This window comes from Methylobacter sp. S3L5C, from assembly GCF_022788635.1.
Lineage (GTDB): Bacteria > Pseudomonadota > Gammaproteobacteria > Methylococcales > Methylomonadaceae > Methylobacter_C.
Window position 1 is genome coordinate 286,435 of record NZ_CP076024.1, and the last position, 57,671, is coordinate 344,105.

Genomic DNA, 57,671 nt, shown 5'->3' on the forward strand with positions numbered 1-57,671 from the left:
GGTTAGGGCAATCAAATAGACATTAAAAGGATCAATTAAAAAGGCCTTGTTGGGAGATAAAATAGTACCTTGGTTAAGTACATTAATCGCCAGCCAGATAGATGCCAGCAAACAGATGCCGTTTAACCAGACATTGATTTTACCCATGTCCGTTTTATGACCAACAATAGCAAAAAAAATAATTCCGACAAAAGGGATAAATAATACAAGATAAGCAGCGATCATTTATCCACCTCGTTTAAGCGGTTTAACAAGTCGACATCCAGTGAGTCGATGCTGGTACGTATATGTAAGAAAAAAATACCGAACAGCACGGCTGCCACTAATACGTCAAATGCGACACCCAATTCGACTACCATCGGCATACCTTTGGTAGCAACGATAGCGGCAAAAAACAACCCGTTTTCTATCGACATGAAGCCCACCACATGGGCAACTGCCTGACGATGGGAAATCATTAGCAGCATACCCAACAATACTACTGAAAGGCTGACTGCCAGTGCATTGAGCATGACCGGTGAGGTAGTTGGTACGATAGGATGTAAAATATAATAACTAAATACCATCAAGCTTGCTCCGCCCAGCATTACCATGGTCTTGTTTTTTAATGCCTGAATACTTCGTTGTGCATTCATGTGCATAACTTCGCGTCTTAACATCCACGGGATAAAAATAACTTTTAGCAGCAAGGTTAGTGCAGCAGAAATATACAAGTGATGACTGTCCAAACTATAGCCCGCCAACACGGTGGTGATGGTTAACAGAAAGCCTTGTAACGCAAAGACAAAAATCAGCCGCAGCAACCTGCTTTGCCCCAGCATGAGAAAAGAGGTGAGTCCTACCAATGCCGCCATTGATAAAATGGCTTGTGTATAAAAATCGGTTTGTTCAATATGCATTAGCGTGCAGCCTCCAAAATGATGTGACTCAACATACCCAGCAAGCCTAATAAGTAGGCAAAGCTAAGATATTCCTGGACTCGAAATAAGCGCATTTTGGCAAATAAAGTCTCGGCTATCGCCAGAACTATCGCTAACAAAGCGAGCTTGCCTGTAATTGCCAGTAAGCCGTAGCCTAATGCTTCAGCACTAAAGGTTTCGGCGATGCCCCACGGAAAAAAGATATTGGCAATCAATACGCCATAAAGCATTAGTTTAAGCTGACTGGCCCATTCAATTAGCGCCAGATGCCGGCCACTGTATTCAAGAATCATGGCTTCATGAATCATGGTCAATTCCAGATGCGTAGCCGGATTATCAACAGGAATGCGTCCGGTTTCAGCGATGGCAACCAAAAGCAGGGCAGGCAGAGCAAACACAAAGGAAGGTCTTAGCACCATACCTTCGTTGATGACATGTGCAATGGCACCGGATAAATTTGTTGTGGAAGCGGTCATGGTCAGCGTAAAAACTGCCATCAACATGGCGGGTTCTGCCAACGAAGAGATGGTCATTTCCCTGGACGACCCCATGCCACCAAATGCAGTCCCCATATCCAGTCCCGCCAAGGCCAGGAAAAACCGGGCAAAGGCAAAAAAACCTACCATGACGATCACGTCAGCGCTGGCCGAAGTAGGTAGATCAACAGCGATTAATGGTACTACCGTTGCCGCCAGAACGGTGGCGGAGAAGACAATGTAAGGTGTGGCTATAAATAGCCAAGACGCCTGTTTTGAAACTACCGGTTGTTTATGCGTTAATTTGAGCAAATCCCGATAAGGCTGTAATAAAGAGGGCGCTTTGCGATTTTGCAAATGACATTTGCACCACTTCAGCCAACCGGCCAATAACGGCGCCATGGCGACAAATAACGCGGTTTGTAAAATGGCGATTAACCAATTCATTGTATTTCTCCAAACAGTAGAGAGGTTTGGGCTGTAGAGTATGCTGTATTTATACGCATTAGCTAATTACCCATAACAGAAGCAGTAACGTTGCAAACGAATAACTCAGGTAGGTTCGTATATTGCCGGTTTGAATACGTCCAACCTGCTTGGCCAGTTTATTGACTCCTCGTGCTATCGGGTGGTAAAAAAGCGGCCAGCTATGATCTTCAATCTGCAGTTTGTAATGGACTGCTGCAACATCCAGATTCATGGCGCCTTGCATGTCTTTGTTAATTTGTTCGTCGACAAGCCAGACTCTGGCAAAGATTCGCCGTAAAGGCATAGTAAAGGCACTGGAGGTATATTGCATGCGAGGTGTTAACCCACCAAAGCCACAATCCCAGGTTTCAGCCTTGCGTATTACTGTTAAAGGATTGCGCCGTAAATACCAATAACAGATGCCGGCGGCAATGAGCGCTCCTATTAGTACCAGTGGCGCAGAATAGGATGCTTGCTCGGGAGAAACCGGAGCCAGCCACAACCAATCCAAAGCAGAATCATTCGGTAAGGTTTGTCCCAACAGTTGACCTGAAACAGTATTAATTAGCTGAATGATCACGTTCGGGAAAATCCCGATAAAAAAGCACAAACCGGCCAATAAAGCAGGACCTGCCAACATGCCTTTATAGGGTGTTTCATGGGCATTTTCACTGTTTTCTGATCGTGATTGGCCCAGAAATATCAGCCCAAACACTTTGACAAAACAAGCGGCTGCCAAAGCTGATGTCAGCGCCAAGGCAGCCGCTGCAACAGGAATTAAACTGCGCAAGACGCCATTTTCCAGGACATCAACCTGTAATGCAGTTTGAAAAGCCAGCCATTCGGAAACAAAGCCGTTAAACAAAGGTAACGAAGAAATACTCATGCAGCCGACCAAAAACAACAAACTGGTTTGCGGCATTTTTTTAATCAGGCCACCCATCATATCGATATTTAATTCATGGGTCTGGTGTTGAATGATACCCGCCCCCAAGAATAGTAAATTTTTGAACAAGGCATGATTGAAGGCATGCAGTAAAGCGGCCAGAAAACCTAATGCCGCTAGTTGCGAATGACCATTTGCCATAAAAATCATGGCCAAGCCCAATACCATAAAAATAATACCGATATTTTCAACTGAACTGTAAGCCAACAGGCGTTTTAAATTGGGTTGCATCATGGCATAGAGGATGCCGCCCAGCGCTGAAAGAGTTCCCAGAGCCAGCAACGCTACGCCCCATTCCCAGTGAATATCACCGAGTAAATCAAAAATAAAACGGATCAAACCATACAGTGCCACTTTAAGCATTACGCCGCTCATTAAGGCTGAAATATGTGAAGGTGCTGCCGGGTGCGCTTCCGGTAACCAAATATGCACAGGAACTATGCCGGCTTTCATGCCAAAACCCAATAGCGCCAATACGAAAGCAATACTTGCCCACGTTACTGACAATTTGGATTCCCGTAAGGCATCAAAAGTAAAGCCGTCAGAAAAACTGGCCAGTACGCCAAAGCCTAAAATAATCGACAACGCGCCAACCTCAGCCATCAATAAGTATAGAAACGCGGCGCGGCGATTGGCAGGATTTTCATGTTGAAAGGCCACCAGAAAATAGCTTGCTACCGACATTAGCTCCCAAGCAATCATAAACATAAAAGCATCATCGGCTAACAGCACCAACAACATCCCGGCAACAAACAAACCGGTAAACAAACCCAGAACGGCAAAAGGGTGCTCTTTTTCTTTATAGCTACTGACATAACCGGGTCCGTAGAGACTCACTGCACAGACGGCAATGCCTATAATCAAAAAAAAGAAACCGGATAAGGCATCAAAACGGACATGCCACGGCAGCCAGGGTAAGCCTAAAGCAATCAGGTCGGTAATAACTCCGTTACTGATCAGCACCGCTAAACCGGCTATGACGGCAAACAGACCTGAAAAACCCAATAAAACAAAGACTGCTTGTCTTAAAAAAGCCGGGTAATGCTGTTCTTCAAGACTTTTATTAACCCAATCCCGACACTTTACATTACCGTTAAAGAATTTGTTAACACTGTACTGGCTTATTGCCAACAGGATTTGTCGCTGATTCATCATCAGTGCCAACAAACCGGAAGCAAAGCTTAAAAGTACCGCACAATACGCTGATAAAAGGATCATGAAATTCTCACTGTCTGAAATTTAAAACTATTTGGGGCGAAATATAAGGATGTAAGGTTAAAGATTGGTTTTTAGGCCTCCATTTATAATCTTGCACCTAAATCTTATTTCCTGTCATCTGCCGTCATGATTCGTGCAGCCAGAGCATGATTTGAAAAGGTTTCCAAAGCATTGCCTACTTGCTTGCAGCATCCGCCCTGCGCTTCATAGCTTTGTTGGAAATGATTAATAAACCCCATAACAGTATGATCAATCAGATAACCGTTGGTAAAATCGAAAATAAGTGTCTTACCGGGTTCGAGCTTGGCAAGTGCCTTTTTTAACGGTAAGAAATTTGAAAACAGGGCAGAACCCAATAATGTGATAACTAGCGTATCGTTATTTTGTTGTTGAATGGTAAAGTTAATCTTGAACAGATTGCCAAGCCAAACACCTCGTACGACATCAAGACCAAGCTTTGTAACAATACCCAAGGCGACACCGATTAACAAATCAGTCGTCAGTACCCCGATAATGGTAATAACAAATAAAAATAACTGATCTTTACCTACATCCCTTACGCTGGCGAATGTTTTCGGCGAGGCTAAACGATAACCGGTATAAACCAGTAATGCGGCTAATGAAGCCATGGGAATACTCTGGATAAGGCCGACAAACAAGACGACAAAGAGTAATAACAACAGGCTATGAAAAAAATTGGCCCAAGTGGTTTTTGCCCCGTTATGGACATTCTCCGAGCTACGTATGATTTCAGCTATCATCGGTAAGCCACCCATTAAACCGGCGACCAGATTGCCAATTCCAATTGCTGTTAAATCACGATCAAGATCGGAAGAACGCTTATATGGATCCAGCTTGTCAACCGCTGTCGCAACCAGTAAGCTCTCAAGACTACCGATTAAACTGATACTCAGAACGGCCCCCCAAAAAGCTGGGGTGGTAATTTTTGAAAAATCAGGAAAATAAAAGCTTTCCAGAAAATTATCGGGAATGTCGACCAGGTAGTTTGAGCCGTTAATAGTTGTAAATTTAAAATCAAAATGCCAGGCGAATACAATACCTACCAGCACGACGATAACCGGAGCAGGAATCCTGACTCCGACTAACGGCCAAATGATCAGGATGAGCAAGCTTAAAAAACTAATGAGCACACAGTCCATATTGGTAATAGCCAAACTATGCGGAATTTGTGCAATGATTGAGAACAAATTGCCTGCTTCCGGTGTGACTCCCAGCATAACGTGGGTTTGTGTAGCGATAATAATAATGCCAATCGCAGCGAGCATGCCATGAACGACCGACGTGGGGAAAAAGGAACTTAGTTGCCCCAGTTTGTATATGCCCATTACAATCTGCAAAACACTGGCAATAACAATTGCCGCCAGCGTGTAACGATAACCGGCAAGCGCATCGCCTTCACCCAGTATTTGCACTGCCGCCAAAACTACTACGATCAAGCCGGCAGCTGGTCCATTAATAGTCAGGTAAGAACCGCCAATACGCGAGACTAAAAGCCCTCCTATTATTGCGGTAATAATCCCTGCCGATGGTGGGACCCCTGAAGCCACTGATACACCAAGACACAGTGGTAAAGCGATAAGAAAAACCAGGAATCCTGACAGTAAATCACTGCGCCAGTTTTCTTTTAAGCCTGCCAGTCCAGTTTGGGGGATAGCTGAAAGGGATGCTTTATGCATAAAAATCCTTGTTTATTGTAATATTGTAGGTTTGTAAATGGTTATTAAGCGCCTACTATACCACTTTAGCCTTGACAGCGACTTCGATTAATGTTTGAAATAAATTCATGAGCTATGTCAGGCTCTCCCGGCAAGTCGCTACTATGCTGATTCAATCGCCATTTGACTGACAGTGCAGTAGCTTGAAAATGGTATTTAGTGCCTGAACGAAAAAGCCACTTTTCAAAAAAACCAGCTCAACATCCGGAAATATTTTTTGGAAAAATCTTTCCGGAGTGGAACAAACGACTTATTTTCTGATTTACCATCAGTTTTTCAGAATTATTTCTAATAATCACAAATTATAAGCGCACCTTTCCTGTGGATAACCTGTTGGCTGTTCTCAAAAAAGCGTCAGGCAGCTAGTTTTTGTTGCTCGTTAACAAGCCTTAGCCGTTCCATGTCGCGTTTAATTGTGCCGAGCTTTTGAATGTTACGCGATAACACGGCTAAGCCAACATAACGCTCGAAGGCTTCAATGCCATGATCAAGGCACTTATCCAGCCCATGTACTTCTAACGCATTAATAGCCGATTCTACGGCGGAATGTTGCTTTTTTGCCTGTTTAAATTCCGCGGTGTATTCACGATTCTGGTCGGCTTTGGATAGCTTGCCTTTTTTGGGTAAAACGACTTGCTCAAGGAGGGCTTTCAGGTCGGTTTGATTGGCCGGACTGTGGAAACCTTTGTCAAAGCTACAGGCGTTAAAACTTGGGAATTTTACTTGAGTCGCTTTAACCATCGGCACGGCGACTTTGTCGTCGGTAGTCTTTTGCATGACTTGACTGTGCAATATAAAGCCCTGATGGTCTTCCATGATACAGACCCGCAAGCCCAGTTCAACCGGGACTCCGGCTTTGCCTTTGCTGATCCATTCGGTGTGGGTCTGGAACAGGGAAAAGACTTTTTCATCATGGGGAATGGTTTCTCCTTGAATAGCGCGACGTCTAATCTGCTCGATTTGACGTTCGGCATGCAGGCTAAAAGTGCTCAGATCGGTAAGCAACACTTCTGGTATGTGAAAGTGATTTTTTAACGTCAACATACTGGCTTTAGTGCGCTCAAGATAAAACCCTGCCAAATCAATATAGTCCTGGTAGGCCTGTTTGATCTCAAGTGCTTTGGCGGCCTTGATAGCGTCATTTTTTGACGTGGAATGTTTGAGTTTTTGCAGCGTGCGATACCGCCTTTTAAATTTAGACAGGTTGTGCTTATGCAATCGCCATTCAGGCAAGGCATGTTGCAAGCTCCATTTGACGCACGTCCGAATCAGAATCCGGATCGCATCATGCAGTAAACTGATATCGGTTGGAAAATGCACGTTGGTTTTTAACACAAAAGAATCGCAACGGCCTCTGATCAGCGCATGAATATCCAGATCCAGTAATTGATAGCCGGCTCGAATAACTTCAGTACTAATACGCGCCATGATCGCTGGCGTAAACAGCTTGAGATTGTCTTTCAAGGTTTGCAGGCGATAGCGTTTGTCGGCATCAAAGCAACCAAGACCGAGCATTTCACGTAGGGTGTTATGCTGATTGGCCAACTCCAGAATGCGATCATAGTCTGTATTCAGTCCTACGCGTAGCGATCCTAACACCAAAATCGACCATTGATTCATACCGGGGCGGCCTTTGTCGATGGCAACGATTTTTGTCACTTCGGCGTCAATTTTAGTAGGCACCACATCCTCCAGTATTTTAAAAACAGCATCCCTTAATGGCTGAGTCGTATAAATGTGTTGCAAGCCCAGCAAGATGATCGGAATGTCATCACGGGAGGAAACATCTATTTTGATATCAGCAATATCGCGTTGACCGATGCTCATTTGTGGAGAAAATACCTTTCTCATCGGGAGTTTTCCAACGAGAATTTGAAAGCTGAGGCGCTTATCCGGGAGGTAGCTTTTGCCAAGCCCTTTTCGATGAAAATAATAATCATAATTATCAGCAAGTTACTTAAATTCAGCATTTTATACGCCAATAGGCTGTTATTTGATTTTCAATAGCCTATTTTATCGCAACTTATTGTTTTGTATTAAATAATTTATTACCGTTCAAACACTATTTACACCCCGTAATGATCACTTTTACGGCGACTCATATTATCTCGCCTCATTCTGCGCACTGCCAAAGGATGCTCTGAAAAAGTTTCGTGCTGTTCCATTCCCAGAAATACACATTTACCACTTTGGCCTTCATAGCTATGCTGAAAGTCATAAATAAATTCCATCACGGTATGATCAACCAGATAAGTATTGTTCATTTGGAAAATGATGGTTTTACCTTTTTCCAGATTGGCTAAAGCGGTCTTCAATGACATAAAGTTAGAGAAAATCGCCGCGCCGACTATGCTGACAATAACAGTGTCGGTATCTTTCTGCTCAATAACAAAGTGGATCTTAAACAGGTTATTTAACCTAACGCCACGCACCAAATGGATAGTAAATTCGGTCAGGATGCCGATAGCAACGCCGATTAATAAATCAGTTGCCAACACACCGATAATCGTCACCACAAACATAAATAACTGTTCTTTACCAACGCTCATAACTTTAGCGAATTCTTTGGGCGAGGCCAAACGAAAGCCGGTATAGACCAACAATGCCGCCAGTGCAGCTAGAGGAATGCTATGAATCAGTCGTGGAAACAGCACTACGAACAATAACAGTAATGTGCCGTGAAAAAAATTGGCCCACTGGGTTTTTGCACCGTTATTCACGTTAGCCGAACTACGCACGATCTCTGCAATCATTGGCAGGCCACCGACTAATCCGGCCAACAGATTACCTGCACCGACGGCTGTCAAGTCACGATCAAGATTGGAATGGCGTTTATACGGATCAAGTTTGTCCACCGCCATGGCGCTAAGTAAGCTTTCCAGGCTTCCGACCAGGCTGATACTGATAACGGCTTCCCAAAACTCCAGGGTGGAAAATTTTGAAAAATCGGGAAAATAAAAGCTGGACATAAAATTTTCAGATATCGCGACCAAAAATTTAGGGCCGACAGTTTCTTCGTGATGTGGTAAAAAATGTGCATCCGGTAAAAATAAATACATGTGCTCATGTTCCAGATCAAAATACCGTGCCAAACCCATTCCAGCCAACACGACAATCAATGGTGCCGGAATCATCTTTAAGGTGGGGTTTTTTATCACCGACCAAATAATCAATATGATTAGTCCGGTTAGGCCAATAATGGCAATTTCATGATTAAGATTAACAATACTGTGTGGAATCTGTGCGATGGTTGAAAACAGACTGCTGCCTTTCTCCGGCGTAGTGCCGAGCATAACATGGACCTGTTTGGCCATGATAATGATGCCGATAGCCGCCAACATGCCATGTATTACTGATGCCGGAAAAAAAGAGCTCAGTCGTCCGGCTTTAAATACGCCCATCAAAACTTGTATGGCGCTGGCAACGACAATGGCCGCCAAAGTATAGCGATAACCAGCCATCGCATCGCCTACACCCAGTTCTTGCACAGCACTAAGTACTACTACAATCAAGCCGGCGGCGGGTCCGTTAATAGTGATAAATGAGCCGCTGATTCTTGAAACCAGTATTCCGCCAATAATGGCAGTGATAATACCAGCCGAGGGTGGGAAACCGGAAGCCATGGATATACCCAAGCATAGCGGTAAAGCGATGAGAAAGACCAGAAATCCTGATAGTAAATCGTTACGCCAGTTTTCTTTTAACCCGGCCAGGCCGGTTTTGGGTAATGCCGGTAGTGAAGCTTCACTCATACAAATCCTCGTTTTTGATAATAGTGTTTTTAATTTGATATAAGCGATTATTGTGCCAACTAGTTGTTAGTGTTGTAACACATTAATTTTGTGTATGTATTAGCTTATATTCACAATCAAATAGTGGTGATAAACGATGGAGATGGGTGCAAAAAAACCTGATAGTGGTTTATTTGCACCATAGTTGATGAAGGTTATCTGTTCGATTGTGTAATTTATACAAAATGTATGCTTAAAGATTTAAGTCAAGGTGACTTAAATCTTTAAGCTGATGCTGTTGCCGAAGATATCAGTGCTTTTGTTGTTGGCTTTTTATGCGAAGAGGTAGTTGTGTTTGTCATTGACAAAAAAAACCGCCCTGGAGAGCGGTTTTTCATTACAGCGCTAAAAAATTTATGACACGTACCTTAAAGCAATTTTTTACGTTTTGACATTGAAAGTAGACCCATCATACCTGCGCAAAAAAGCCATAAAGCTTGTGGCAAAGGGACTGCAGTTACGGTTAAACCAACAAATTTTTTCTCAATAAAGGCAATATCATGCTTCATATCTGATTGAGCGAACAGAATATTTTCAATAGAGACAAAGAGCGAGCTAATTGTGTTAGGAGCGAATGCCAAATTGGCAGTCGTTACCCAATTAGTTGTACTGGCAAGTCCTGTTTGAGCAAAAGGATTTACCGACTCGATTTTGCTTACATAATCTTGAAAAGGAAATATCACGTCTGACGCTCTTAACTCGCCTAAGTCAGCAACCTTGGCATTGGCTCCGTTAAGAAGGTAGTCGCCTTTTTCAGTCAATGCAATATTGGTTATATGATGACCATCTAACCTGTCAATTTTCACTTGGAAAGTACTTGAGGTTAAAGCTGTAGAACCGCCATCCAGACTTACTGCTTTGAAATTTGTAGGCAAAAACACTAATGAATTTCCACTCACTGTAGGTGTTCCAAAAAGTCCATTTAGGACATTATCGTAAGTGAATGAAACAGTATCACCATTGACCGTAACTATAGAGGCGTTAGAAGTTCCTGAAACAGCAATAAAAAGAAACGCAAAAAATATTTTTTTAAAAGTAGACATAATAATTACCTTAATTTAATTTAATTTAAAAAACGTACCAAGACTTAGTCTGCCATTAAAATGAACGAAAAAAGTACGTGCCAGAAAATGCTTTAATCAACTGGCTCTTACAATTAAGCAAAAAAAATGCCATGTTGTAAATAATTATTAATTTCAACGGGTTGCCGGTTGTTGGTGATTGCTGTTTCGTCACTGTTAATAATGAATTGTAAAAAATCCTGACACATTTGTAGTTTTTTTCTGCTTTTATCGAAAATTAATTTACATATTTTAGAATGTCGATGTTCGAGTGCAAATATTAATTTAAAGGTTAATCTTAACTAAAAGCACGGTGCTTATGGTGATAGGTGCCTTTTAAAAACGCACTTATAGACATTTTTTAATTTTGATAAAGTGTAAAAATTCTGGGAATTTTTAATAATTCCGGACGTTTTTCACTGCTCGTAGTTGGTTTTCTATTCTCGAACAGCCTCTAATACTGCTACCGCAAATATAAAAAACAAAGTCAGAGGCTTAAACATGCCTCGTTTCTTGGCACCATCAGCAAAGGAAAGGGTTTTGATCGGCGTTTGACTGCCCTTGGCTGGCTCTTACGTTTTTGTTTTCCAATGGCCGTTGATGCCATCGCTTTTAATAATTCACGCAAGGCGCTTATGAGTTGGTTCCCTGTCAAGCCTACCATCTGCTTGGCGGCTTGAATGACCAGTTGCACTGCTGACCTGAAACTCAGTTGGCGGGGTATCTTCTCATGCAGGCTGGCTACCTGTGCCAAATTGCCACGAATGATGTTGTATGCCAATAAGTGGATAGCTATCTCCTTGCTTACCATGTCAGGTTTTTTGCACCGTAATATTTCCATGCCCATATTGGTTTTGATGGAACGAAAATCCAGCTCAATTTTCCAGCGCTGTTTATAAAGCATAGCCAGCTCTTGCTTATGAAAGCCCTTTGCATTCAGTAAGGTGGTCAAATAGATTCTGCCGTTTACCGCAAACTCTCGGACGGTAATCGATTCCGGCAAGTCGCTATAGTCCTGCTTGGACATCCACACCGGTTTCCGTTTGGGTTTCGTCCAGTCAATCAAATGATCTCTTGCACCCAGGTAGACACCCAAGCTGAAATCTACTTTTTTCCGGGCATGTAGTGGAAATAGCACAGGAATTTCACGAGCCTGCAAGAGCGCAATAATGGCGAAGGTACAGTAATAGCGGTCCGCCATCAGCAAGTCGCCAACTGACAGGCTGCCAAACAGTTGACTGAGTAACGATGTTTCGCCAGTTCCTTTGCCTTGATAGGCTCCCAGGCTATAGTCGAGCACGGTTCCTGCAGCCAAAGAAATCAACACAACCATGCGAGCAATCGGAAAGCCCAAGCCAGGCTTTTGACTATCCAGCTGAGGAAAGTCTGCCTGATTCTCTGGTGTATCTGGCATTTGCACCGTTGCTCCATCAGTAAGGACAACGTTATAACCCTTCCATCGCCACGCGGCCAGAGACTGGTTATGAAGACGCAAACCAGCAGCTGTGGTGGCTGCTCTGAGTTCCTTTAGTGGTAAGCGTTGTCGGGCTTTACAGTAAGGTCCCGTGTTAACCGTATTGGCTGATTGTCCATCGACGATACGATCAATCAATACGCCTGCCACTGCCTGTTTACAGGAACCGTCATCACTTAATACTTGGAAAATGAAAGCTTTAAGCGTGACTAAGGGCAAGAACACCGAGGAGCGTTTATGCGGGGTATTGGCGATAATGTTGGTAATGCTGTCGGCTGAAAAAAATCCTCAACACCTCTAGTCCTTGGGATTGCAAAAATGACTTTTTGAAGCGGTCAATTTGCTGCTGAATACAGTTTTTTTTAATAGCTGGCATGGTTAAGTTATTGATCAGACTCTGTAATACCCAAAATTCTACCAGAATAGTGCTTGATCTTTATCTTATTATTTGCGTATCTAACTGTAACTTATAGATTAATTATATTTGCGGTAGCAGTATTAATATCGGTTGGAAAATGCACGTTGGTTTTTAACACAAAAGAATCGCAACGGCCTCTGATCAGCGCATGAATATCCAGATCCAGTAATTGATAGCCGGCTTGAATAACTTCAGTACTAATACGCGCCATGATCGCTGGCGTAAACAGCTTGAGATTGTCTTTCAAGGTTTGCAGGCGATAGCGTTTGTCGGCATCAAAGCAACCAAGACCGAGCATTTCACGTAGGGTGTTATGCTGATTGGCCAACTCCAGAATGCGATCATAGTCTGTATTCAGTCCTACGCGTAGCGATCCTAACACCAAAATCGACCATTGATTCATACCGGGGCGGCCTTTGTCGATGGCAACGATTTTTGTCACTTCGGCGTCAATTTTAGTAGGCACCACGTCCTCCAGTATTTTAAAAACAGCATCCCTTAATGGCTGAGTCGTATAAATGTGTTGCAAGCCCAGCAAGATGCTCAGATTGCCATCACGGGAGGAAACGTCTATTTTGATATCGGCAATGTCGCGTTGACCGATGCTCATTTGTGCAGTAAATACCTTTCTAATCACTTGATGTTCAAGTTTTTTAGCTTGACTGAGATGATCCCAGATAAATCAAGGAATTTTGGTCAATGCGTTCAGCTGCTATATCATAGTTACTTGGTTGTCAGGCATGATTTATCAGCATTCTTTAAAATCAAGAATTAAAAACTTGAACATTGAGTAATCAGGGGTTTTCCAACGAGAATTTGAAAGTTGAGGCGCTTGTCCGGGAGGTAGCTTTCGCCAAGCCCTTTTCGATGAAAACAATGATCATAATTATCAGTAAGTTACTTGAATTAACCATTTTATACGCCAATAGGGTGTTATTTAATTTTCAATGGCCTATTATATCGCAACTCATTGTTTTTAATTAAATAATTTATTGCCGTTCAAGCACAAATTAAACAAGACGATTTATCAAAAAAGAATTTCACTGTCTAAGAAAACGATGTTAGCGATTGAAGCCAGACTGGAACGTAACCCAACCTTGCCCAAATGGGACATTATGATTCGGCCTATCTGATGGGTAAATTAATTTCAGGAAATCGTCTTAGGCTCTGAAGGACTATATGCTTAATACGGAATAACCGTTTTACAAGATCATGAAGCATGGAGAAGTTAATTCAATGGCGGAGCAATTTGCCTACGCCCCTCGTTTATAGCGGATTCTTCTGCTCGCCTGTTCAAAAGAATGATACTAATACGTCGATTAATCGGATTCAAGGGATCTTGTTCGTCCAGCAAAACCGATGATGACAAACCAATTACCCGCATTAACCTCGATTCATCCATTCCGCCTTCTACCAGTACCCGGCGCGCATCATGAGCACGATCAGATGATAACTCCCAATTACTATAAGTCTTACTTCCTTGGGCAAACGGCTTGGCATCGGTATGTCCGGATAAACTGATTTTGTTGGGCATACTATTTAACGTTGGAGCCAACTCACGAAGAATATCGCGTGCACGAGACTCTAATTCTGCACTGGAAAGACCAAACATCGGACGATTACTTTCATCGACAATCTGAATACGCAGACCCTCAGAGGAAACATCAATCAATAGCTGTTTTCTATAAGGTTGAAGTTTGTGATCAGAGTCAATAAGCGCATCTAATTTATTTTTCATGGCACGCATTTTGATCATCTCTTCTCGCTCCATTAATTCTTTCGCATTTTTTAGATCAAAATCCTTGGAGGGTTGTGCTGGAACCTTATTATTCGCCTGCCCGGATGTTTTAGTCAGATCTTTACCACCACCATGAAGAATAATTGCACTTTCACCAAGGGTACTATTACCTGACAGAGAGACTTTAAGAGGTGTCTTAAAATATTCAGCAATTCCTCCGCGTGTAGAACCATCAACCGAACCAAGCAACCACATCAGCAGAAAAAACGCCATCATAGCTGTCACAAAATCAGCATAAGCTATTTTCCATGCACCACCATGGCTACCGCCACTAATAACTTTTTTACGCTTAACAATAATAGGGCGTTGCGGAGTATCTGCCATACTTACTTAGCTTTTGACTGCCTGATTTCGTCATCGACTTCAGTAAACGAGGGGCGCTCGGTGGAAAACAATACTTTGCGTCCAAATTCAATCGCCAATGCCGGTGGATAGCCATTAAGACTGGCAATAAGGGTAACTTTAATGCAATGCATAGGTTTAGCGGATTCGTGTAATTTATGCTCAACAAGACCTGTCAATGGCGTCACAAACCCATAAGCAAGCAAAATCCCCAAAAAAGTCCCTACTAAAGCATGGGCGATCAACATCCCTAACTCGGCAGGCGGCAAACCAACCGACTCCATGGTGTGTACTACGCCCATCACGGCTGCCACAATACCAAATGCAGGCAAACCATCACCAATTTTCGCTATGCAATGCAAAGGAAATTCACCCTCCGCATGATGAGTATCAATTTCGTTGTCCATCAGGTTTTCAAGCTGAAAAGGATCTATATTTCCGGACACCATTAAACGTAAATAATCAGTTAAAAATTCCACTATATGATGATCAGCTATAATCAATGGATAATCGGTAAATAACTGACTTTCATTAGGATTTTCAACATCCTCTTCAATGGACATCAAGCCATCATTACGAATTTTGCTTAGCATGCGGTAAAGCAAAAGTAATAATTGAATATAAAGCTGACTCGTATGCTTGGAACCTTTGAACAAGGTAGGAATCACCTTGATGGTTGCCTTAATGACTTTCATATCATTACCAACCACAAAAGCTCCCAAAGCACCGCCACCAATCATTAATAACTCTAATGGCTGAAACAGCGCTGCAACATGCCCCCCTGCCAAAGCAAAACCACCAAAGACAGAGGCCAAGACAATAACATAGCCAATAATTACCGACACGTCTTACGCCCTTATTTTACTGGTATTAGCCGCACAAATCTTATAAAAATTGCCCATAATATTACTAGGAGTAATTATGCCAACCGGCATTTCAGCCAAATCGATAATAGGAATACAACTAACATGCAATGTATTGAACAGCGAAATCGCCTCTTGAACTGTGGATTGAAGACTCAATGATACCGGATTTCGTCTCACAATTTGGTGAACTCGCTGGTTAAGGCTCGCCAAATCGCGGGTCGTATAAATATGGGTATGAACATAAGGACTGATAGCTCGAAGAAGATCATTCTCACTCAACACACCAAACAATTTACTGTCTTCTATTACGACTAAATGACGAATTCTTTCGCGCGCAAAAATCTCTTCAACTTCTTGCAAGGCATCATCCAACCGCACAGATAAAACCGGCGCACTCATAATTTCACTAATTTTCATTGTTAACCCTGCAGTTGTTCCGGTGCCAAAATAAAATTTGAACCCATACGCCAAACATACAATCCCGGCATCCCAGTTTCACCCGTCGAATAGGTCGGTATTATCGACTGTCCAGGGATGCCAAACTCATAACTTATCAGCAAAGTGCCAGGCACCATCTCAAGACAGGCTTTCTCCCATAATGCCGACATGGCCGCAGGCGACAAATAAGCGAAAATAACACTATAATTTTTCAAGGAATAATTTTGGTAGTCACCGCATAAAAACACACAAGGTATATTCCTGCAACGTGCCCGCAACCAACTGACCACCCAAGGCAGTGGAGCCATCTCAATGCCGAATACCTTGCAGTCGGGACGCTGGGTCGCCAAGTGCATACAAATTCCTCCCATACCGCTACCCAAATCAAGAAACTGCTGCCCAGGACCTTCTGGTACGAGTTTTTCCACCAAAGCGTGGACTTTTGGATGCGATGGATAATAGGGTACGCGAGTCAAAAAAATTGCCCCATAAATTAACACCAATACCAGCAACGCCACCATAAAGACGATTGGTGGCCAATTTAAGTCCATTGCGTAAAATACAGCCGCAGGAAAAACCGCATTAATAATTAACCACCAATAGGGTAACGAGAGACACAATGTCATGCCCATAGCAAAGCCGACCTGCCACCATACGGACATTTCAGGCGAAAAGTCGATCCCTAACCAGCTAGCTGATTCTGTAGCAAAAATCCGACTTAATAACCAACTGCATAACAGAATTAAAAGAGATATCCATTGCGGTGACGCTGCGATCGTTTTGTTCATTTGAATTCGTTAATCAAGCCACTGAGATTAACCGGGTCGCAACAGCTACTTTACGTGTTTTTCCAGCTCGATTAGGTACATGACACAAACCACAAACAAAATGGTGCTGAGCGTACGGCTGCACAACAAATTCGCCGCCACAGGTTTCACATTGAGCGACTGTCAACATGAAACTATTCAGGAAACGAATCAGTGTCCAAGCTCTTGTCAAAGAGAGAATGGGTTCTTCGCCCTCGTCGGGTGGAACTTGTTCAAGATAAAGCTTATAAGCCTTAATAATCCCCTGAATACCACTCGCATCAGTATGGTCTACAAGTTGCCGGTAGATACCTAAAAAAAGTGATGAGTGAATATTCGGCTTCCAAGTCAGGAACCAATCGACTGAAAAAGGCAACATGCCCTTGGGTGGAGACTCCCCACGCAGTTCTTTGTACAGATTGATCAAGCGATCACGCGAAAGTGATATTTCAGATTCGAGCAGTTGCAACCTGGCACCGAACTGGATTAGTTCAACAGCAAGCTGAATTTCTTTCGATTCTTCAAGAACACTTTTGGGTTTCTTGGCCATCTCGATTTAACCTTTATAATCAGAAAAAATAGTAAAAGTGATCCTGATATCGGGTATTAAATTAACCACTGCATGATCAGCAAATTGTCTCTACAGGCTGCCTGGCCAGTAAAATTGATGTGTGTAAGTGCGCCATTGACTGCACTTTACTATCGTGAGTCAACATGCCAAGAATAGCCACATCGTCAAAGCGAAAACGGGTTAGCATCATTGGACCCCCAGCTAACTTCATAACCTGGGCGATGCTCAAATCTCCAAGTAAATCCGCAATCTCCCGACTGATACCTAAACGAAAGACAGCTTCATCTTTATCCGTTCGGATAAAATGCTGAGCCAGCATCAGATAACTTAGATTGATGTCACGAATTTCCTGCATCATATTATTTGCACTCATACTCTATCTCATTAGTTATGATGACCAGTAAACAAGAAATAGTCATTTGAGGTAATATTGACTGATCCGCCAGCAATCGTAAATGAGTCTAGCGCTGTTAACTAATACAGATAAAAGAACACAAACTACAGGGTTTGTCTTACAAGCCAGGTTATTTAATAGTAAGCTATAACTGACAAAAGGTAGGTAAATAGAGTAATAACCGACATTGCAGCTAAATATAATACACTGAATTTTGTAGTATGACGATATTATTAAACAGGACTTTAAACGTAACTTAATGGCAGCATCCACGCTATAAAATACAAACGAAGTGATTTTTTATAAAAATTATCCAACTAAGAGTCCAAAGTTGATTAAGCAATCATTACTTTTTTTAGGACGTACCGTATGAGTCTTTAAAACTAAGGCGCGCACGACAGGTTACTCTCGCCGGTCCAACACCAGATTGTTATCGAATACATACCGCATAAGCTCAGCGTTGTTACGTAGCACCAGCTTTTGCAAAATACGAGCTCGATACATACTGATGGTTTTAACAGACAAATGTAATTTTTCAGCAATATCACCGACAGACATTCCACTGGCAATTAATTGAATAGTCTGAAATTCGCGGGCAGAAAGGGCTTCGTGAGCATTTTCCTGCATACCTGTCTGCACCCAACTAGCCAGTATCTGTGTCATTGAGGGGGTAATGTACTTATTTCCGGCAAGTATGCAATCAATAGCCGTCAGTAACTGGGCACCAGCAAATCGTTTATTAAGATAACCCGATGCACCTGCCTGAAAAGAGCGAATCCCATAGGTATTTTCGTCACGTGCTGTCAATATCAACACAGGCAGATTAGAAAATTCTTTTTTTATTTGTACCAGTATATCAAGACCATCACGATTATTTAGCATAATGCCAAGCACCAACAGATCTGGCAAATGCTTGCGGCACAACGCCAATGCTTCGCCACCCTCACCAGTTTCTGCCACAACATGAAGGTGATCTGTCTCGTTCACAAGGTATTTTACGGCAAGGCGAATAATATCGTGATCGTCAACTACAATGATTTTGGCAGGATTGATAGGGGATTTAATAGTCTAACCTCATGTTTTTTTATGAGCATACTATACTATAATATCCTTTCAAAAGACCCAGCAATTAAACTTACCTGCTTAACCCACCAAAAAACAGTGCATAAAAACACCTTAGCCAAAATAGCAGTCTGCTTACAATTTAAGTAAATAACTCGACATCGCCTTCCACTTTTGATTTTTTCAGCAACATCAGATAATTCTGCTCGCGATTAAGAACCTCATTATTATGTAAACTGTAGAGCTTTTTAACCAGCACCTTACCACTCTGGGGGAAATAGCATATCTTGCGCGGATATATATCCAGCAGATCCGTCGAAACGACAGGAATACCCTCGGTTTTAAGATAATCCAAAGCAAATGTTGCATTACGCGCACCAATGTTAATTGTTTTCATATGCTTAATTACGGCACCTCCACCAAATAGCTTGGCTTCCAGATTCTGCCGTCTTGCACCCATTTTAAGCAGTTGATTTATTAGCATCTCCATAGCGTAAGAACCATAGCGAGCCGAACTTGAACCCCATCCACCCTGTTCTTGAACATTTTCCGGTAACATAAAATGGTTTATACCGCCGATGCCATTAATAGGATCACGAATACACGCTGCGACACAAGATCCCAAGGTAGTGACCAACATCATATGGCCTGGAGTCGCGTAATATCCACCAGGTAAAATCCTCGCTGCATCAATATTAAAAGTAGTGTCAAAATACAACTTGGGCGCGAGATTGTCCTCATACCAATGAGAACTCATCGTTTAGAAATACTCAAATGAAGCGCCTCATTGGCGACATTATAAACAGTATTACCTTGTAAGGAGAACAGCTCCTGCGCATGATGAAAACTTTCCGAATGCCCGGCAAAAAACAGCGCATCACGACGCATAACAGGTACAATTTTTTGCAAAACCTTATGCTGGGTCGGTTTATCAAAATAGATCATTACATTACGGCAAAAAACAGCATCAAACGGACCATGAATCGGCCAATTTTTATCCAGTAGGTTAAGTTGCTGAAAACTAATCATATCCCGCAATTCCTGACGTACCTGTACACAACCTGCATTACGCCCTGTCCCTTTAAGGAAAAATCGCTGCAGAACATCCGCTGGCAAATTTTCAACGCGCTCCAAAGGATAGATACCAGCCATAGCCGTTTTCAGCACCTGTGTATCAAGATCGGTTGCCAAGATACGTACCGGCGGTGTGTAACTGTCAAACACCTCCACCATAGTCATCGCCATAGTGTAAGCCTCTTCACCGGTAGACGCTGCGCAACACCATAATTTAACAGGATAATCATGCCCGATACTGCGAACATGCTCGGCAAGAATAGGAAAGTGATGTTTCTCACGAAAAAAAGCCGTCAGATTAGTTGTTAGTGCGTTAACAAAAGCCTGCCACTCTAGCTCATCACCGGCTTTGAGAAAATCCAGGTAATCACAAAAACGAATAAAGCCATTAGCACGCAGGCGTCGCCCTACCCGACTGTAAACCATAGCTTTCTTGGTATTGGATAGACTGATTCCTGCATGTGTGTAAATAAGTTGCCTGATGTCCTGAAAATCTGTTTCAGTAAACTGAAAATCACGTCCCAACCCATTCAAATCTGATGTCATTACCATAGATCATTGCCAAACAACATAAACCTTGCCATTTATACATTCCTTAAGAAAGCTATCAACTTAGGCAATTTCCTACGAAGAACATACCCAAGCCGCTGACCTTTCTATTCATTGTCTGCGTGTCAAAATAGTTACGTAGCCAGCTACGTGCCTATTTTTCCGTCTCGGCAACTGCTCCTGCTTTGCTTTATCTCCTACATAATCCACAGGGATGTGGTGAATGCAGAGTTTGCAGGAGCAAATATCTGTCCTTGCAGTCGTTGAAAATCAACAAAAATCCTGCGCCACGTGGGTATATTCATTCTTGGATATTGCCTTAACACGGGACAGACCCGGCATATTTTTTAAGACTGTCAGGTCTAACTCCGATATTTTTATCCCGACTAAAGTATATAGACCTTAGAACTCCTCCCAGTCGTTGGCATCTGCAGCATGCACCAACTTGGGTTTGCTACGTACCATCTTCATTGGGGTGGCTTTGCCCGGATGTTGAGTTACAGGACGAGCTACTTTTTCTTTTGCTGCTGGCACTGAACTGGTTTTAGTCAACTTAAACTCTCCGACTATTTTCATCAAGACTTGTGCTTCCTCTGCCATCGATGCAGCAGCAGCAGCAGATTCTTCCACCAACGAGGCATTTTGTTGAGTGACACTATCCATCTGCATGATTGCCTGATTGACCTGATCAATACCAACACTCTGCTCAGAGGAAGCCGCACTAATTTCGTTAGTAATATCGGTAACATGCCTAACTGAAGAGATTATTTCCGTCATCGTAGCGCCAACCTCGGATACCAGTTTTGAACCACTTTCAACTTTTTTAACCGAGTCAAAAATAAGCAACTTAATTTCCTTGGCAGCATCAGCGCTTTTGTGCGCCAGCGAGCGAACTTCACTAGCCACTACCGCAAAACCACGCCCCTGCTCACCTGCCCGAGCGGCTTCCACAGCAGCATTGAGCGCCAAAATATTAATTTGGAAAGCAATACTGTCCATGACAGAGATAATATCGACGATCTTGTTGGAGGATTCATTAATAAAGGCCATGGTTTGAACCATTTCACTCACCACTACGCCACCTTTTGCCGCTACATCAAAAGTTGCCGAGGCCAACTGATTGGCCTGCTTTGAGTTTTCGGCATTATTTTTAACAGCTGCAGCAAACTGTTCCATGCTGGCAGCGGTTTCTTCCAGTGATGAAGCCTGCTCTTCAGTGCGTTGAGAGAGATCGGTATTACCTTCGGCAATCTGACTACTGGCAGAAGCAATTGCTTCTGCTGCCCAGGTAATTTTTTCTATGAGCTTATGCAGATTATCGACCGTATTATTGGCATTTCGACCCAAAGCAATAAACGAGCCAGTATCATCGCCGTCATCATCGATTCTCTGTGTCAAATCGCCCTTCTCAATACTGGAAAATATTCGACCAAATTCGTTCATCCAGGCATCAACAACCTCAACAATCGTATTAAATCCAACGCTTGACTTTTTGAAGAAGCCGTGCTGGTCAGAATGATTAATTCGCTTTGTCAAGTTACCCTCAATTACCCTATTGATCATCTCGGATAACTCAACCTCTGAGGCATTCTGTGTGGTGCGATCATGCCATTCGGCAACCGTGCCCAGGCGTTCATTGTTGGCACCGAAAATAGCAGTAGCGATAATTTTTACATGATCTTTACCCAGTGTAAATTCGCCTTCAACCGTATCGGTAAGCTTACCCAGCATAGCTGCCTGATGAGCCGGATCTTTATGGAAAGAATCAATATTCATACCCATTACACGATCTGCATTAAATTGTGGCATCTGCTCGCGTATATTAGCTTCTACATGATGCAAGTACGAAATAGCCCGCGCATTAAGATAAGTAACAATACGCTCATTATTGACAATAATTATCCCAACTGAAGCTTTATCCAACGCCAATTTGATACGCAGACTCTCTTCGCTGAAGCGATTGATTTCAGCCTGACTTGATTTTAATGCCGTTGCTATCTTGCTAAACTCATCGGAGCCTTCTACTTCAATAACATGATTAAATTCACCTCGCTCCATGGCCTCACAGGTATTAAGGACCGTTGTTAAAGAACGACTGTAACCACGGATAATAAATTGCCCCAGCCAAGCCATGATAAGCCATACGCCGATCATAAAAACAGCAAAAGTAATTCGCAAGGTTTCAAAGCGACTTGCAGCCGCCATGTTTTTGCTTTGTGCACTAGCAAACTGAAAATCTATCAACTTATCGATATTGACATTGGCGGCAACAAAGAGCTCCAGCGCAATCAGGGTATGTCCTTTTGCATCCTGATAATTCAGGGCTTTCAATGCATTAATAATAGGTTTCACTGCCTCCTCAACATATTGTCTGCGGGCATCAGCAAAATCTTTGGCCAGCTGATTTTCTTGCGCATCGGCAATGTTCGTAAAGTTGCTGTTCCACAAGCTATTAATAGCTTCCATATTACTGTTGATAGTGGCTGCAGATTTTCGGGCAGACTCTGGATCTAGGGCAAGCTCTGGTTTGACGCCCAAGCCTGATATCACCAACACATTGGATAGCGCCACACGAAACTGGGTACGGTTATCCAGCATTAAGAATTTTATTTTATTAAGCGTATCACTGCTTTTCATGTTTTCTGAATAAAGACGAGACATGGTATCTCTGGATTTATCCAGCTCGTAAAGTGCGCTACTACCGACCAGTACTATAATCGTTAGCGAGAGGCCTATCATTAAAGCCAGGTATTTACCAAATTTAGATTGTAGTATCAGCATATAATGCACCTTATGCGAAAAAAGGGGGAGAACAAGGAGTGTATAAAGACATTATTGATAAAACCCGTACTTGCCTAGATTTCACAAATCCGGAAGACATCAAGAACCTCATTACAAATTTTTTTGGTATCTTAACCTTGTTACGTAAAATCAAAACGCTGAATAACAGGCATTTTTATTGCCTCCTAGAGACTGTCCGAGAATAGTGGATAAATTACTTGTTTTATAATGCTACAAGTTTGACACTGTTGATCCATGCCATGTCAGTTCCTTTCAAATCAAGTCCGGTTGAATTTAATCAACACCTGCTATTTCCCGCTAATATTTTTGATTTTCTCCCAAAAAATCACGAATGTTTTCTCTACATCGACCTGTTTGAACAGCTTGATACGAGTAGCCTTTATAGCGTTAAAAGCCAGAACACCTATCATCCCAAGCTTATCGTTGCGATTCTGATATTTGCCTATTGCCAAGGGGTTTTCAGCTCCCAGAAAATCGAAAAACGCTGCCATGAAGATTTATCCTTCATGTTTATCGCGCAAATGAACTGTCCTAATTTTGGAGTACTCAGCGATTTTAGAAAAAATCATGGCAATTTTTTTCAGGATTGTTTTAAGCAAACCGTCAAACTGGCAATGGAGTTGAAGCTGGCTTCCTTAGGCCATATCAGCCTTGACGGCTCCAGGTTTAAGGCTGATACGTCTAAATACAAAGCAATGAGTTATGGACGTTTAAAAGCAAAGGAGCAAACGTTGTGTGCTGAGATTGATGACTTGATTAAGAAAGCCAGTCGTTGTGTCCAAGATGAAGACAAGGCTTATAAAGATAAAATCGGCATGTGATCCCCGAAGATTTGAAATTCAATCAAGACCAGCTGGCTAAAATAAAAGCGGCCAAGCAAGCCCTTGATGAGCGCAAAGAACAGCTTAATTCAGGTAAGGATATTGACGATAAAAAGCAGATTAGCTTTGCCGATACTGAGGCTCGCATTATGGGGAAGAAAGGTGGCAGCTTTTATTATGCCTACAATACCCGGATTAGCGTTGATGCTGATCTGCAAATTATTGTGGCTCAGCATGTCAGTCAAAACGCCAACGACAAACAGGAACTTGAACCAGCCCTAAAAGCAATACAGGACACGGCGGGGCGATTACCTGAGCAACTGAGCGCTGACAATGGCTATTTTCCTGGCGATAATCTACAAGCACTGGAACAGAGCGGTATTGATGCTTATCTTGCCATAGCAATACTTCGGACAGTTTTGATTTGATTAAAAAATAGTCTGGAAGCCTTCAGTATGTGAAGTTGTAATCAACGACGATAACAACTCAACACGCCAAAAGCCTCCATGAACTTAATAGAACCCATTTTTCAGCAAATGTCCAGTGTAGCAAAACCGCAGCGTAAGTTTATGTTCATCTTGCTAACAACCCTGACTTATCTGCCGGGACGGGTAAATTTCCGAAACCTTGGCCGTTATAGTGCTCTGAATGAAAAAACCTTTTCGAGATGGTTTCGTCGCTCGTTCGATTTTGTTACCTTCAATTTGTTGAGCTTGAAGGATTTAACGGATAAGGGTGAATGGGTAGCAGCAATTGATGCCAGCTTTTTACCTAAAAGCGGTCGTAGCAGTTACGGCCTGGACTGGTTTTGGAACGGTTCACAGGGACAAGCGGAACGCGGACTGGAAATTTCACTGCTGGCTTTGGTGGATGTAACACACAATACAGCCTATACGCTGTCAGCTTATCAAACGCCCGCTTTTCCCAAAGCACCGAAGGTACCTGAAGTCGTCAAAGAGTCGACCGTAAATAGCGAAACCAAGGTTGTTCAAGATGTCGAGAAGACACCGAAGAGCAAAGCCGAGAAAACGCCCAAAGAAACCCGGATCACCCGGGTAGATAGCTACCTTGATCACGTCAAACGCGAGACCAAGGGACTGTTAGGGAAAATCCGTTATCTGGTCGCTGACACCTTTTCGCCAAGACCAAGTTTATTAATGGCGTGGTGGAAAATGGCCTGTACGTGGCCAGTAAGTTACGGAATGATGCCGATCTGCGCTGGTTATATACCGGTGAACAAAAAGCCAAGGGTCGACCTCGCATGTTTGCAGGCAAAGTTTGTTTCGATGATTTGTCACGCTTTGAACTGGCCGGAGAAATCGATGGCCAGCACGTCTATACCGCTATCGTCAATTCGCCAACGTTCAAACGTAATCTGCGGATTGTCTATATCGTGCGAGAAGAAAAAGGTAAAACCTATACGGCATTATTATTTTGCACTGACACTGACTGTGCGGCGCTGGACATCCTGCGCTATTACAAAGCAAGATTTCAGATTGAGTTCGTGTTTCGCGATGCCAAGCAATACACTGGACTATGCGATTGCCAAGCGACTTCCGAAGCAAAGTTGGGCTTTCATTTCAATGCTTCACTGACAGCACTGAATTTGCTGCGTCTGGAAGACCGGCAACAGGCCGTGGAAGGTGCCGGCCGCAACGTCATTTCCATCGCCAGTTGGAAGACCCGTAAATTCAATGCCCATTTATTGGAAAAGTTTTCTTGCCACTTAGGGTTGGACTTTACTGCCATAAAATCCAGCCAAGGCTTTGCAGCCCTCTGTAACTATGGGGCTATCGCCGCGTAAACAGTCCGAAGTATTGCCATAGATAAAGGGGAAAAGACCCACAAAATACCGTTGGCTAGTTCGGATCGCAAATTGGTCAAAGCCGACTTCGACTACCAGGAAGCCGATAACACCTTTACCTATCCTGAAGGACAAATTTTAACCATGAAACGCGAAAGCCAAGACGGCAGCCGTGTCTATCAAGACTCATCAAAAGTCTGTGCCGCTTGCCCTCTGCACAGTCGCTGCTGCCAATCAGTTATAAGGGAAGCTCGAATGATCAGCAGCGATAATAAAGAACCACTGCGTCAACAGATGAATGTCAAGATGGAACAACAGTCATCAAAAGACATCTACAGCAAACGCAAAGTCATTGTTGAGCCGGTGTTTGGTCAAATTAAGAATAGTGGCTTTCGTGGTTTCAGTGTGCGCGGTAAAGAAAAAGTCGCCGGTGAATTTTCGCTGGTCTGTGCGGCGCATAATTTCAAAAAAATTGCCAAGGCCATTATTACGGGATTAATCCGTCCAGAATTCAGTAATTACGGTACAAGCCAAGCGATATAGATAAAAATGTGCCAAATAAGGTCGTTATGAGGCCATAATAACGGCAAGATCGAAAAATCCAGGTTAATACTGGAATTTTTTTATATCCATCGGAAGCTATTGCTTCGAATGTCACCATTCTCGGACAGCATCCCAGGACCACCAATATCGGCATGTAATGGATCGGTAGAACCTTCATGCCACGAGTTAAATTTCCAGACAGTCTTTAAGCGACGTTACTGAAACAAATATGGAATTACTACAGTCGACCATTGAGTGGGGTAGCTCCGGCAACGGTGGCAATATCAATTACACGCAGGCTTTTGCCTATTAGCTCAATCAATTGGCAAGTACTTTTTTGAGTGATAATGATCCGTAAAAGGACAAATTAATAACATTAATCTCTCACTTAAAAATCAGACACCGATGGCTAAGATGAAACCCACAACTATTTTTTGACTAAGCCACTAGCCTCTTGGCAAAACAGCCGAGCACTCAGTCAAGCTTAATTTGTCGGATTTTATATCAGCAATTTTTGGTTTTTAGTGCTAATTTTAGCCTACATATTAACGCTGACTGGGTATTAGGACACACTTCAATTATGCTAAATAACATACAAACCATCACAGTTTACGAACATGTGCGAACCATTACCGGGCAAATGCTTGAAGCTGCACATATCCGTGACTGGGAACAAATGACTCTACTGGAATCACGCTGCACTCAATATGTTAACATTCTTAAAACAGAAGGATCTGCAGAACCCCTCAGTGGCGACTTACGCAAGAAAAAAGTACAACTTATTCAGGATATTATGAAAAATGATCGAGCGATACGCGACATTACTCACCCTTGGATGAATGAACTGTCAACGCTGATTAATACCATGGGCACCCAGCACAAGCCTGAGTTTTCCTGCGCGGCCAACGATAACTTCTAATAACCATGCTGCCACCCAAAGTTGACTTGGCCAGTAATTCACCTATCTCGGCAGTCAGTTCTTTAAGGCCACCAGAAACTATAGCCGACCCGCGTCAAGACGGTATTTTTAAACTAGATCAGATCGCTATTGGAAAAACCTTGCAAGGACAAGTGCTGGCGAAATTAACCGATGGCAACTCCCTGATAAGAATACAAAATAATACTCAACAATCTGCACCGAATACTGACATAAAAATGCTTTTACCCAAGGGCTTTCAGATAGGTGACGCAGTACAATTAACGGTACTGTCGAGTGGACAACGACCAACCTTTACGGTGAGTTTGCTAACATCCGCAGATACCGTTACATTAAGTAATGCCGCTCAATTAATTGACAAGGCGCTTAATAACAACCGGCAGGACGAGCAAAACGCACCCCGGATAACAGGGGCATCCCCATTGCTTGATTCAGTCAATACAGACCCGACTGCAATGGCAGCGCAACTACACAAATCGGTTGACAATAGTGGTGTGTTTTACGAAGCCCATTTACGTCAATGGGCTGAGGGCAAGCGTAATTTAGCGCAGATTCATCAAGAACCACAAAATCTTCCTGACCCGGAAAAAACTACCACCAGCATTACTGATCAACCGACTCATTGGCTATCTTTTCAACTCGATACTCTTGAGAACCGGCGATTTGCCTGGCAGGGCGAACTGTGGCCGGGCCAATCATTCCAATGGGAAATAAGTAAAGATCCCGACCACCAAGCTGCGATTCCGGAAACCAATCAAGATCCAATATGGCAAACTGTAGTACGTTTTCAACTGGCCAATCTGGGACAAATTAATGCGACCATTCGTCTCCAAGGAGAGCATGTGCAAGTTCAAGTCAATGTGCAAAATCAAGCGACCACAGACTCACTAAAGAACGCAATTGGGCAACTAATATTAGCTCTAGCAGCGTCAGGCACCGCTTTGGATAATATCACCATACAAGACCATGAAGCCTAATAAGCCCAAATCGTTGCGGAATGCAGTTGCTCTAACCTACCAACCTGGTGGCGGCGCACCAAAAGTTGTGGCGTCTGGCAAGGGCATGATTGCAGAGCAAATCATTAATCTCGCCAAAGAAAATGGTGTTCATGTTCATGAATCCCGTGAACTAGTGGCACTATTGATGGATGTGGAACTTGATCAGGAAATCCCGCCTACCCTTTATAGAGTAGTAGCAGAACTGCTGGCTTGGCTATACAAGATTGAAGCTGCGTTACCGCCGAGTCAAAAATAAGTTTGCGTATTTTCTGTTAAAAAATTAACACAACTTGTTTTATGCTGATATATTAACTGGTGTTATTTGGAAATATTCATTTTTGGTATCACTTTAAACCTGCATATTCATGATATCATGATAAGCAGTAACCAGTTTATTGCGAGCTTGTATGGTAGTTTGCATCGCAATACTGGACTTTTGAGAAGCAATCATAACGTCCGACAGGTTGACTGAATCATCCCCTAGCGAAAAACGCTCACCGAGCTTTTGGGCATTTTGATGAAGGCCATTAACCTGATCCATTTGTGCCTTAAAAACTTGACCAAAATCAACACCTCCCTTGGCCTGCCCCTCGATAACCTGGGATCCAGGAGCGTGAACCGTAGCGACAGCCGAACGCATTTGCGCGACCATGGCGGCAATTTTTCCACTATCGATGGCGATCATTTCAGCACCTTTTAATAAGTTCATAAAATAATAATATATCATGCCTATATTACATCGACAAATTGATAAGCGATGACTTTTCCGCCTTATTCCAGAAAACAGATACCAGCACAGGCCTGATAATGATACAGCGCACCACAAACTTTTCTCAACAATAATGTCCTTATCTGTCAACTATTTTTCCCCGAACTCCCTTACTCCAAGGTCTTTTATCTGTGGCAGCTGAAGGACAAAATAACGCATTCAACCTCTTTTTACAAAGCCCCTTTGGGAAAAATCTGGCACTGGGAGCGGGCATTGCCTTAGTGATGGGTATTATGGGGGCGGTATGGATGTGGGGGCAAAAACCTGATTATCGGGTGCTACTGTCAAACTATTCTGACCGCGACGGCGGCGCAATCATTGATGCCTTGCAACAAATGAATATCCCTTACCAATATGCAGAAGGCGGTGGAGCCATTCTTGTGCCGGCAGAGCGGGTACATGATGCCCGACTTAAACTGGCAACTCAAGGTCTACCCAAGGGCGGCACAGTGGGCTTTGAGTTAATGGAAAATCAGAAGCTCGGAGTATCTCAATTCCTTGAACAGATAAATTTTCAACGAGCTCTGGAAGGAGAATTGGCACGCTCCATCAATTCCATCGCCAGCATTCAGACATCTCGCGTCCATCTGGCAATACCCAAACCAACGGTATTCGTGCGTGAAAAGCAACTACCAACTGCCTCTGTACTCCTTAATTTATATCAGGGCCGCTCCCTGGACAAACAACAAGTTAATGCCATCATGCATCTGGTTTCCAGTAGCGTGCCTGAACTGACAACAAATAACGTTACCATAGTGGATCAAAATGGCGCCTTATTGTCCTCTCTCGACAACCCTGGCGATAATAACCAGCTTGATCCCAATCAGTTAAAATATGTAAAGGAACTGCAAGATGGTATTGTTCGGCGCATCGAATCGATTTTGACACCGATGGTGGGAGCAGGCAATATACGCGCAGAAGCATCAGCGGACGTAGATTTCTCACGTAGCGAGCAAGCCGCAGAAACCTATAAGCCAAACGGTACGGCAGAAAATTCTTCAAAGCGTAGCGAACAGTCCAACGAATCCAGTAACAGCGATACCGATAAGGCCGGAGGTATACCCGGAGCCAGTTCCAACCAACCAGGACAAGCAGTAACTCCACCAGCCCCAAATACGCCAGCCCCAACCAAGGCAGCAACAGCCCCCGTAAATACCCAAAAAGAAAGCACCATTAATTACGAGATCGACAAAACTATCCGCTACGACCAACACCCGATGGGCAACATCAAGCGCTTGAGCGTGGCGGTACTGGTCAACAACAAAACTGAAACAGATGAAAAAGGCAAATCGATAGTAAAACAACTTACCGATGCCGAAAAGGAACAAATTACCGGATTAGTCAGAGAAGCCATGGGCTTTAGCAAAGATCGTGGCGATTCGCTCAACGTAGTCAACACTGCATTTACCTTAACGCCTCAAGAAATCTTGCCTGAGCAGCCCTTCTGGAAACAGTTTGCTACTCTGGACATGGCTAAAACGGCAGGCCAATACCTGATTTCCGGCCTGATTATCTTGTACCTGTTTTTTGCAGTTTTACGCCCCATGATCAGACGCTTATCGACACCACTGGTCGTGCCAGCATCCAACATAGAGCCAGACTCTACAGCAAACAAAGCAAATTCCATCACAACAGCTAATCAGGAGGATTATTTGCAGACCGCAAAAAAAATGGCTACCGAAGATCCTCAGATGGTAGCCAACATCGTAAAAAACTGGGTTCGCGAAAATGAATGAGGTTGGTGTTAATAAAGCAGCCATCCTGATGCTTGCCTTAGGACAAGACGAAGCTGCAGAGGTAATGAAATTTCTTGAGCCGCGCGAAGTGCATAAACTTGGCATAGCGATGTCAGCCATGAAATCAGTTTCCAATGAATCACTGGAAACCGTACTTAATGACTTCCGTCTGGAGACAGAAAATAGCAACTCTTTAGGTGTTGACTCAGACGACTACATCCGTAATGTATTAACAAAGGCACTGGGTGATGTCAAAGCAGGCTCATTGCTTAACCGAATTCTGGTAAAAAAAGAAACTGGTGGCTTTGAAAGCTTAAAGTGGATGGATGGAAAAGCGGTTGCCGAACTGATACACCTCGAACATCCACAAATAATTGCCACCATCCTGCTCCAACTTGAGCCCTACCACGCCAGTGATATAATAACCGAACTAGGAGAACGAACCCGCAACGAGGTTATACTTCGTATCGCAACGATGGATGGTGTACAACCGGCTGCGCTCCTTGAACTAAACGATGTTCTGACTACATTACTAAACGGCAATGAAAACAACACCAATAAACCCCTGGGCGGTATCCGAGCTACGGCCGCAATCATGAACTTTATGAATGCTGACATCGAAACCTCAATCATGTCTAAATTAAAGGACTTTAACACCGAAATTGCCCAGCAGGTCACGGATGAAATGTTTGTCTTTGATAACATAACCGATATTGAAGATCGCCATATCCAAACTGTATTACGCTTCGTACAATCAGAGTCTTTAATTATTGCACTTAAAGGTGCCAAGAATGAAGTAAAGGAAAAAATCCTTAAGAATATGTCACAACGCGCAGCCGAAATGATGCGCGAAGATCTGGATGTAAAAGGGCCGGTACGTTTATCAGAAGTTGAGAAACAGCAAAAAGAAATCCTGCAAATTATACGTCGACTGTCTGACGAGGGGCAGATCGCCTTAAGCAAAGGAAATGATGCCTATGTCTAATGATAAATCACCTCAACAGACAGCCTACCAACGCTGGGAACTGGCATCGTTGGACGAAAATGAAGTCCCTGAAAAAATAGAGCAAAATCTCGACATTGCCAAGCTCACCCAGGAAATGACGGCTGCACGTGACGAAGCTTATCAGATTGGGCTTGAAGAAGGGCGAGCCATTGGCCTAACTAAAGGTCATGCTCAAGGACTCACCCAAGGCATTGCAGAAGGTCACCAACAGATAGCGGCTATTGGCGAAGTACTCTCGAAAATTAATCGGCAATACCAGCAGGAAATTCATCTGGCCCATGAAAGCACCGCTAGTCAACTACTCGAACTGGCGCTGGACATTGCGCAGGCCATGCTAAAAACCGCATTACCTGTTCGCCCCGAACTATTATTACCGGTAATCGAACAAGCAGTAAATGCCCTTCCCTCTTTACAGTTGCCCGCAACACTTTATCTGAATCCACTGGATACCGATCTGGTTCGAACAGCGCTGGGTGAAGATTTGCAACAGTCCGGCTGGCGACTGTTAACAGATGGAAATATTGAACGTGGTGGCTGCCGCATCGAAACCGCTACCAACGAAATTGATGCCACGCTGACAACTCGCTGGCGACGATTGCAACAGTCATTAGGCCAAAATACTGACTGGTTAACCACGCCCTAAACCATGGATACTATTAAGGCCCCTTGGCACTCTTTTCTCGAAGACTGTCAACATCGGGTTAAAGTTACCGAGACTCTGCAAATATCCGGACGCGTAACACGAGTCGCAGGACTTGTTATGGAAGCTGCCGGCCTAAGACTGGCTATTGGCAGCCCTTGCTATGTCCCGTTACCTAGTGGCCACCGACTTGAGGTTGAGGTCGTCGGTTTTGGCAACGACCGATTGTTTTTGATGCCCTTGGGTGATGTCGAAGGTGTTCAGCCTGGCGCACTGGTTTTACCCACGGAATCAGTAAAATTACCGCCACAGTTTTCCATCACAAAAAAAACTGTCTCCGCCTCCGTTGAACGTGGACGCCGCTTGCCTGTCGGCGAAGCTTTACTTGGCCGTGTCCTGGATGCAACAGGACGGCCATTGGATAGCTTAGGGCCATTGCAAGGCCATACAACTGCACCGTTGTATGTGCAAGCAGCCAATCCATTACTTCGCGAACCTATCTCCTGCGTACTTGATGTCGGTATTCGCGCAATCAACAGCATGTTGACAGTTGGCCGAGGCCAGCGCATGGGTTTGTTTGCAGGATCCGGGGTAGGTAAAAGCGTCCTGCTCGGCATGATGGCACGCTACACCGCTGCCGATGTCATTGTCGTTGGCCTGATTGGTGAACGGGGCCGCGAAGTAAAAGAATTTATTGAACAAATTCTGGGCACTGAAGGAATGGCCCGCTCGGTTGTCGTTGCTGCTCCCGCTGACACGCCGCCACTACTACGCTTGCAAGGTGCCGCTTACACCACCGTGATTGCCGAACATTTTCGAGATCAGGGTAAAAATGTACTATTGATTATGGACTCTCTAACCCGCTATGCCATGGCGCAACGTGAAATTGCCCTGGCCATCGGCGAACCTCCCGCCACGAAAGGCTATCCGCCTTCGGTATTTGCCAAATTACCGGCACTGGTCGAGCGCGCGGGCAATGGGCAAGCTGGCGGCGGTTCAATCACGGCGTTCTATACCGTATTAACCGAAGGTGACGACCAACAAGATCCCATCGCCGACTCTGCCCGCGCCATACTAGATGGCCATATCGTGCTCAACCGCACATTGGCTGAAGCCGGTCATTATCCGGCAATTGACATCGAACAATCCATCAGCAGAGCCATGCATGGCATTACTAACGAAGAACATCAACTTACCGCCCGCAGGGTAAAACAGCTGATGTCCAGTTATCAGCGTAATCGTGATCTGATCAATGTTGGCGCTTATACCTCTGGCACGGATCGACTGCTTGACGAAGCGATAGTCAAGCATGAACAAATTGAACTATTCCTGCAACAAAGAATTGATGAGCGTGTCGGCATTGATCAGAGCTTGAAGGAACTTTCTACTCTATTCAATTAATTGATTCATTTGACCTTAGGCCATAATGATTCATGACTACAAAAAATGCCATTGACATTCTGACCGACCTGACCACACGGCAATCCGAAGCAGCCGCGAAGCGTCTGGGTCAGGCCAACCAGCAGCAGGATCAAGCCAAACAACAACTTAACCTGTTGATGGATTATCGTAAAAGCTATGCAGATCAGCTTCAGACACAGATGAGCCAAGGTTTAGCTGTGTCAGGATATTGTAACTTCTACCAATTCCTGGCAAACCTCGATAAGGCGGTCGCCCAACAAAACCAGGCATGGCAAAGCAGCCTCCAGTTTGTCGAAAGAGAACGCGTTAATTGGCAACTAAGTGAACGTAAACGCCTATCTTTCAACACCCTGACGCAACGCGCACAAAATACCATGCTTCGCGAGGAAATAAGCCGCGACCAAAAACAAACCGATGAACATGCAACCCGTAAATATTCAATTAAAACATGAACATTATACTATCGCCATCAATTACCAGCACCTTGCCGTCTTCACTGCAAGATTCATCAGAGGTCAACAACCCTGCTGACAATATGGCGTTTAATAACCTGTTACAAAAAGAAATATTTTCGCACCGGGAACCCACCAATAAAGCCGCTAAAACACAATCAAGCGTTAATGCAGAGCAAGACCCAGACCCGTTAGCAGTAACCGCTACAAATACGACGTCAGAAAACTTGCTTGCCCTTATTATGAATGCACGCCCTTCACCTGCACCATTAGACGCTACACAAGCTAACCCTGATACAACAACGACCCAACAACCTGCTGCAACCATAAAACTGGCAGGATCAGACCCCTTAAATACTATTGTTAGAGAACCTGCAAAAAATGCAGCCATGCAACCAGAGCCTTCATCTCTCAGCAGTCAATACACTAATGCTACGTCGACTCCAGTCGCATTAAGCAACACAGAGCCAGCATCTACAGCAAAACCGACACTATCGAAGTCATTAAATACATCTATTGAACCGCCTGCAAAACACAATATTATTGTACCCGAATCGTTAGCTGTCGATCATCAAGACGCAAATGCAACATTAAATCAAGTAATTAAAGGGCCAGTAAAAGAAAGTGTCATATCGCCAGAGTTTTTACCTACTGCTAATAATCAACATAGCGATATTACATTCTTTCCAGCCACATTAAGCACCATGCCATCGACTTTCACCATAAAACCAGCAACATCAGATACATTAAATAAAGCAATTAAACAGCCTGCAAAAGATACTGTTATTTTACCCCAACCATTATCTATGAGTCGCCAAGACACTAATACCCCATCAATTCCAACCACATTAAATGCTATTGAGCCTGAGCTTCCGGCAAATTTCAGTCGACAAGAAGATTTTTCCAGCGCTCTACAAATACAATTATCACCAGCAATCCCGGCAACAACCTATTCGTCAACCAATATCATAAACGTTGCACCCACATCAGCAACCTACGATATCAGCCCTGCATTTGACAGCCCCAATTGGGATAAGACCATTAACCAACAAGTAATCTGGATGATGCAAAACAAACTTCAAACGGCAAGTTTGACTATCAATCCTCCGCACTTGGGTCCGATACAAGTAATGATGCAAATAGACAACCAACTAGCCACAGTGCAGTTTGTATCCGCGCAACCTGAAGTTCGCGAGGCTCTGCAAAATGCCCTCCCGTTATTGACAGATATGCTCAAACAATCAGGTATACAACTTGGACATGCTGATGTTAGCTCACAAAATAAACATTCCGAATCAAGACAATCAGTTAATTCATCAAAAACCAATAAAAACTCAGTAGATACATCCGTTATAGACCCTGCCCTTAATGCACAACAGACCAACAACGCTGGCCAAGGCCTTATCAACTTAATTGTATAATATCGGCAATAATTTTTTTAACTTAATCATAAATACCTATGTCAGCTCAAATACCCCCAGAAAATTCTCCTCCACGATCCAAGAAATTACTGTTACTACTAATAATACTAATAATTATTCTGATAAGTGGAGGGGGTGCTGCCTGGTATTTCTTGATCCACAAAGCAGCTGATAAATCCGAAGAGCATCAGACTGAAGAACATCAGGCCGAAGATCATCAATCTTCCGAACAGGAAGAAGCACCAATATTTGTCGAAATGCTACCCTTTACGGTAAATTTACCGCCTGACGGTCAGTTCCTGCAAGCCACTTTTACGCTACAATTGTCTGACAGCTCTGATGCTGAGCATTTAACGCTCTACACGCCACAAGTACGTAGCCAAATATTGCTGTTACTATCTAACAAAACGGGTGATAACCTTCTACTTTTGGAAGGTAAGACGTTATTGACACAAGAAATCACCACCTTACTGAAAAAACCTCTTGATAAAGGACTAAAACCGATCAAGGTTACCCATGTTTTTATAACGTCATTTATCATCCAGTAATCATGACCGAAAAATTTCTGTCTCAAGATGAAATTGACACACTACTTACAGGTATGTCTGATGAGGCAGAGGACGCTAGCACTGCTTCAACGCAAAACCCATCTGATGCGCGACCTTATAACCTGGCCACACAGGAACGTATCGTTCGCGGTCGCTTGCCATCATTGGAACTGATTAACGAACGATTTGCCAGACAATTACATATCAATCTGTTTAATTTTTTACACCGTAGCGCAGAAGTGTCGGTGGGGCCGATCCGTACCACCAAATATAGCGAGTTCTTGCGCCACTTGGTGGTTCCAACCAATCTAAACCTGATAAACATTAATCCGCTACAAGGAAAAGCCTTGGTCGTTCTGGACCCTTTCCTGGTGTTCCAATTGGTCGATTTTTTTTTTGGTGGCGATGGCAGTATTCAGACCCGTATTGAGGGACGTGATTTTTCCCAAACTGAGCAGCGTATTATTCAACGTGTCTTGAGCATTATCTTGGAAACCCTTTCAAAAGCCTGGGAATTTATCTATTCCGTCCAGTTTGAATACGTACGTTCGGAGCTAAACCCCCAATTTGCCAATATAGCCTCTCCCAATGAGGTCGTGGTAGCGACTACTTTCCGTATTGATCTTGGAGGTCAGATTGGTGAAATGCACCTGTGCATTCCCTATAGCACGATCGAGCCTATCCGTGATTTACTTCGCTATAGTATGAATAGTGAATCGTTCACCCACGATCAACGCTGGGCACATATGCTTAATACCCAAATCCAGTTTGCCGAAGTGGAGGTTGTTGCCAACTTATGCACCATAGAGACTACCCTGCGTAATATTCTGGACATGAAAACAGGCGATATTATTCCCTTATCCATAGAGGATCTCGTTGAACTGAAAGCTGATAATGTACCCATCATGGAGTGCAGTTACGGCAAGGTCAATGGACAGTATGCATTACGTGTCGAACACTTGAACAACAGCACGGTCGAAGCCGACCAAGGAACATAACATGACTGAACAAAATCTGGCAGATGACGATTGGAGCACAGCACTCTCCGAACAAGCAGAACAAGAATCTACTCAACAATATCAAAAAGCGGAGTCTGGCATATTCAAGGACTTAACTGATAACGATGTTAAATCCAGTACCCATCCGAATATAGATTTTATTCTGGATATCCCGCTACATATCACTGTTGAACTGGGCCGCACCAAGATCTTGATCAAGAACCTGCTGCAACTGACTCAAGGTTCTATTATTGAACTTGATGGCTTGGCTGGTGAACCTTTGGATGTGCTGGTCAACGGCTGCCTTATCGCACACGGCGAGGTAGTGGTCGTTAACGACCAATTTGGTATTCGCCTTTGTGATATCGTGAGCCCGGCTGACCGAATAAATAAACTAAACCGCTAATGATGACCAATTTTTTACAGGTTATTATGCCGCTGATGCTGGTACTGGGTTTGATAGCTGGTGCTGCTTGGTTACTACAACGCCTGACTAAACGCAATAGTGGCCACACGGCCTTGCTAACCATTCAAGCAGCTATTTCAGTAGGACCACGTGAGCGCGTGGTGTTACTGGAGGTTGGAGGACAATGGCTGGTACTTGGCGTTGCTCCTGGACAAGTCAGTGCCTTATTGACGCTGCCCTCGCCTCCTATGCTAAATCCTGACACCACACTTACAACTAAGTTTGAACTAGCCCAATCGTGGCTGGAACGTTACCGGAATCCAGTAAAATGACCACAACCAGCACCGGTAAAAATCGCCTTACTGCACTAAACCATAAACGCCGCCGATATATACCGATATGGCTGTTGACGATTATAACTGTAGCCATGCCATTGGCAGTTGATGCTGCCCTGCCCATTGTTAATTCTTCGCCTATTGTAGGAGGCGGCCAAGCTTACAGTTTGAGTCTTGAACTGTTGCTGTTAATGACTTCGCTGAGCTTCTTGCCAGCAGTGGTGCTGATGATGACTAGTTTTACCCGAATTATTATTGTGCTGTCAATGCTGCGTATGGCCATTGGTACCCAAGGCTCACCGCCCAATCAAGTCATGGTCGGCCTGGCCTTGTTCCTGACATTATTTATTATGAGTCCCGTTATCGACAAGATTTATATAGATGCCTATCAGCCTTTATCGGAAGACAAGATTTCTGTTATCCAGGCACTAGAAATTGGCAGCAAGCCATTAAAAGCATTTATGCTTAGACAAACCCGCCAAGCCGACCTTGCCCTGTATGTAAAACTGTCCGACACCCCCCCACTGCAAAATGCCGAAGAAGTGCCATTTCGGGTATTAGTGCCCGCTTTTGTCACCAGCGAACTCAAAACTGCTTTTCAAATAGGCTTTGCAGTCTTTATCCCTTTTTTAATCATCGACATGGTCGTCGCCAGCGTACTCATGGCCATGGGCATGATGATGGTATCGCCCTCCATTGTCTCCCTGCCCTTTAAAATCATGCTATTTGTTCTGGTTGATGGCTGGCAACTTCTACTTGGTTCACTAGGCCAAAGTTTTGCTTAGTTAAATAACATGACACCAGAACTTATCATGTCCATGGGCCGACAGGCCATCGAAGTCACCTTGATGGTGGCAGCACCTTTATTACTGACGGCACTGGTTATTGGCCTGATCGTCAGTATCTTTCAGGCCGCCACCCAGATCAACGAAGCAACGTTATCATTTATCCCCAAACTGCTAGGTATCTTTATCGTTTTGGTACTGGCAGGTCATTGGATGTTAACTACGCTCCTCGACTATCTTCGCTTAATACTGACCAGCATTCCTGATCTGGCAGGCTAAGCCGCAATTATGCCAACTAAACTCAATTTACCTTATGCACCACAATGGTTGAAATAACGACCACTCAACTATTTAGCTGGGTTAGTGCTTTTATGTGGCCGCTGGTTCGTATCTTGGGTGTCTTTACCAGCGCTCCTTTGTTAAGTAACACCAGTTTTCCCATTCAAACGCGTGTTGGACTGGGCGTTGCGATTACCGTACTGGTTGCACCAAATCTGCCAGGTTTCCCGGAACAAGACCCGCTATCATGGGCAGGAATACTCATTCTGACTCAGCAATTTATAATCGGCATTGCTATCGGCTTTGTCCTACGAATTATCTTTACCGGGATAGAACTTGCCGGTGAAATGATTGGCATGTCGATGGGCCTTGGCTTTGCTACTTTTTTTGACCCACAATCCAAAGGACGCTCCTCATCTATCAGCCAATTCCTATCGTTTTTAACATTGATGCTGTTTATTACCAGTGATTTTCATCTATTATTAATAGACAGCTTGGTGGAAAGTTTCCGCAGCATGCCCATTGGGGTTGTTTCTTTGAGTCAAAACAGTTTTCAACAATTGGCTTATTATGGCAGCCGTATATTTAGTATCGGCATTCAACTATCCTTGCCTGTCATTACCGCCTTACTGATTACCAACATGGCTTTGGCTGTGCTTACCCGCGCAGCGCCGCAATTGAATCTATTCGCTATCGGCTTTCCGTTAACCTTGTTAACCGGCTACCTAATGCTCAATCTGATACTACCTTATTTAGCATCGCCTATACTCAATATGCTACAAGAAGGCCTGCAAATAGTGCGACAAATAACTCTTGCAGCAATCTGATTAAAATCAACAGTGTTTTATCCACGAAAAGTAAAAGCTTCGAAGCCCACTTCGTTTTGTATTTGTTCAACGTGACTTGAACTTGACTCTCTTATAAACTTTAAGAGAAGTCGGAGTAAATATCTCAAAGAAAAATAAGTCATGGTCGTTAATATAACGACATTTTCACAAGGTAATCGGCGACAGTAAAGTAAGACTCACCGCAAATTTTATTTAAGAATCACAGTTCATAGCAAAGAGTTAACTACAAACCACCTTTAATTTAAACATAAAAAAAGGCAGCTATAAGCTGCCTTTTTCGACGGTATAAAAACAAAAGCTACTTACAGCTTTTCTTTAATACGAGCCGCTCTACCTGTCAGATCACGTAAATAATACAATTTAGCACGACGGACATCACCGCGACGCTTAACAGCAATTTCACTGATAATAGGGCTGTGAGTTTGAAAAACACGCTCAACGCCAGTACCGTGAGAAATTTTCCTAACGGTAAAAGCAGAATTTAATCCGCGATTACGCTTTGCGATTACAATACCTTCAAAAGCCTGAATTCTTTCACGCTCACCTTCTTTTACTTTAACCTGAACAACAACTGTGTCACCTGGATTAAATTCAGGAATCTGTCTTAGCTGTTCTTTTTCCAATTCATCAATAATATTGCTCATTACCACACCCTATTCAACTTCACTTTTAAATTGTTGCAAGAGATATTTCTGCTCTGCACTTAAATTCATGTTTTTTAACAAATCCGATCGTCTTTGCCATGTTCTACCCAACGCCTGTTTCATTCGCCAGCGTTCTATATCAGCGTGATTACCGCTTAATAGAACATCTGGCACTGAACATTCAGGAAGTTGTTCAGGACGGGTAAAATGCGGATAATCCAACAAGCCGTTCATATGAGAATCCTGCCGGGCAGATTCCTCATGGCCAAGTACACCTGGTAATAAACGAGTTATGGCATCAATGACAATTAATGCACCAAGCTCACCACCACTAATAACATAATCACCGATAGACCATTCATCATCACAATCCAGTTCGACAAAACGCTCATCTACACCTTCATAGCGCCCTGCAACCAAAATCAATTGCGAAATATCACAAGATTCTGATAATAAGGCTTGGGTAATCGGCTTACCCTGTGGACTCAAATAAACTACTTTTGCCGTGTCGCTACCAGCCTGCTTTGCGCTATTGACTGCATCGTGCAAAGGCTGGTATTTCATTACCATTCCCGGGCCGCCGCCATAGGGACGATCATCCACTGTTCTGTGCTTGTCTTGCGTATAGTCTCGTGGATTCCATACTGACAAACTAACTATTTTTCGCTCTATTGCCCGGCCTGTTACGCCGTAACTTGCAGCTGCAGTTACCATTTCAGGAAATAGTGTTACAACATCAAAACGCATGATGATAATTAAAAGTCAGGATCCCAATCCACAATCATCCGGCCAGCATCCAGATCAATAGTAATTATTGTTTGTCCCTGCAAAAACGGAATGACCCGCTCCCGCTCTCCTTTAACAATGACAACATCATTGGCGCCTGTTTCCATCAGACTTTCAACGACGCCTAACTGAACTCCCATATTGGTTTCAACAGCCAAGCCAATAAGGTCAGACCAGTAATATTCGTCTTTTGCTACTTTGGGTAATTGGTCGGGGGTTATAAAAATATCCCAACCCATAAAGCTTGCAGCTTGGTCCCTATCAGTAATGCCGTCAAGTTGAGCAACTACTACTTTACCCTGCAACTTGCCGTCAATAACGTTAACTGATTTGGTTTCGCTACTTTTTTTCAGCAACCAGGGCGAATAATTTAAAATATTTTCTTTACAATCAGTAAAAGAAAATACCTTAACCCAGCCTTTAATGCCAAAAACGCCGGAAATTTTCCCAACGTTTATTTGTTGCTGCTTAGACAACAGATTATGCAGCGACTTTAAGTGCGTCTTTAATCAATTTTGCAACACGTTCTGAAGGTTGGGCACCATTGGATTTCCAATAGTCAACACGATCGCTATCCAAACGCAATCTTTCTTCATTACCGCGGGCTAACGGGTTAAAAAAGCCAACACGCTCTATATAACGACCATCACGGCCGCTTCTGCTATCGGTTACAACAACATGATAAAAAGGGCGATTTTTAGCGCCGCCTCTTGAAAGACGAATGGTTACCATCTAATTTCCTCAAAAACGTTTAGTCAAATTTTAATCTGCCTATTTTACGCGATTTTTAATATAAGTGAAGAATAAATTAGAAAAAATCAATACTTAATCTATATTTTTCGCGTAACCACTTGGTAAAGCAACAAAAAAAACTACTTTCTCATACCTCGTACATTGCTTTTTATGCCACGGATCATATTAGCCATATTGCCTGATTTAAACTTCTTCATCATTTTCTGCATCATCAGAAATTGCTTCAGAATACGATTAACATCCTGTAACTGCTGGCCGCAACCTGCTGCAATACGTTTTTTTCGATTACCTTTGATCAAATCAGGGTAACGTCTTTCCTGCATGGTCATGGAACCAATGACAGCGATCTGGCGAGATAACTCCTTATCATTAATTTTATCTTTCATTTCCTGAGGAACACTACTCATGCCGGGCAATTTATCCAGCAAAGAGCTGACGCCCCCCATGCTCTGCATTTGTTGCAACTGTTCACGAAAATCTTCCAGATCAAAGCCCTTGCCTTTTTGCATTTTACGGGCAAATTTTTCAGCTTTTTCCTTATCAACCTTTTGCTCAATCTCTTCAATCAGACTCAGCATATCGCCCATACCTAAAATACGGGAGGCAATACGATCAGGATAAAAAGGTTCAAGCGCATTGGTTTTTTCGCCAACACCAATAAACTTGATTGGCTTGCCGGTAACATGCCGAATAGAAAGCGCAGCACCACCTCGGGCATCACCGTCAGCTTTAGTCAGAATAACACCAGTTAAGGAAAGGGCATCATTAAAAGCTTTTGCGGTAATGGCGGCATCTTGTCCCGTCATACTATCAACAACAAATAATGTTTCGACAGGATTTATTGCTGCATGCAAGGCTTTAATTTCGCCCATCATTTCATCATCAATATGCAAACGGCCGGCAGTATCGATAATAATGACATCAAGAAACTTTTTCTTGGCCGCTTCAATCGCATTTTTAGCAATATCTATAGGCTGTTGAGACAAATCGCTGTCAAAAAAAACCAAATCAACTTCATTTGCCAGCATCTCCAACTGCTTGATAGCCGCCGGACGATAAATATCAGCACTGACCACGCCGACCTTTTTCTTTTGATTTTCTTGCAGCCAGCGGCCCAATTTAGCAACGGTGGTAGTTTTACCCGCACCCTGCAAACCTGCCATCAAAATAACGGCAGGTGGAACCGCATTGAGGTTAAGCCCTTCATTTGCAGCACCCATGACTTTGACAAGTTCAGCCTGAACCAGCTTGATCATTGCTTGTCCGGGTGACAGACTGGCTTGCACATCCTGCCCTAAAGCACCATCTTTGACACGCTCAATAAAGTCCGTAACAACCGCTAGAGACACATCAGCTTCAAGCAAAGCCATACGCACTTCGCGCAGTGTTTCCTTGATATTTTCTTCGGTCAGGCGACCCTGACCCTTAAGTTTTTTAAGAGTACTACTTAATCGATCGGTTAAATTATCAAACATATCTATGTCTTTATTGTTTAATCTAAGAAAACTACCCGCTAGTACAAATGCGCTAGGACTATTTAATCTGGTATATTACCATATACATTAAGACCTTTGCACCCGTTGCAATAACTGAAAAATTTTAAACCTGCCAATTGGGTTAACATAGCTTACCCGATACTTTTGCCAGCTTTTATATAAACCAATGATAACCACTACACTAGCCACTCTGTCAATCGGTACCTACTTGGCAAGTACCCTGCTTATTGTCCGGCATTTTAACCAGAGCAGAATGCAGCGCACAGCCCTTTATCTGGCATGGACAGCGGTTTTTACACAATTTTTATTTAAAGCTATTATTTTTCAGAAAAATAACGGCTTTAACTTCAGTTTTTTTAGCACCAGCTCACTCATTGCCATGATTGTTGCCCTGCTTTTATTGATAGCAGCACTCAATAAACCTGTCGAAAAATTAGGTATCATAATATTCCCCATTGCTGCCGGCATGCTGGTATTAGATCTTAACTTTACCGAAAAAACTCAACTATTAGCCAGCTACAACTGGGCAATGAACACTCATATCCTGACCTCCATTATTGCTTTCAGCCTGCTAAACATCGCTGCCTTGCAAGCCATCTTTCTTGCCATTCAAGACCAACAATTAAAAAGACACCCACCTAAATGCTTTATTCAGTCATTACCGCCACTGCAAACCATGGAAACCTTATTATTCCAAATGCTGGGCGCAGGAATTATATTTCTGACCATTTCATTAATTAGTGGTTTTTTGTTTATAGAAGATTTATTCGCGCAGCACTTGGTACATAAAACGGTTTTATCCCTACTGGCATGGGTGATATTTAGCGGTCTGTTAATAGGCAGAAGTCGTTACGGATGGCGTGGACAAACAGCAATACAATGGACTTTAATTGGCTTTGTATTGCTGCTTTTGGCTTATTTTGGCAGTAAACTGGTTCTAGAACTTATTTTGCAACGTTAAAGCAGGTAAATAGAAACTTAAAAAACACCGACACCATCCCTTGGACGTATAGCTATTTACGCATGCAAAAGCTACTGGAATCGTCGCTTCGCTGGCCCTTAAGGGAGATCGTACTGCTTGATTTTACTCTCCCCGGCAACTGTTCTTGCGCTGCCCTGCATCCATGCATTCTTCATTCCAAACAGGAAAGCGTGTTTGGCGCTTGTTCAACGCGTTATTTTTATTATGCAAAAAATTGTGTAGATAGCTATGCCCTTACAGGAATGGTATCCATATAACCGTCCCGCTTTAAATTGGCAGCCTGCATTATTAATTGCAGGCAACACAACAGAACAATGGAGCATTAATTTAATTTGGAAAATAATCATTAAAGCCTTATTCTTTGTAATTTTTTAATTACTTAAAATTTCACAGTAACAGCAAAGTGATTCACACTCCCATCATTGCATTTAAAAAGGGCAAAACGTTTTGAGTTTAGACAGTTATCATTCGGTAGATCGCGAACAATTGGCCAAAGACATCCGCGAACTTCATCAACAAGCTTTAGCCAATATTGGTATTGACGATTTTAAGCATTTAACAAGAATGGAACGCTGGGGCAAAATTTGCTCCATTATCGGCTATGGCACGGCCTGGATTTTCCCCAACCCCGTTTCCGCACTGCTAATCAGCCAGGGTAGTTTCACGCGCTGGACACAAGTAGGGCATCCGGTTGTTCATAAAGCATACGATAAAATTGAAGGTGTAAACAGCAATTACACCAGCAAGAAATTTGCGAAAGGTTGGCGACGTTTTATGGATTGGCCGGATTGGATGACTCCAGCAGGTTGGCATCACGAGCATGACGTATTGCATCATTACAGGTTAGGTGAAAAAAAAGACCCGAACAATGCGCAACACAATATGGAATGGCTAAGGCAATCAAGCCTGCCAATGTGGCAACGCTATGTGATTGTGGCGCTTTTTTCCGGGATATGGAAAATTGTCTATTACACACCCAGAACCCATAAGGAATTATGCTTAAATTCTGCAAGACAGCAGGGCGAGCCCGAACCTGTGATGACCCGCCTTGGCGCATGGAGTTTATTTACCAAACAGGGCAGAGGATTATGGCTACATAGTATTTTGCCTTACACAGCTTATCGCTTTGTATTGCTGCCTTTGCTGTTTTCGCCCTTAGGAAGTTTTGCTGTTATCAGCGTGTTAATTAATTCAATCCTGGCCGAAATCCTCACCAATATGCACAGTTTTCTGGTGATGATCCCAAATCACGCAGGAGATGATGTGATGATGTTTGACGAAAAAGCCAAAAGCAAAGGCGAATTTTATCTTCGGCAGATTTTAGGCTCAGTGAATTATCCAACAGGCTCTAATTTGAATGACTTTTTTTATGGCTGGTTAAATTACCAAATCGAACATCACTTATGGCCAAATATTCCATTAAGTCAATATCAAAAAATGCAGCCACAAGTCATGGCGTTGTGCAAAAAACATAATATTACTTATCTGCAACAGTCTGTTTTTAAAAGGCTGTTGAAAGCAGTTGATGTTATGGTGGGAAAAACTTCGATGCTGAGACCTGTCGTAACGTAAACCGTTAAAAAACAATTCAATTGAAAGACTCGATATTTTATTTCTTCTTGTCCTACGTGCTGAATAAATACTTTTACCAATCAGCTTTTTACTCTACGAGCGGCTTTTTACTTAACTCAATACCGCCTTCTGATACCATCAGCTGGCGCAGAGTTACGGCAATTTCCTCACCCAGCTTGGTAAGACATTGGCTTTGCATCTTAACCATCACTCCATAGTCAATGGTCGATGCCGGAAACTCATATTCGGAACGTTTATTCATGGCAGGTTTATCTTTATACTTAATAAACCATTGAGCGACTAACCGGCTCTGGCCACTGGCGTTCACATTAAACTCCAGTATATCAATACCCACTTGATAATCAACGACCTGCCGCTGTGACCACGGATAACGGATTATCCGATCCGTACCCAACTGCCGGGGCAAGGCTTTAAACAGAGCGAGAGAAATATTTTGATCCAAACGCTCTGCCCAGCGATGATCTTCAGAAAGTTGATACTGATTATCAGTGATTGCCACAATCATCTGTGGCCGATTTAGATATTCAGGAATTCGTATTGGTCCCAGACCGACTACCGGAGCTTGAGCTGTGGCAACCGCTGATGGCGTCCCAACTAAAGAGGAGTCTGCGTTAAGCATATAAAACTGTATCGGCTTACTCTCACGAGCACACCCGCTTAATAAAATAGCCGAAACAACCATACTCCATGCAAAAATAGATTTATATTTCGTTGCGCCATCAACTTCAAAGTTCATAATAGTGTTACTCCTTACCGTAAATAATCGAATCAGGATGGCGCTCAAGATAATCAGTCAAATCCTTTGTTGATTGGGCAGCATCACGCAGTGCGTTAAGCGATTGCCATAAAGGCGCATCCGGCGCAGCAAGCCCTTCCACCGAACCCAATGCATGATTTGATTCCAGCAACAAATTATTGGCCGTATTAAGAGTCTTCTCGCTGGCACTCAGCACTGGGCGTATTTCGCGGGTAAGCTCCTGAACCATCGTTCGAGTATCACTCACGGTACCGTTCATATTAGCAAGTAATGGCGTCAGGTTGCGATTCAGGTTAGCCATGAGTTTATCAGTTTCGATGAGTGTTTTAGCAAGTACTTCCCGATTTTTCTTAAGCTCATCAGAAGCTACTATTTCACGAACCTCTTTTAAAATTGCGGCAAAGTCTTTAATAATTTCCTCTATAGGTAACTGACGAAATTTAGCCAGCATTTCATCAGCAGTCGTCTTAATTTGATCCGCTGTCGCCGGAACAGAAGGCAATTCCGGTATATCTTTATAATTAAGTCCCTTTAATTTACCCGGCTCGCCTCGATAAAAGTTGAACTCTACGTAGAGTAATCCCGTCAACAAACTTTGCGTTTGTAACTGAGCCTTAAGTCCGGCATCAATCAATTGCTGGGCATTTTTCTGACGCTCTTCCAATGTTAGCGCAGCGCTAAAAGGATAGCCACTGGAATCCAGCACCATTTCCGGACTAATCTCAATCACTACAGGCTTGATAATTTGCGATTTTTTTTGATTAAGCTCCAGAGAAATTTCTTTAACAGTACCAATCTGTACCCCTTGCAACTTGACCGGCGCACCAATATTAAGACCATTTAAAGCACCATCAAAGTAGATGACGAACCGGGTTTTTTGCTTAAGCATCTGACCGCCACCAAAAATCAAGATAGCCGCTATCAGTAAAGTGAGAGAGCCCACCAAAAAAACACCGATGGTATAGGGATTAACTGGTTTACTCATAATTTACTCGTTTCCTGATTTTTTGTTACGTTAGCTGCCCGACTTTCCGTTTCTCCACGAGTGAGAAATTGGATGACTTTAGGATCACTGGATTCAGCAAGTAGTTGTTTGGGAGGACCACTGGCGATCATCGTCTTGGTTTCCGGATCAAGAAACACTGAGTTGGTACCAATCGCGAAGATGCTGGCTAATTCATGAGTCACCATGACCACAGTAGCCCCCAGATTATCGCGCAGACTACGAATCAAATCATCAAGTAGCTTGGCACTGACCGGATCCAGTCCTGCCGAAGGTTCATCGACAAAAAGAATTTCGGGGTCCAGCGCCATGGCTCGAGCCAATCCTGCACGCTTTTGCATCCCACCGCTGATCTCTGAAGGATAATAGTCTTCAAAACCTGCCAAACCCACCAGAGCCAACTTATAGGAGACAATTTCCCTTATTCGCTGAGCACCCAAAAGGGTGTGTTCAGTAATGGGCAGAGCTATATTCTCGGCCAGCGTCATTGAACTCAACAGTGCGCCCGTTTGAAATAATACACCGGTACGCTTTAAAATGCGTTGCCGAGCTTTGTTATCGGCCTGCCAAAGACTTTCTTCGCCATAAAATACATCGCCTTTAGCCGGATTTTGCAAGCCTATCAAATGCATCAATAAAGTACTCTTACCGCAACCGCTACCACCCATGATGATAAAAATATCTCCACGATTAATCGTAAAGTCCAAATCCTTTTGAATAACAAAATCACCATAAGCCATGGTCATATTTTTGATGGTAAGACACGCAGTGGTCATAACTTAAATTCCCAGACGGTTGCAGATCACCGTCATCAAGGAGTCGGCAATAACAATAAAAATAATGCCGGTCACCACGGCAGAAGTGGCGGCGTCACCAACAGCCGAAGCGCTACGTCCGCATTGCATGCCACGCATACAACCAGAAAGCGCAATCAACACGCCAAATACGGCACATTTTGCAACACCAATACTAAAATCTGTTAGATGAACGGCGCTTGCAGTACGATTGAGGTATTCCACCAGCGACACATCAAAAAAACTCACAGTCACCAGCGCACCGCCAATTATGCCCATCAAATCTGCATAAAGACAAAGTAACGGCATAATGAAAACAAGCGCCAAAATACGCGGCAAAACCAGAAATTCCATCGGATCAAAGCCCATGGTTTTGAGCGCATTAATTTCACTATTGACCTGCATCGTGCCCAACTGAGCCGCATAAGATGCTCCGGTTCTGCCAGACATGATAATCGCCGCCATCAAACCACCCATTTCTCGTGTCATGCCCAAGCCCACCAGATCGGCAATATAAATTTGTGCGCCAAACAATGCCAGCTGCACAGCGCCCACAAAAGCCAGAATCAACCCCACCAACAAACTAATGAGTGTAACAATAGGCAATGCTTGAGGCCCACAATCCTGAATATTCGTCCATAAATCGACCCAGCGAAAGCGTGCCTTACCGCGTGTCAAAGCAAATACACTAAGCGCCGTCTCGCCGATAAAAGCTACCAGTGCCTGACTATCTTTAAAGATGCGTATTCCACCGTTACCAATAACTTCAAACCATGGCATTTTAGTTTCATGACGCCTCGCGCCAGCCCTTTCAGGCACGGCATAGACCAAGTTTAACAACCCTTGAATACCTTCAGGCAACGTTGTGACATCTACTTCGATACCCTGTTTTGCGCCATAATCAACCAGACGAATCAACGCAGTCATCAATAGACTGTCCCAATGCCCCAAAGCTTCAGTTGAGAAAACAAGCCGCTTAACATCCGACTCATCGCCCAATTGCGCCAATACAACATCAAGTGTCGGAATCTCTGCTTCCAACACCCAATCGCCCACAATAGAAACCTCCAGCGTATGTCCTGTAAGACTCACATTAATTTCACAGGGAACATTGTTTACGATCATAACTGTCATGAATGAGAGGTACTTGTAAGTATTTAGCTAATATATTGATTTTAATTAAAACATACAGGCATCACATAATCATTAATATTTTTGCCTTGCCGGTATTTAATTACTGATTTGAGATAATTTTTTAATCGCTGCAAGTGCAATTAATTAAGTGGCTACACATTTTCAACTGAATAATTTCTATGCCAACAGATACCATACTTTAAAAAAGATGGTATCTGTATAAACTTTAAACCACACAAAATTGAAATTTAATTTCTGAAAATCTATTTAACAAGACAAGACATCTTCCCCTGTTTGACCCGGGCCAATTGAAGAATACTTACCGCCAACCCACTGCGATAATTTAATTTACAGAATAACCACGTCCGCTCAAGCAAGCGCCAAGAGCCCTGTTATAAAAATCTTGCGCTGAAGAAGATGCCACAACCTGGCTTTGTTCGGCTTTTTTGCTGTCAAGTTTCTGAAAGCCTCTCTTCAGACCGCCTGCCGTTGCTCCGATGGCCGCACCCTTACCCGCAGCGCCGGCGATAGCACCAATTGCCGCTCCTGCCGCCGCTCCGCGAGCGCCGCCACGAATCACTTCGCCTTTCTGCTTGGATTGTGGGGCTTGCACATTAGCCGGATCAAAACCGGATTGTTTAACTGCCCACAGGTGGCATTCATAACGATCTTTCGTAAGTTGGTCACTGCTCTGGCCTTTTGCCGGATAAACGACAATATCGCCCTGCACCGCCACAGGAAGCAGCACCGTATAACACAGCGAAATAGCAGCAATTAAAAACTTCTTACCATATGGTTTGTTCATAATACCCCTCTTTCTTATACAGCATTAACTTCAACAAAAAGCTCCTCGCAATAGCCATTATTTTAGCAACAATGCAGGGCAAAATGGCTTACTACCCAAAAGCATCGAGAAACAAGAGCCCATCAAATTACATTAACAAAAGCGACGGCTCAATTTCCGAAACTTTATAACAGATAACCGGATTTTTAATCATTGGCTTCCAAAATCATTAAGATTGCAAACGCTCCCTAACATCAAAATCGCGTGTGTAATCAATAAAATTATAGTAAAACCATGGGGGGAAGCAATCTTACTATCGTTCAATAAAAATGCACAGCCACTTTTGTAAATTAAACCCTGTTTTGACTCTGTAAAATGTATAGTTCAAACCATTTTTGGGTTAAGATCGTTGTGTTGATTACTTTTCGCTAACCGCACACAATCCTTAACGCTTTAAACCAAAAAGGTTATTTATGTATTATTTTACACCTTCACGACTTATCACCTTAATCACCAACACGTTTATAGTTATGAGCCTTATCTCCTTTGCACAGGCTGAAGGCATTGATCATAATCGTCCTCACTCCATTCAGGTAAATGGCATGGGCCGTGTCTCCATTGCGCCAGACAAAGCTGACTTAACCTTGGCAATCGAAATACAGGCAAAAAGCGCCGAGATTGCACGCGATCAAGCGGGAGCAACGATGGCAGCACTCCTAAAAGCAATAAAAGAGTCAAGCGTTGCAGATAAGGATATTCAAACCCACCAAGTTTCCTTATATCCAATCTACAAACAAGATGCTGCCAATAAAATCAACGGCTATCAACTCGCCAATAGCGTCACAATCTGCGTCCGTGACATCAGTAAGGTTAGTACCATCATTGATTCTGCGATAACAGCGGGCGGTAATGCAGTCCGCTTACAAACTATAAATTTTGCCATTGATAATCCGGAAGCTGCGTTGGCACAAGCCCGTGAAAAAGCTTACTCCAACGCACATGCAAAAGCCGAACAATACGCCAAATTAGCAGGAATCACATTAGGTCGTATCATGCATATCACCGAAGGTAATAGCATGCCGCCGATGCCAGTGCCTTATGCAGAAATGAGCGTTATGAGAAAAGCCACCTCAACTGACAATTCCACGCCAATACAGGCGGGCGAACAAGAAGTTTCAGTTACAGCTGAGGTTATTTTTGGCACTGAGTAATATGGCATCGCGGTAGCTTATTTGGCGAAGCGTTTACGCAAATTTTTAAAACGTGTGACAATTTCATCTCGCATCATTTTTCTGCCTACGGCATGACGCGCGCCACTCATAAATCCTGCGACCTGATCACTTGAGCTTCGAATAGTCGAAAAGACAAGAGTACCCTTATTGGATACAGTGAAAGCCCCTGAGACGGCTTGAGCTGCATTATAGGAATGCCCCACAAAAAACTCGCGTCTTAAGATGGTCAGACTGGCAGGACTTCGTTCTAAAATACGGTGTTCCAGCACAAAAGTCGGACGATCTTGAACCTTTCTCTTAACCCAAAAAAAACCATGTTCAATATGTAATGATTGATTTTTAGGATACTCCAGGAAGCTTCGATAGACTCCGGGAGTATCTTCAGCCAACATCGTAGCAGCCTTGGTCATCGCGACTAAATCGTTTTTTGCACTGGCTTTGGTCCCGTTCCCCCTATCATAATCAGTAACACCATTAATACCTGACTTAAGATAAGCTTTTATTCGTCCAGCCAAAATATCACGATAAACTTTAGACAACCCTTTGGTTGTCGTTTGCCGGGATGCTCTCAGCTTGGCAATTTCTTTGGTAGACAGATTAAACGTGTTGCCTCCGGTAAAATTTTTCAACTGCTTAAGTTCGGCAACGTCCGCTGAGGTAAATTTTGCTTTAGCCAAACTGGCATCAATCTTAAGCGGATTAATACGCCCTGAAGCAATCACATTAACATCAGCGTCAAAGATCCGGGCAGACAGCACCAGGTCGGCAATTTTATAGGTATACATTGGCGCATAGATGGCAAATGATTGCGCCAGCATATTATCTGTCGTTTCAGGTAAATCGGCTGTTATGATTTTTCCGGCCAACAGTTTTTTCTGATCCGCCTGTTTAAAGCCGAGACTGGTAGCAATAATTGAGAGTTCACCAAAATTGCCGGTGGCATATCCGCTAACTGAGACAAACAGCAATGCCAGAAAAATGCTGAAATTAAGAATAAGTACACGCATGAATAGAAACCGATAATTCAGATTAATAAAGTTGGCTTCTATATATAGGTTAGTCGAATTACTGTCAACACAATTCAAACAACTAACCGCGCAAAGAATGCTGATTTTCTTTTGGTTATACTTGAATAAGGCACGCCAGAGCATCAATAAATAGTCAGTATAACTTTTTGCCAAAAATCCCTAAAAACCGCAACAATTGCGACGCATGCTTAGGAATAATTCCTTTTCATAATGCGCATCTAGGCGTTTATTAATGATTTAGCTATTATGCTGCGATTTATAATAAAGTCTTGGATAAACGATGAAAAAGGTATTGTGTGGGATGCTTGGGCTAGTTAGCCTTTCAGCGATAGGTGCTGTGCAGGAAAAAGACAAACCGTTGGACTTGGGTATTATCGACATTGTCGGCGTTACCCCTTTACAAAATAGCGGCGTTGCTGCCCTAAAAATACCGGCAAATATTCAAACGGTATCTGCAAAGCAGCTGGAAGATAGCCAAAGCCTGTCATTGGCAGAATATATCAATCGTTATTTAGGTAGCGTTAGTATTAATGAAGCACAAAACAATCCGTTGCAACCGGATATTTATTACCGTGGCTTTGTTGCTTCACCGCTGCTGGGATTACCGCAAGGCTTATCAACCTATGTTAACGGTGTCCGCTTTAATGAACCGTTTGGTGACACGGTTAATTGGGATTTAATTCCCGAAGGAGCGATTGATACCATGGCTTTATTTCCAGGTTCTAATCCTGTATACGGTTTAAATACCTTGGGCGGTGCCATATCAATCAAAACCAAAACCGGATTTTCAGCTCCAGGGCATGAATTTGAGGCTTACGGCGGCTCTTGGGACAGACAATCGCAGGAACTAAGTAGCGGCTGGAATAATGGTACTTGGGGTTATTTTGTCGATCTGCATCATTTTGCAGAACAAGGCTGGCGGGACTTCTCACCCACCAAGGCCGATCAAGCATTCGGTACCTTGAGCTGGCGTGGCGACAAAGGCTCTTTGGATCTGACACTGGGCGGCAATGATAATAAAATGAAGGGGAACGGTGCCGCGCCTATCCAGTTACAGGAACAAAACAGGGCCGCTGTATTTACTCATCCTGACCAAACCATCACCCGTATGTTCTTTTCTGAATTGGCAGGCAGTTATGATGTGACGGATGCCATTGAAGTGAGCGGTAACGGCTATTTCAGGCAAAACCGGATTGGCACATTTAATGGCGATAACAGTGACTATGAAGCCTGTTTAGCTGACCCGACATTGCTGTGTGAAAACCCCGGTATCAATGAGCAAATAGTTGAAGATACCAATGGTCACGATGTCGAGGCCGACGATGCGGTCGAAGGTGCTACCAATAATTCCAGCCAAACCAATATGCGCAGTCGTGGCGGCACCTTGCAGACAGCGTTTGCCCAGGATTTATTCAAGCATGAAAATAATCTGACGGTCGGTACCAGTTATGATTATGCCGAAACCCATTTTAATTCAGATACCGAACTGGGCTCGCTAACCGATACCCGTGGCACCACGCAAAGCGGCATTTTTGTCGATGAATCCAAAGTACGCCTGCATACCGATACCTCGACAGTCGGCGTATTTTTGACTGACAGTTTTTCCATTACCAAAGATTTAACGGCGACCGTTGCGGGTCGTTATAACTATATTCATGTCAACATGAACGATATGTATAAAAATGACCCTTCAAAGACATTAGACGGCTCGCACACCTTTGAGCGGCTTAATCCTTCCGGAGGCTTAACCTACCAAATTCTTGATAATCTAAATGTGTACGGCAGTTACAGCGAATCAGCGCGAGCGCCCTCACCGATGGAATTAAGCTGTGCCAATCCGGATGCGCCTTGTAAATTACCTAATTCTTTTGTATCTGATCCACCCCTGGAACAAGTCGTCGCCAAAACTTGGGAAGGCGGCTTTAGAGGAGATTTAAACAAATTATTAGGTAAAGGTGACCTTAAATGGAATCTGGGGTATTTCCACACCATGAATAATGACGATATTATTTTTACTCGTTCCGGTGGCCTTACCAATCAAGGCTATTTCAGCAATGTAGGCAAAACCCAACGTTATGGGATAGAAGCTGGAACAATGGCCAGTTATCCGCAAGTATTCAGTCAGATTGATGACTGGCATTTTTCAACCAACTATACTTACCTAAACGCCCGATTTATGGATGGTTTTGATACTCAAGATCCATTAAATCATGACCAAATTGCCGGAGTTACCAAAGGCGACAGAATTCCCGGTATTCCTGAACATATCTATAAAGCGGCTATCAACGTTGATTTATGGAAAAAAGTATTATTGGGTTTTGACGGCATTTACAGCGGCGATAAGTATTTTAGAGGTGATGAAGCCAACAATACCGCTCAATTAAGCGGTTACTGGGTTTTTAATAGTACCGCAGAATATAAAGTGACTAAAAATTTCGCAGTGTTTGGCAAGCTTAATAATGTCTTTGATACCCACTATAACTCTTTTGGTGTTTATGGAAATGCATCTGAAGTATTACCGGGATATAACGATGGCCGTTTTGTTTCATCCGGCGCTCCAAGAGCTGGCTGGATTGGTGTGCGTTTAATGATGTAATTTAATTTAACAATCGGCGTTACGCAGATAATCAACTTTAGCGTGCTTACCGCGACGGGTAATGACATTCCCAAGCCGGAACTTGGGAACGAGCTCAACGGAATTAAGACGTGCCACTGCGTAACATCAATCAACAATAGCGCAGATGCGCCTACACAGGATTATTTTTTTATTAACCTGCTGGTAATACTTAACAGGCTGACGTGGCTTTGCCGATACGATCATTTATCGCCCGCCATGCTGCTGTTTCAGGTGGCTGCTCCACCAAAATAATATCCAACTGCAAACTATCCAGATCCCGTAATGAAGCGTATAAAGCCTGGGCGTAATCATCTGCTTGCTTGGGCATACGGATCAAACGGGTTAAGGTATTTTCTGCCGGCTTTAGACTATACGCCAGTATGCCCACTTTTTTATTCTGAAAATTCAACGTCTGAATCATTTCCGGTAAGCGCTCCGTTGGGCACAGCAAAGCCACCGTTATCGGCGCATAGTGAACCGCCATCATGCCTGGTGCACGCTGCTCTGATGAATCGGTTTGCCCGGATTGGGTAGAAACAACGAGCATTTCGGTTTGTAAAACAGCTTCAATATCGAACTGAGTAATGTAGCCCGGTCGTAACAGTTTCGGCCGGGTTCCACTCAAATCAACAATGGTTGATTCCACTCCCACCTGACAAGCGCCGCCATCAAGAATAAGATCAACAGCATTCCCCAATTCTTCTTCAACATGCACGGCTTGTGTCGGGCTAATCCGGCAAAAACGGTTAGCTGACGGAGCGGCAATGCCACCACCAAATTCCCGTAACAAACTCAAGGCTACCGGATGACCAGGTACACGCAAGCCAACAGTATCCTGACCACCGGTAACCACCGAGGAAACTTCAGGCTTTTTGTTCAATATCAATGCCAGAGGCCCGGGCCAGAATTGAGCCGCCAATTTTAGCGCGGAATCAGGCACTGACTGCGCCCAATCGTTTAGACTATCAGTACTGGCAATATGAACAATGAGCGGATGGTCGGCAGGTCGACCTTTAGCTTTAAAAATTCGCCGAACAGCATCAGGATTGGCAGCATCAGCCCCCAAACCATATACAGTCTCGGTTGGAAAAGCGACCAAGCGGCCCTGCTGCAATAACTTGACCGCATGTTCAATAGCGGCAGCATCTGCAAAAATAGGTTTCATGTTGCAATTCTTAAATTAGGTAACAGTAATAATCTTGATTTATACTTCATCAGCGCTCATCAAATCGTAAGATCTATGAGTGCAGTAAAATCAATAAAAGTAATATCCGGTTTTATTTTGGCCCGGTATTTGTCACTTTACCATGATAAGATTTACCATGTAGTGCTTCGTTAACCTCGACCGACCCTGCTTGATTTCAATTCTGGAACTCTCAGTTCTGTCATACGCCACCAAACTCAAATTTACAGATTGCCAATGCTTTTAAGCATGACACACAAAATTTATAACCATAACTCCCCAACATTTTCAAGCTGATCAATAAACTTTAAAATAGCGTATAAGTTAAGAACCCACTCTAAACAACTGCCATCCTGTTGCTATCTTTTGTTAAAAGCATAAACTCTGGACAAAACAGGTAAACACGGTAAAATTGGCTGTTATTATAACGTTAACTTTACTGTAACATTCTTAGATGGCAACTATTTCCGTTTTAAACGGCCCGAATTTAAATTTATTGGGTATTCGCGAGCCTGGGCATTACGGAAACAAAACGCTTGCTGACATACGGCAGTCACTTGAAAAAAAAGCCGCCGAGTTAAACCATCAACTCGATTTCCATCAAAATAATGCCGAACATGAAATTATTGAATTGATACATAAAGGTTACGAAAGCGGGGTCGATTTTATCATTATTAATCCGGCTGCGTTTACCCACACCAGTGTCGCCATAAGAGACGCCCTACTGGCAGCCAAAATCCCGTTTATCGAGGTTCATTTATCAAACGTCCACGCACGTGAACCTTTTAGAAAACATTCCTATTTTTCAGATATTGCCATCGGCGTCATCTGTGGATTAGGAGCTACTGGATACGAATTGGCCTTACAAGCCGCTCATCAGATATTAACCGAGAGACCATAAGCAATGGATATTAGAAAAATAAAAAA

At 43.4% G+C, this 57,671-nt stretch carries 58 protein-coding genes and 2 pseudogenes (2 of these 60 only partly in view); 27 read left to right on the plus strand and 33 right to left on the minus strand.

The window, feature by feature from the left end:
• From KKZ03_RS01365 to KKZ03_RS21880, 20 genes and pseudogenes are all read right to left on the minus strand, one after another.
• On the minus strand, positions 1–225 hold the 5' end (the start) of the coding sequence (locus tag KKZ03_RS01365) for a hydrogenase 4 subunit F (RefSeq protein WP_243219554.1). Its footprint begins 1,239 nt before the window's first position; only the first 225 of its 1,464 coding nucleotides appear in the window; the start codon lies at positions 223–225; its stop codon lies off the left edge, out of view.
• The gene (locus KKZ03_RS01370) at positions 222–899 is read right to left on the minus strand and encodes a formate hydrogenlyase (RefSeq protein WP_243219556.1); all 678 of its coding nucleotides are present in this window, start codon (positions 897–899) and stop codon (positions 222–224) included. Before KKZ03_RS01370 ends, KKZ03_RS01365 begins: the two co-directional genes overlap by 4 nt.
• Positions 899–1,843: a respiratory chain complex I subunit 1 family protein gene (locus KKZ03_RS01375; protein WP_243219565.1), complete on the minus strand. Its 945-nt coding sequence runs from the start codon at positions 1,841–1,843 to the stop codon at positions 899–901. The genes KKZ03_RS01370 and KKZ03_RS01375 overlap by 1 nt, the downstream gene beginning before the upstream one ends.
• Before the next feature lie 58 nt (positions 1,844–1,901).
• The gene (gene hyfB, locus KKZ03_RS01380) at positions 1,902–4,028 is read right to left on the minus strand and encodes a hydrogenase 4 subunit B (RefSeq protein ID WP_243219574.1); all 2,127 of its coding nucleotides are present in this window, start codon (positions 4,026–4,028) and stop codon (positions 1,902–1,904) included.
• Positions 4,029–4,132: 104 nt separating this feature from the next.
• A complete protein-coding gene (locus KKZ03_RS01385) occupies positions 4,133–5,725 on the minus strand; it encodes a SulP family inorganic anion transporter (RefSeq protein WP_243219575.1) in 1,593 nt (530 codons plus the stop codon).
• Between the two features lie 393 nt (positions 5,726–6,118).
• Positions 6,119–7,615 carry an ISNCY family transposase gene (locus KKZ03_RS01390; RefSeq protein WP_243216937.1) on the minus strand — a complete coding sequence of 499 codons (1,497 nt, stop codon included), beginning with the start codon at positions 7,613–7,615 and terminating at the stop codon, positions 6,119–6,121.
• A gap of 215 nt (positions 7,616–7,830) precedes the next feature.
• The gene (locus KKZ03_RS01395) at positions 7,831–9,516 is read right to left on the minus strand and encodes a SulP family inorganic anion transporter (protein ID WP_243219576.1); all 1,686 of its coding nucleotides are present in this window, start codon (positions 9,514–9,516) and stop codon (positions 7,831–7,833) included.
• Between the two features lie 407 nt (positions 9,517–9,923).
• On the minus strand, positions 9,924–10,598 hold the full coding sequence (locus tag KKZ03_RS01400) for a hypothetical protein (RefSeq protein ID WP_243219578.1): 675 nt from the start codon (positions 10,596–10,598) through the stop codon (positions 9,924–9,926).
• Between the two features lie 505 nt (positions 10,599–11,103).
• Positions 11,104–12,466 (minus strand): annotated as a pseudogene (locus KKZ03_RS01405) (IS4 family transposase).
• Positions 12,467–12,557: 91 nt separating this feature from the next.
• The gene (locus tag KKZ03_RS01410; protein ID WP_243219582.1) at positions 12,558–13,118 is read right to left on the minus strand and encodes a hypothetical protein; all 561 of its coding nucleotides are present in this window, start codon (positions 13,116–13,118) and stop codon (positions 12,558–12,560) included.
• Between the two features lie 618 nt (positions 13,119–13,736).
• On the minus strand, positions 13,737–14,630 hold the full coding sequence (motB, locus tag KKZ03_RS01415; protein WP_243219584.1) for a flagellar motor protein MotB: 894 nt from the start codon (positions 14,628–14,630) through the stop codon (positions 13,737–13,739).
• Between the two features lie 2 nt (positions 14,631–14,632).
• Positions 14,633–15,493 (minus strand): flagellar motor stator protein MotA, encoded by an 861-nt coding sequence (motA, locus tag KKZ03_RS01420; protein WP_243219592.1) that lies wholly within the window; start codon positions 15,491–15,493, stop codon positions 14,633–14,635.
• A gap of 3 nt (positions 15,494–15,496) precedes the next feature.
• Positions 15,497–15,931 carry a CBS domain-containing protein gene (locus tag KKZ03_RS01425; RefSeq protein ID WP_243219604.1) on the minus strand — a complete coding sequence of 145 codons (435 nt, stop codon included), beginning with the start codon at positions 15,929–15,931 and terminating at the stop codon, positions 15,497–15,499.
• A 2-nt stretch (positions 15,932–15,933) separates the two neighbouring features.
• On the minus strand, positions 15,934–16,740 hold the full coding sequence (locus KKZ03_RS01430; protein ID WP_243219607.1) for a cyclopropane-fatty-acyl-phospholipid synthase family protein: 807 nt from the start codon (positions 16,738–16,740) through the stop codon (positions 15,934–15,936).
• Between the two features lie 13 nt (positions 16,741–16,753).
• Complete coding sequence (gene flhC / locus KKZ03_RS01435; protein WP_243219616.1) at positions 16,754–17,308, minus strand: flagellar transcriptional regulator FlhC; 555 nt, start codon at positions 17,306–17,308, stop codon at positions 16,754–16,756.
• 76 nt (positions 17,309–17,384) lie between these two features.
• Positions 17,385–17,702: a flagellar transcriptional regulator FlhD gene (gene flhD / locus KKZ03_RS01440; protein ID WP_243219633.1), complete on the minus strand. Its 318-nt coding sequence runs from the start codon at positions 17,700–17,702 to the stop codon at positions 17,385–17,387.
• Between the two features lie 423 nt (positions 17,703–18,125).
• The gene (locus KKZ03_RS01445; protein WP_371744917.1) at positions 18,126–18,788 is read right to left on the minus strand and encodes a response regulator; all 663 of its coding nucleotides are present in this window, start codon (positions 18,786–18,788) and stop codon (positions 18,126–18,128) included.
• 139 nt (positions 18,789–18,927) lie between these two features.
• Positions 18,928–19,542, minus strand: coding sequence for a chemoreceptor glutamine deamidase CheD (gene cheD, locus KKZ03_RS01450; protein WP_243219636.1), 615 nt, complete (start codon positions 19,540–19,542; stop codon positions 18,928–18,930).
• Positions 19,539–20,405 carry a CheR family methyltransferase gene (locus KKZ03_RS01455; protein ID WP_243219638.1) on the minus strand — a complete coding sequence of 289 codons (867 nt, stop codon included), beginning with the start codon at positions 20,403–20,405 and terminating at the stop codon, positions 19,539–19,541. Before KKZ03_RS01455 ends, cheD begins: the two co-directional genes overlap by 4 nt.
• A gap of 405 nt (positions 20,406–20,810) precedes the next feature.
• On the minus strand, positions 20,811–23,189 hold the full coding sequence (locus tag KKZ03_RS21880) for a methyl-accepting chemotaxis protein (protein WP_305852364.1): 2,379 nt from the start codon (positions 23,187–23,189) through the stop codon (positions 20,811–20,813).
• Positions 23,190–23,449: 260 nt separating this feature from the next.
• Between KKZ03_RS21880 and KKZ03_RS01470 the strand changes: the two genes are divergently transcribed.
• The 8 genes and pseudogenes from KKZ03_RS01470 to KKZ03_RS01505 all read left to right on the plus strand — a co-directional run bounded on the left by KKZ03_RS01470 (position 23,450) and on the right by KKZ03_RS01505 (position 28,569).
• Positions 23,450–24,031 carry a transposase gene (locus KKZ03_RS01470; protein ID WP_243219639.1) on the plus strand — a complete coding sequence of 194 codons (582 nt, stop codon included), beginning with the start codon at positions 23,450–23,452 and terminating at the stop codon, positions 24,029–24,031.
• An 11-nt stretch (positions 24,032–24,042) separates the two neighbouring features.
• On the plus strand, positions 24,043–24,459 hold the full coding sequence (locus tag KKZ03_RS01475; protein WP_243219640.1) for a transposase: 417 nt from the start codon (positions 24,043–24,045) through the stop codon (positions 24,457–24,459).
• A gap of 833 nt (positions 24,460–25,292) precedes the next feature.
• Positions 25,293–25,580, plus strand: a pseudogene (locus KKZ03_RS21940) (IS4 family transposase); the annotation flags it as partial.
• An 18-nt stretch (positions 25,581–25,598) separates the two neighbouring features.
• The gene (locus KKZ03_RS01485; protein ID WP_243219642.1) at positions 25,599–25,835 is read left to right on the plus strand and encodes a hypothetical protein; all 237 of its coding nucleotides are present in this window, start codon (positions 25,599–25,601) and stop codon (positions 25,833–25,835) included.
• 51 nt (positions 25,836–25,886) lie between these two features.
• Positions 25,887–26,378 carry a transposase gene (locus KKZ03_RS01490; RefSeq protein ID WP_243219643.1) on the plus strand — a complete coding sequence of 164 codons (492 nt, stop codon included), beginning with the start codon at positions 25,887–25,889 and terminating at the stop codon, positions 26,376–26,378.
• 580 nt (positions 26,379–26,958) lie between these two features.
• Positions 26,959–27,297: a flagellar protein FliT gene (locus KKZ03_RS01495; RefSeq protein ID WP_243219644.1), complete on the plus strand. Its 339-nt coding sequence runs from the start codon at positions 26,959–26,961 to the stop codon at positions 27,295–27,297.
• A gap of 5 nt (positions 27,298–27,302) precedes the next feature.
• Complete coding sequence (locus KKZ03_RS01500; RefSeq protein ID WP_243219645.1) at positions 27,303–28,292, plus strand: flagellar hook-length control protein FliK; 990 nt, start codon at positions 27,303–27,305, stop codon at positions 28,290–28,292.
• A complete protein-coding gene (locus tag KKZ03_RS01505; protein ID WP_243219646.1) occupies positions 28,282–28,569 on the plus strand; it encodes an EscU/YscU/HrcU family type III secretion system export apparatus switch protein in 288 nt (95 codons plus the stop codon). The genes KKZ03_RS01500 and KKZ03_RS01505 overlap by 11 nt, the downstream gene beginning before the upstream one ends.
• 93 nt (positions 28,570–28,662) lie before the next feature.
• Here the strand turns inward: KKZ03_RS01505 and fliE are convergent, their stop codons facing one another.
• Positions 28,663–29,022, minus strand: coding sequence for a flagellar hook-basal body complex protein FliE (gene fliE / locus KKZ03_RS01510; protein WP_243219647.1), 360 nt, complete (start codon positions 29,020–29,022; stop codon positions 28,663–28,665).
• Between the two features lie 191 nt (positions 29,023–29,213).
• On the opposite strand from fliE, the gene fliF reads away from it, so the two are divergent.
• From fliF to fliR, 13 genes are read left to right on the plus strand one after another with little or no spacing between them, the layout of a single operon-like run.
• A complete protein-coding gene (fliF, locus tag KKZ03_RS01515; protein ID WP_243219648.1) occupies positions 29,214–30,818 on the plus strand; it encodes a flagellar basal-body MS-ring/collar protein FliF in 1,605 nt (534 codons plus the stop codon).
• Entirely contained in the window at positions 30,811–31,803 is a 993-nt protein-coding gene (gene fliG, locus KKZ03_RS01520; RefSeq protein ID WP_243219649.1) for a flagellar motor switch protein FliG, read from the plus strand. Before fliF ends, fliG begins: the two co-directional genes overlap by 8 nt.
• The gene (locus tag KKZ03_RS01525; protein WP_243219650.1) at positions 31,796–32,467 is read left to right on the plus strand and encodes a flagellar assembly protein FliH; all 672 of its coding nucleotides are present in this window, start codon (positions 31,796–31,798) and stop codon (positions 32,465–32,467) included. Before fliG ends, KKZ03_RS01525 begins: the two co-directional genes overlap by 8 nt.
• 3 nt (positions 32,468–32,470) lie before the next feature.
• Positions 32,471–33,865, plus strand: coding sequence for a flagellar protein export ATPase FliI (fliI, locus tag KKZ03_RS01530; protein WP_243219651.1), 1,395 nt, complete (start codon positions 32,471–32,473; stop codon positions 33,863–33,865).
• 32 nt (positions 33,866–33,897) lie between these two features.
• Positions 33,898–34,338, plus strand: a complete 441-nt coding sequence (gene fliJ, locus KKZ03_RS01535) for a flagellar export protein FliJ (protein ID WP_243219652.1) — start codon at positions 33,898–33,900, stop codon at positions 34,336–34,338.
• On the plus strand, positions 34,335–35,759 hold the full coding sequence (locus KKZ03_RS01540; RefSeq protein WP_243219653.1) for a flagellar hook-length control protein FliK: 1,425 nt from the start codon (positions 34,335–34,337) through the stop codon (positions 35,757–35,759). Before fliJ ends, KKZ03_RS01540 begins: the two co-directional genes overlap by 4 nt.
• A 38-nt stretch (positions 35,760–35,797) precedes the next feature.
• Positions 35,798–36,307 carry a flagellar basal body-associated protein FliL gene (gene fliL / locus KKZ03_RS01545; RefSeq protein ID WP_256451989.1) on the plus strand — a complete coding sequence of 170 codons (510 nt, stop codon included), beginning with the start codon at positions 35,798–35,800 and terminating at the stop codon, positions 36,305–36,307.
• A gap of 2 nt (positions 36,308–36,309) precedes the next feature.
• Positions 36,310–37,305, plus strand: a complete 996-nt coding sequence (gene fliM / locus KKZ03_RS01550) for a flagellar motor switch protein FliM (protein ID WP_243219655.1) — start codon at positions 36,310–36,312, stop codon at positions 37,303–37,305.
• Between the two features lies 1 nt (position 37,306).
• Positions 37,307–37,711 (plus strand): flagellar motor switch protein FliN, encoded by a 405-nt coding sequence (fliN, locus tag KKZ03_RS01555; protein ID WP_243219656.1) that lies wholly within the window; start codon positions 37,307–37,309, stop codon positions 37,709–37,711.
• On the plus strand, positions 37,711–38,043 hold the full coding sequence (gene fliO / locus KKZ03_RS01560) for a flagellar biosynthetic protein FliO (protein WP_243219657.1): 333 nt from the start codon (positions 37,711–37,713) through the stop codon (positions 38,041–38,043). Before fliN ends, fliO begins: the two co-directional genes overlap by 1 nt.
• Positions 38,040–38,831, plus strand: coding sequence for a flagellar type III secretion system pore protein FliP (fliP, locus tag KKZ03_RS01565; protein ID WP_371744789.1), 792 nt, complete (start codon positions 38,040–38,042; stop codon positions 38,829–38,831). The genes fliO and fliP overlap by 4 nt, the downstream gene beginning before the upstream one ends.
• A 9-nt stretch (positions 38,832–38,840) precedes the next feature.
• Entirely contained in the window at positions 38,841–39,110 is a 270-nt protein-coding gene (fliQ, locus tag KKZ03_RS01570; RefSeq protein ID WP_243219658.1) for a flagellar biosynthesis protein FliQ, read from the plus strand.
• A 44-nt stretch (positions 39,111–39,154) separates the two neighbouring features.
• On the plus strand, positions 39,155–39,937 hold the full coding sequence (gene fliR / locus KKZ03_RS01575) for a flagellar biosynthetic protein FliR (protein ID WP_243219659.1): 783 nt from the start codon (positions 39,155–39,157) through the stop codon (positions 39,935–39,937).
• A gap of 323 nt (positions 39,938–40,260) precedes the next feature.
• On the opposite strand, the gene rplS is transcribed toward fliR, so the two are convergent.
• From rplS to ffh, 5 genes are all read right to left on the minus strand, one after another.
• Positions 40,261–40,602 (minus strand): 50S ribosomal protein L19, encoded by a 342-nt coding sequence (gene rplS, locus KKZ03_RS01580; protein ID WP_243219660.1) that lies wholly within the window; start codon positions 40,600–40,602, stop codon positions 40,261–40,263.
• A 9-nt stretch (positions 40,603–40,611) separates the two neighbouring features.
• Positions 40,612–41,349, minus strand: a complete 738-nt coding sequence (trmD, locus tag KKZ03_RS01585) for a tRNA (guanosine(37)-N1)-methyltransferase TrmD (protein WP_243219661.1) — start codon at positions 41,347–41,349, stop codon at positions 40,612–40,614.
• An 8-nt stretch (positions 41,350–41,357) separates the two neighbouring features.
• The gene (gene rimM, locus KKZ03_RS01590) at positions 41,358–41,864 is read right to left on the minus strand and encodes a ribosome maturation factor RimM (protein WP_243219662.1); all 507 of its coding nucleotides are present in this window, start codon (positions 41,862–41,864) and stop codon (positions 41,358–41,360) included.
• 4 nt (positions 41,865–41,868) lie between these two features.
• Positions 41,869–42,120 (minus strand): 30S ribosomal protein S16, encoded by a 252-nt coding sequence (rpsP, locus tag KKZ03_RS01595; protein WP_243219663.1) that lies wholly within the window; start codon positions 42,118–42,120, stop codon positions 41,869–41,871.
• Between the two features lie 140 nt (positions 42,121–42,260).
• Positions 42,261–43,616, minus strand: a complete 1,356-nt coding sequence (gene ffh / locus KKZ03_RS01600; protein ID WP_243219664.1) for a signal recognition particle protein — start codon at positions 43,614–43,616, stop codon at positions 42,261–42,263.
• Positions 43,617–43,803: 187 nt separating this feature from the next.
• Here ffh and KKZ03_RS01605 point away from each other — a divergent pair, with 187 nt between their 5' ends.
• On the plus strand, positions 43,804–44,598 hold the full coding sequence (locus KKZ03_RS01605) for an inner membrane protein YpjD (protein ID WP_243219665.1): 795 nt from the start codon (positions 43,804–43,806) through the stop codon (positions 44,596–44,598).
• A gap of 468 nt (positions 44,599–45,066) precedes the next feature.
• A complete protein-coding gene (locus tag KKZ03_RS01610; protein ID WP_243219666.1) occupies positions 45,067–46,191 on the plus strand; it encodes a fatty acid desaturase in 1,125 nt (374 codons plus the stop codon).
• An 88-nt stretch (positions 46,192–46,279) separates the two neighbouring features.
• Here KKZ03_RS01610 and KKZ03_RS01615 read toward each other — a convergent pair whose 3' ends face one another.
• The 5 genes from KKZ03_RS01615 to KKZ03_RS01635 all read right to left on the minus strand — a co-directional run bounded on the left by KKZ03_RS01615 (position 46,280) and on the right by KKZ03_RS01635 (position 50,705).
• The gene (locus tag KKZ03_RS01615; protein WP_243219667.1) at positions 46,280–46,948 is read right to left on the minus strand and encodes a membrane integrity-associated transporter subunit PqiC; all 669 of its coding nucleotides are present in this window, start codon (positions 46,946–46,948) and stop codon (positions 46,280–46,282) included.
• Between the two features lie 7 nt (positions 46,949–46,955).
• Positions 46,956–47,954 (minus strand): MlaD family protein, encoded by a 999-nt coding sequence (locus KKZ03_RS01620; RefSeq protein ID WP_243219668.1) that lies wholly within the window; start codon positions 47,952–47,954, stop codon positions 46,956–46,958.
• Positions 47,951–48,748, minus strand: a complete 798-nt coding sequence (locus KKZ03_RS01625; RefSeq protein WP_243219669.1) for an ABC transporter ATP-binding protein — start codon at positions 48,746–48,748, stop codon at positions 47,951–47,953. Before KKZ03_RS01625 ends, KKZ03_RS01620 begins: the two co-directional genes overlap by 4 nt.
• A 3-nt stretch (positions 48,749–48,751) precedes the next feature.
• Positions 48,752–49,900: an ABC transporter permease gene (locus tag KKZ03_RS01630; RefSeq protein ID WP_243219670.1), complete on the minus strand. Its 1,149-nt coding sequence runs from the start codon at positions 49,898–49,900 to the stop codon at positions 48,752–48,754.
• A gap of 343 nt (positions 49,901–50,243) precedes the next feature.
• Positions 50,244–50,705, minus strand: a complete 462-nt coding sequence (locus KKZ03_RS01635; RefSeq protein WP_243219671.1) for a glycine zipper family protein — start codon at positions 50,703–50,705, stop codon at positions 50,244–50,246.
• Positions 50,706–51,214: 509 nt separating this feature from the next.
• Here KKZ03_RS01635 and KKZ03_RS01640 point away from each other — a divergent pair.
• The gene (locus tag KKZ03_RS01640) at positions 51,215–51,895 is read left to right on the plus strand and encodes an SIMPL domain-containing protein (RefSeq protein WP_243219672.1); all 681 of its coding nucleotides are present in this window, start codon (positions 51,215–51,217) and stop codon (positions 51,893–51,895) included.
• Between the two features lie 17 nt (positions 51,896–51,912).
• Here the strand turns inward: KKZ03_RS01640 and KKZ03_RS01645 are convergent, their stop codons facing one another.
• Entirely contained in the window at positions 51,913–52,923 is a 1,011-nt protein-coding gene (locus KKZ03_RS01645; RefSeq protein WP_243219673.1) for a hypothetical protein, read from the minus strand.
• A gap of 301 nt (positions 52,924–53,224) precedes the next feature.
• Here KKZ03_RS01645 and KKZ03_RS01650 point away from each other — a divergent pair, with 301 nt between their 5' ends.
• Positions 53,225–55,540 (plus strand): TonB-dependent receptor, encoded by a 2,316-nt coding sequence (locus tag KKZ03_RS01650; RefSeq protein WP_243219674.1) that lies wholly within the window; start codon positions 53,225–53,227, stop codon positions 55,538–55,540.
• 190 nt (positions 55,541–55,730) lie between these two features.
• Here the strand turns inward: KKZ03_RS01650 and KKZ03_RS01655 are convergent, their stop codons facing one another.
• On the minus strand, positions 55,731–56,726 hold the full coding sequence (locus KKZ03_RS01655; protein ID WP_243219675.1) for an L-threonylcarbamoyladenylate synthase: 996 nt from the start codon (positions 56,724–56,726) through the stop codon (positions 55,731–55,733).
• 472 nt (positions 56,727–57,198) lie between these two features.
• Between KKZ03_RS01655 and aroQ the strand changes: the two genes are divergently transcribed.
• A complete protein-coding gene (gene aroQ / locus KKZ03_RS01660; RefSeq protein WP_243219676.1) occupies positions 57,199–57,645 on the plus strand; it encodes a type II 3-dehydroquinate dehydratase in 447 nt (148 codons plus the stop codon).
• Between the two features lie 3 nt (positions 57,646–57,648).
• On the plus strand, positions 57,649–57,671 hold the start of the coding sequence (accB, locus tag KKZ03_RS01665; RefSeq protein ID WP_243219677.1) for an acetyl-CoA carboxylase biotin carboxyl carrier protein. Its footprint extends 412 nt past the window's final position; 23 of the gene's 435 nt are visible here — the first part of the coding sequence; it begins with the start codon at positions 57,649–57,651; its stop codon lies off the right edge, out of view.

Coding starts and splice junctions, on each gene's coding strand:
- KKZ03_RS01370 (WP_243219556.1), bottom strand. CDS start 899: ATGCATATTGAACAAACCGATTTTTATACACAAGCCATTTTATCAATG.
- KKZ03_RS01375 (WP_243219565.1), bottom strand. CDS start 1,843: ATGAATTGGTTAATCGCCATTTTACAAACCGCGTTATTTGTCGCCATG.
- hyfB (WP_243219574.1), bottom strand. CDS start 4,028: ATGATCCTTTTATCAGCGTATTGTGCGGTACTTTTAAGCTTTGCTTCC.
- KKZ03_RS01385 (WP_243219575.1), bottom strand. CDS start 5,725: ATGCATAAAGCATCCCTTTCAGCTATCCCCCAAACTGGACTGGCAGGC.
- KKZ03_RS01390 (WP_243216937.1), bottom strand. CDS start 7,615: ATGAGAAAGGTATTTTCTCCACAAATGAGCATCGGTCAACGCGATATT.
- KKZ03_RS01395 (WP_243219576.1), bottom strand. CDS start 9,516: ATGAGTGAAGCTTCACTACCGGCATTACCCAAAACCGGCCTGGCCGGG.
- KKZ03_RS01400 (WP_243219578.1), bottom strand. CDS start 10,598: ATGTCTACTTTTAAAAAAATATTTTTTGCGTTTCTTTTTATTGCTGTT.
- KKZ03_RS01410 (WP_243219582.1), bottom strand. CDS start 13,118: ATGAGCATCGGTCAACGCGACATTGCCGATATCAAAATAGACGTTTCC.
- motB (WP_243219584.1), bottom strand. CDS start 14,630: ATGGCAGATACTCCGCAACGCCCTATTATTGTTAAGCGTAAAAAAGTT.
- KKZ03_RS01425 (WP_243219604.1), bottom strand. CDS start 15,931: ATGAAAATTAGTGAAATTATGAGTGCGCCGGTTTTATCTGTGCGGTTG.
- KKZ03_RS01430 (WP_243219607.1), bottom strand. CDS start 16,740: ATGAACAAAACGATCGCAGCGTCACCGCAATGGATATCTCTTTTAATT.
- flhC (WP_243219616.1), bottom strand. CDS start 17,308: ATGGCCAAGAAACCCAAAAGTGTTCTTGAAGAATCGAAAGAAATTCAG.
- flhD (WP_243219633.1), bottom strand. CDS start 17,702: ATGAGTGCAAATAATATGATGCAGGAAATTCGTGACATCAATCTAAGT.
- cheD (WP_243219636.1), bottom strand. CDS start 19,542: ATGAGTTCTCATTGGTATGAGGACAATCTCGCGCCCAAGTTGTATTTT.
- KKZ03_RS01455 (WP_243219638.1), bottom strand. CDS start 20,405: ATGACATCAGATTTGAATGGGTTGGGACGTGATTTTCAGTTTACTGAA.
- KKZ03_RS21880 (WP_305852364.1), bottom strand. CDS start 23,189: ATGCTGATACTACAATCTAAATTTGGTAAATACCTGGCTTTAATGATA.
- KKZ03_RS01470 (WP_243219639.1), top strand. CDS start 23,450: ATGTCAGTTCCTTTCAAATCAAGTCCGGTTGAATTTAATCAACACCTG.
- KKZ03_RS01495 (WP_243219644.1), top strand. CDS start 26,959: ATGCTAAATAACATACAAACCATCACAGTTTACGAACATGTGCGAACC.
- KKZ03_RS01500 (WP_243219645.1), top strand. CDS start 27,303: ATGCTGCCACCCAAAGTTGACTTGGCCAGTAATTCACCTATCTCGGCA.
- KKZ03_RS01505 (WP_243219646.1), top strand. CDS start 28,282: ATGAAGCCTAATAAGCCCAAATCGTTGCGGAATGCAGTTGCTCTAACC.
- fliE (WP_243219647.1), bottom strand. CDS start 29,022: ATGAACTTATTAAAAGGTGCTGAAATGATCGCCATCGATAGTGGAAAA.
- fliG (WP_243219649.1), top strand. CDS start 30,811: ATGAATGAGGTTGGTGTTAATAAAGCAGCCATCCTGATGCTTGCCTTA.
- KKZ03_RS01525 (WP_243219650.1), top strand. CDS start 31,796: ATGTCTAATGATAAATCACCTCAACAGACAGCCTACCAACGCTGGGAA.
- fliI (WP_243219651.1), top strand. CDS start 32,471: ATGGATACTATTAAGGCCCCTTGGCACTCTTTTCTCGAAGACTGTCAA.
- fliJ (WP_243219652.1), top strand. CDS start 33,898: ATGACTACAAAAAATGCCATTGACATTCTGACCGACCTGACCACACGG.
- KKZ03_RS01540 (WP_243219653.1), top strand. CDS start 34,335: ATGAACATTATACTATCGCCATCAATTACCAGCACCTTGCCGTCTTCA.
- fliL (WP_256451989.1), top strand. CDS start 35,798: ATGTCAGCTCAAATACCCCCAGAAAATTCTCCTCCACGATCCAAGAAA.
- fliM (WP_243219655.1), top strand. CDS start 36,310: ATGACCGAAAAATTTCTGTCTCAAGATGAAATTGACACACTACTTACA.
- fliN (WP_243219656.1), top strand. CDS start 37,307: ATGACTGAACAAAATCTGGCAGATGACGATTGGAGCACAGCACTCTCC.
- fliO (WP_243219657.1), top strand. CDS start 37,711: ATGATGACCAATTTTTTACAGGTTATTATGCCGCTGATGCTGGTACTG.
- fliP (WP_371744789.1), top strand. CDS start 38,040: ATGACCACAACCAGCACCGGTAAAAATCGCCTTACTGCACTAAACCAT.
- fliQ (WP_243219658.1), top strand. CDS start 38,841: ATGACACCAGAACTTATCATGTCCATGGGCCGACAGGCCATCGAAGTC.
- fliR (WP_243219659.1), top strand. CDS start 39,155: ATGGTTGAAATAACGACCACTCAACTATTTAGCTGGGTTAGTGCTTTT.
- rplS (WP_243219660.1), bottom strand. CDS start 40,602: ATGAGCAATATTATTGATGAATTGGAAAAAGAACAGCTAAGACAGATT.
- trmD (WP_243219661.1), bottom strand. CDS start 41,349: ATGCGTTTTGATGTTGTAACACTATTTCCTGAAATGGTAACTGCAGCT.
- rpsP (WP_243219663.1), bottom strand. CDS start 42,120: ATGGTAACCATTCGTCTTTCAAGAGGCGGCGCTAAAAATCGCCCTTTT.
- ffh (WP_243219664.1), bottom strand. CDS start 43,616: ATGTTTGATAATTTAACCGATCGATTAAGTAGTACTCTTAAAAAACTT.
- KKZ03_RS01605 (WP_243219665.1), top strand. CDS start 43,804: ATGATAACCACTACACTAGCCACTCTGTCAATCGGTACCTACTTGGCA.
- KKZ03_RS01615 (WP_243219667.1), bottom strand. CDS start 46,948: ATGAACTTTGAAGTTGATGGCGCAACGAAATATAAATCTATTTTTGCA.
- KKZ03_RS01620 (WP_243219668.1), bottom strand. CDS start 47,954: ATGAGTAAACCAGTTAATCCCTATACCATCGGTGTTTTTTTGGTGGGC.
- KKZ03_RS01625 (WP_243219669.1), bottom strand. CDS start 48,748: ATGACCACTGCGTGTCTTACCATCAAAAATATGACCATGGCTTATGGT.
- KKZ03_RS01630 (WP_243219670.1), bottom strand. CDS start 49,900: ATGACAGTTATGATCGTAAACAATGTTCCCTGTGAAATTAATGTGAGT.
- KKZ03_RS01635 (WP_243219671.1), bottom strand. CDS start 50,705: ATGAACAAACCATATGGTAAGAAGTTTTTAATTGCTGCTATTTCGCTG.
- KKZ03_RS01640 (WP_243219672.1), top strand. CDS start 51,215: ATGAGCCTTATCTCCTTTGCACAGGCTGAAGGCATTGATCATAATCGT.
- KKZ03_RS01645 (WP_243219673.1), bottom strand. CDS start 52,923: ATGCGTGTACTTATTCTTAATTTCAGCATTTTTCTGGCATTGCTGTTT.
- KKZ03_RS01650 (WP_243219674.1), top strand. CDS start 53,225: ATGAAAAAGGTATTGTGTGGGATGCTTGGGCTAGTTAGCCTTTCAGCG.
- KKZ03_RS01655 (WP_243219675.1), bottom strand. CDS start 56,726: ATGAAACCTATTTTTGCAGATGCTGCCGCTATTGAACATGCGGTCAAG.
- aroQ (WP_243219676.1), top strand. CDS start 57,199: ATGGCAACTATTTCCGTTTTAAACGGCCCGAATTTAAATTTATTGGGT.